General features: G+C 72.5%; 45 protein-coding genes (1 of these 45 cut by a window edge). 19 read left to right on the forward strand and 26 right to left on the reverse strand.

What is annotated here, in order from left to right; all coding sequences use genetic code 11:
• From ACFVUY_RS13295 to ACFVUY_RS13305, 3 genes are all read left to right on the forward strand, one after another.
• Positions 1-130 carry the 3' portion of an NADAR family protein gene (locus tag ACFVUY_RS13295; protein WP_387693774.1) on the forward strand. It extends 449 nt beyond the left edge of the window, so the window shows 130 of its 579 coding nt (coding positions 450-579); its start codon lies off the left edge, out of view; its stop codon occupies positions 128-130.
• The gene (locus tag ACFVUY_RS13300) at positions 127-1245 is read left to right on the forward strand and encodes a hypothetical protein (RefSeq protein ID WP_387729700.1); all 1119 of its coding nucleotides are present in this window, start codon (positions 127-129) and stop codon (positions 1243-1245) included. The genes ACFVUY_RS13295 and ACFVUY_RS13300 overlap by 4 nt, the downstream gene beginning before the upstream one ends.
• Before the next feature lie 68 nt (positions 1246-1313).
• Positions 1314-2477, forward strand: a complete 1164-nt coding sequence (locus ACFVUY_RS13305; protein WP_387729703.1) for a hypothetical protein — start codon at positions 1314-1316, stop codon at positions 2475-2477.
• Positions 2478-2621: 144 nt separating this feature from the next.
• Here the strand turns inward: ACFVUY_RS13305 and ACFVUY_RS13310 are convergent, their stop codons facing one another.
• Positions 2622-4004 (reverse strand): glycine--tRNA ligase, encoded by a 1383-nt coding sequence (locus ACFVUY_RS13310; RefSeq protein ID WP_387693771.1) that lies wholly within the window; start codon positions 4002-4004, stop codon positions 2622-2624.
• Positions 4005-4195: 191 nt separating this feature from the next.
• On the opposite strand from ACFVUY_RS13310, the gene ACFVUY_RS13315 reads away from it, so the two are divergent.
• The 4 genes from ACFVUY_RS13315 to ACFVUY_RS13330 are packed head-to-tail and all read left to right on the forward strand — an operon-like array spanning position 4196 to position 7423.
• Positions 4196-5272, forward strand: coding sequence for a metal ABC transporter substrate-binding protein (locus ACFVUY_RS13315; RefSeq protein WP_387729706.1), 1077 nt, complete (start codon positions 4196-4198; stop codon positions 5270-5272).
• Positions 5273-5286: 14 nt separating this feature from the next.
• Complete coding sequence (locus tag ACFVUY_RS13320) at positions 5287-6051, forward strand: metal ABC transporter ATP-binding protein (RefSeq protein ID WP_387729708.1); 765 nt, start codon at positions 5287-5289, stop codon at positions 6049-6051.
• Positions 6048-6977, forward strand: coding sequence for a metal ABC transporter permease (locus ACFVUY_RS13325; protein ID WP_387693768.1), 930 nt, complete (start codon positions 6048-6050; stop codon positions 6975-6977). The genes ACFVUY_RS13320 and ACFVUY_RS13325 overlap by 4 nt, the downstream gene beginning before the upstream one ends.
• A gap of 35 nt (positions 6978-7012) precedes the next feature.
• Positions 7013-7423: a Fur family transcriptional regulator gene (locus ACFVUY_RS13330; protein ID WP_189918013.1), complete on the forward strand. Its 411-nt coding sequence runs from the start codon at positions 7013-7015 to the stop codon at positions 7421-7423.
• Between the two features lie 151 nt (positions 7424-7574).
• Here ACFVUY_RS13330 and ACFVUY_RS13335 read toward each other — a convergent pair whose 3' ends face one another.
• The 4 genes from ACFVUY_RS13335 to leuA form a co-directional block, all read right to left on the reverse strand.
• The gene (locus tag ACFVUY_RS13335; RefSeq protein ID WP_387693767.1) at positions 7575-8408 is read right to left on the reverse strand and encodes an isoprenyl transferase; all 834 of its coding nucleotides are present in this window, start codon (positions 8406-8408) and stop codon (positions 7575-7577) included.
• Between the two features lie 4 nt (positions 8409-8412).
• Positions 8413-9159, reverse strand: a complete 747-nt coding sequence (recO, locus tag ACFVUY_RS13340) for a DNA repair protein RecO (RefSeq protein WP_359903000.1) — start codon at positions 9157-9159, stop codon at positions 8413-8415.
• Between the two features lie 265 nt (positions 9160-9424).
• Positions 9425-9937 carry a TerB family tellurite resistance protein gene (locus tag ACFVUY_RS13345; protein WP_387729710.1) on the reverse strand — a complete coding sequence of 171 codons (513 nt, stop codon included), beginning with the start codon at positions 9935-9937 and terminating at the stop codon, positions 9425-9427.
• A 392-nt stretch (positions 9938-10329) separates the two neighbouring features.
• Positions 10330-12126, reverse strand: coding sequence for a 2-isopropylmalate synthase (gene leuA, locus ACFVUY_RS13350; protein WP_387693766.1), 1797 nt, complete (start codon positions 12124-12126; stop codon positions 10330-10332).
• Positions 12127-12467: 341 nt separating this feature from the next.
• Between leuA and ACFVUY_RS13355 the strand changes: the two genes are divergently transcribed.
• Together ACFVUY_RS13355 and ACFVUY_RS13360 are read left to right on the forward strand one after the other, a co-directional pair.
• Entirely contained in the window at positions 12468-13490 is a 1023-nt protein-coding gene (locus tag ACFVUY_RS13355) for a M4 family metallopeptidase (RefSeq protein WP_387693765.1), read from the forward strand.
• A gap of 164 nt (positions 13491-13654) precedes the next feature.
• Positions 13655-13921: a protealysin inhibitor emfourin gene (locus ACFVUY_RS13360; RefSeq protein ID WP_359903011.1), complete on the forward strand. Its 267-nt coding sequence runs from the start codon at positions 13655-13657 to the stop codon at positions 13919-13921.
• A gap of 18 nt (positions 13922-13939) precedes the next feature.
• Here ACFVUY_RS13360 and ACFVUY_RS13365 read toward each other — a convergent pair whose 3' ends face one another.
• The 16 genes from ACFVUY_RS13365 to hrcA all read right to left on the reverse strand — a co-directional run bounded on the left by ACFVUY_RS13365 (position 13940) and on the right by hrcA (position 29118).
• Entirely contained in the window at positions 13940-14644 is a 705-nt protein-coding gene (locus tag ACFVUY_RS13365) for an alpha/beta fold hydrolase (RefSeq protein WP_387729712.1), read from the reverse strand.
• 123 nt (positions 14645-14767) lie between these two features.
• On the reverse strand, positions 14768-15697 hold the full coding sequence (gene era / locus ACFVUY_RS13370) for a GTPase Era (protein WP_387693763.1): 930 nt from the start codon (positions 15695-15697) through the stop codon (positions 14768-14770).
• A 70-nt stretch (positions 15698-15767) separates the two neighbouring features.
• Entirely contained in the window at positions 15768-15944 is a 177-nt protein-coding gene (locus ACFVUY_RS13375) for a hypothetical protein (RefSeq protein WP_387693762.1), read from the reverse strand.
• Between the two features lie 148 nt (positions 15945-16092).
• Positions 16093-16446 (reverse strand): cytidine deaminase, encoded by a 354-nt coding sequence (locus ACFVUY_RS13380; RefSeq protein WP_359903020.1) that lies wholly within the window; start codon positions 16444-16446, stop codon positions 16093-16095.
• Positions 16447-16474: 28 nt separating this feature from the next.
• Entirely contained in the window at positions 16475-17023 is a 549-nt protein-coding gene (locus ACFVUY_RS13385; RefSeq protein WP_359903023.1) for a DUF4383 domain-containing protein, read from the reverse strand.
• 26 nt (positions 17024-17049) lie between these two features.
• Positions 17050-17286, reverse strand: coding sequence for a hypothetical protein (locus ACFVUY_RS13390; protein ID WP_359903026.1), 237 nt, complete (start codon positions 17284-17286; stop codon positions 17050-17052).
• Between the two features lie 33 nt (positions 17287-17319).
• On the reverse strand, positions 17320-18645 hold the full coding sequence (locus tag ACFVUY_RS13395; RefSeq protein ID WP_387729715.1) for a hemolysin family protein: 1326 nt from the start codon (positions 18643-18645) through the stop codon (positions 17320-17322).
• Between the two features lie 19 nt (positions 18646-18664).
• Positions 18665-19159 (reverse strand): rRNA maturation RNase YbeY, encoded by a 495-nt coding sequence (gene ybeY, locus ACFVUY_RS13400; RefSeq protein ID WP_380542304.1) that lies wholly within the window; start codon positions 19157-19159, stop codon positions 18665-18667.
• A gap of 14 nt (positions 19160-19173) precedes the next feature.
• Positions 19174-20307: a PhoH family protein gene (locus ACFVUY_RS13405; RefSeq protein WP_380348012.1), complete on the reverse strand. Its 1134-nt coding sequence runs from the start codon at positions 20305-20307 to the stop codon at positions 19174-19176.
• Between the two features lie 194 nt (positions 20308-20501).
• The gene (locus tag ACFVUY_RS13410; RefSeq protein WP_359903035.1) at positions 20502-21425 is read right to left on the reverse strand and encodes a ribonuclease Z; all 924 of its coding nucleotides are present in this window, start codon (positions 21423-21425) and stop codon (positions 20502-20504) included.
• Between the two features lie 6 nt (positions 21426-21431).
• Complete coding sequence (locus ACFVUY_RS13415) at positions 21432-21785, reverse strand: histidine triad nucleotide-binding protein (RefSeq protein ID WP_359903038.1); 354 nt, start codon at positions 21783-21785, stop codon at positions 21432-21434.
• 52 nt (positions 21786-21837) lie between these two features.
• Complete coding sequence (locus ACFVUY_RS13420) at positions 21838-22509, reverse strand: RDD family protein (RefSeq protein WP_387729718.1); 672 nt, start codon at positions 22507-22509, stop codon at positions 21838-21840.
• A gap of 114 nt (positions 22510-22623) precedes the next feature.
• Positions 22624-25887, reverse strand: a complete 3264-nt coding sequence (locus ACFVUY_RS13425) for a PDZ domain-containing protein (protein ID WP_387729720.1) — start codon at positions 25885-25887, stop codon at positions 22624-22626.
• 155 nt (positions 25888-26042) lie between these two features.
• Positions 26043-26792 (reverse strand): 16S rRNA (uracil(1498)-N(3))-methyltransferase, encoded by a 750-nt coding sequence (locus tag ACFVUY_RS13430; RefSeq protein ID WP_359903047.1) that lies wholly within the window; start codon positions 26790-26792, stop codon positions 26043-26045.
• 75 nt (positions 26793-26867) lie between these two features.
• A complete protein-coding gene (dnaJ, locus tag ACFVUY_RS13435; protein WP_387693757.1) occupies positions 26868-28007 on the reverse strand; it encodes a molecular chaperone DnaJ in 1140 nt (379 codons plus the stop codon).
• A gap of 76 nt (positions 28008-28083) precedes the next feature.
• On the reverse strand, positions 28084-29118 hold the full coding sequence (hrcA, locus tag ACFVUY_RS13440; protein ID WP_359903053.1) for a heat-inducible transcriptional repressor HrcA: 1035 nt from the start codon (positions 29116-29118) through the stop codon (positions 28084-28086).
• A gap of 289 nt (positions 29119-29407) precedes the next feature.
• Between hrcA and htpX the strand changes: the two genes are divergently transcribed.
• The 3 genes from htpX to ACFVUY_RS13455 are packed head-to-tail and all read left to right on the forward strand — an operon-like array spanning position 29408 to position 31810.
• Positions 29408-30328 carry a zinc metalloprotease HtpX gene (gene htpX / locus ACFVUY_RS13445; protein WP_387693756.1) on the forward strand — a complete coding sequence of 307 codons (921 nt, stop codon included), beginning with the start codon at positions 29408-29410 and terminating at the stop codon, positions 30326-30328.
• 32 nt (positions 30329-30360) lie between these two features.
• On the forward strand, positions 30361-30945 hold the full coding sequence (locus ACFVUY_RS13450; protein ID WP_387693755.1) for a hypothetical protein: 585 nt from the start codon (positions 30361-30363) through the stop codon (positions 30943-30945).
• Between the two features lie 31 nt (positions 30946-30976).
• Complete coding sequence (locus ACFVUY_RS13455; RefSeq protein ID WP_387693754.1) at positions 30977-31810, forward strand: DUF3097 domain-containing protein; 834 nt, start codon at positions 30977-30979, stop codon at positions 31808-31810.
• Here ACFVUY_RS13455 and ACFVUY_RS13460 read toward each other — a convergent pair.
• The 3 genes from ACFVUY_RS13460 to ACFVUY_RS13470 are packed head-to-tail and all read right to left on the reverse strand — an operon-like array spanning position 31801 to position 35608.
• Positions 31801-32358 carry a Uma2 family endonuclease gene (locus ACFVUY_RS13460; protein WP_387693753.1) on the reverse strand — a complete coding sequence of 186 codons (558 nt, stop codon included), beginning with the start codon at positions 32356-32358 and terminating at the stop codon, positions 31801-31803. The genes ACFVUY_RS13455 and ACFVUY_RS13460 overlap by 10 nt on opposite strands.
• Before the next feature lie 40 nt (positions 32359-32398).
• Positions 32399-33628, reverse strand: coding sequence for a radical SAM family heme chaperone HemW (gene hemW, locus ACFVUY_RS13465; RefSeq protein WP_387729723.1), 1230 nt, complete (start codon positions 33626-33628; stop codon positions 32399-32401).
• Between the two features lie 57 nt (positions 33629-33685).
• Positions 33686-35608 (reverse strand): AMP-dependent synthetase/ligase, encoded by a 1923-nt coding sequence (locus ACFVUY_RS13470; RefSeq protein WP_387693751.1) that lies wholly within the window; start codon positions 35606-35608, stop codon positions 33686-33688.
• A gap of 306 nt (positions 35609-35914) precedes the next feature.
• Here ACFVUY_RS13470 and ACFVUY_RS13475 point away from each other — a divergent pair, with 306 nt between their 5' ends.
• The 4 genes from ACFVUY_RS13475 (at position 35915) to ACFVUY_RS13490 (ending at position 41960) form a co-directional block, all read left to right on the forward strand.
• Positions 35915-37648 carry an ABC transporter ATP-binding protein gene (locus ACFVUY_RS13475; RefSeq protein ID WP_387693750.1) on the forward strand — a complete coding sequence of 578 codons (1734 nt, stop codon included), beginning with the start codon at positions 35915-35917 and terminating at the stop codon, positions 37646-37648.
• Between the two features lie 155 nt (positions 37649-37803).
• Positions 37804-39702: an ABC transporter ATP-binding protein gene (locus ACFVUY_RS13480; protein ID WP_387729768.1), complete on the forward strand. Its 1899-nt coding sequence runs from the start codon at positions 37804-37806 to the stop codon at positions 39700-39702.
• Between the two features lie 82 nt (positions 39703-39784).
• Complete coding sequence (sigJ, locus tag ACFVUY_RS13485; RefSeq protein WP_387729726.1) at positions 39785-40792, forward strand: RNA polymerase sigma factor SigJ; 1008 nt, start codon at positions 39785-39787, stop codon at positions 40790-40792.
• Positions 40793-40880: 88 nt separating this feature from the next.
• The gene (locus ACFVUY_RS13490) at positions 40881-41960 is read left to right on the forward strand and encodes an NAD(P)/FAD-dependent oxidoreductase (RefSeq protein ID WP_387729729.1); all 1080 of its coding nucleotides are present in this window, start codon (positions 40881-40883) and stop codon (positions 41958-41960) included.
• Positions 41961-42078: 118 nt separating this feature from the next.
• On the opposite strand, the gene lepA is transcribed toward ACFVUY_RS13490, so the two are convergent.
• Positions 42079-43947 carry a translation elongation factor 4 gene (lepA, locus tag ACFVUY_RS13495; RefSeq protein WP_359903081.1) on the reverse strand — a complete coding sequence of 623 codons (1869 nt, stop codon included), beginning with the start codon at positions 43945-43947 and terminating at the stop codon, positions 42079-42081.
• 420 nt (positions 43948-44367) lie between these two features.
• Here lepA and rpsT point away from each other — a divergent pair, with 420 nt between their 5' ends.
• Positions 44368-44637, forward strand: a complete 270-nt coding sequence (rpsT, locus tag ACFVUY_RS13500; RefSeq protein WP_030309778.1) for a 30S ribosomal protein S20 — start codon at positions 44368-44370, stop codon at positions 44635-44637.
• A gap of 277 nt (positions 44638-44914) precedes the next feature.
• Positions 44915-45724: a hypothetical protein gene (locus ACFVUY_RS13505; protein WP_387693727.1), complete on the forward strand. Its 810-nt coding sequence runs from the start codon at positions 44915-44917 to the stop codon at positions 45722-45724.
• A 121-nt stretch (positions 45725-45845) separates the two neighbouring features.
• Here ACFVUY_RS13505 and holA read toward each other — a convergent pair whose 3' ends face one another.
• Positions 45846-46844, reverse strand: a complete 999-nt coding sequence (gene holA, locus ACFVUY_RS13510) for a DNA polymerase III subunit delta (RefSeq protein ID WP_387693726.1) — start codon at positions 46842-46844, stop codon at positions 45846-45848.
• Between the two features lie 74 nt (positions 46845-46918).
• On the opposite strand from holA, the gene ACFVUY_RS13515 reads away from it, so the two are divergent.
• A complete protein-coding gene (locus tag ACFVUY_RS13515) occupies positions 46919-47212 on the forward strand; it encodes a hypothetical protein (protein WP_359903089.1) in 294 nt (97 codons plus the stop codon).
• Positions 47213-47731: the final 519 nt, after the last annotated feature.

Here is a 47731-nt window from a genome sequence, read left to right on the forward strand (position 1 = left end):
CCCGCTGGACCGGATCTGGGGCATCGGGCTCGCCGCCGACGACATCCGGGCCCAACAGCCCGCCGAGTGGCGCGGGTTGAACCTGCTCGGCTTCGCCCTGATGGAGGCGCGGGCGCGATTGGCCGCATGAGCGCGATCGCTCCGCTGCTGGACGGGACGGTGGTGGCCTCGGCCGCCGCCGCCCTGCTCCTGGCGCCGGGGGTGCTGCGGCGGGAGGCCCGGCCCGCAGGACGAGAAGGAACGTGCGGGCCGGAGCCGCTGCTGGCGGCCGTCGTCGCGCTGATCTACCTCAACCAGGTGCTCGTCGCGGTCTACGTGAACCGGGTGCACCACGGGGACGTCTCCTTCATCGCCCGCCACCTGCCGCCCGGCTGGTTCGACGTGCCCCGCCTGGACTTCCTCGCCGCCCGCTTCCCGGCCCCGGAGCTCCTGGCGCCGTCGGTGCTCCGGGTGCAGGCGTTCCTCGAACTGCCGCTGGTGCTGCTGGCGTTCGCCTCCGTCGTCCGGCGGCTGGACCGCGCGCTGTACGTCCGGTTGGCCCGCTCGCCGTTGATCCCGCTCGCCGCCGTCTCGTACACGGTGGCGTTCTGCGCGGTGGAGTGGGACCTGCGGAACCCGTACACCGTGGACGACCTCGTCCTGCGGGTGCTCGCGGCCTGCGTCACGCCGCCGCTGATCGCCCGGCTGGCCCGACGCGAGCCCGAAGCGGACGCCGAGCCCGCCCGCGGCCCGTTCCGCTTCGCGCTCGACCTGTGGGCGTACGGCCAGCTGATGCTGGTGCTGTACGACACCGCACTGCTCTACAACCTCGCCCGGCTCGGGGACCATCTCCCCTCCGCCGCGGCCGCGTTGGCGGTGCTCGTCGCCACCCGCACCCTTCCGCGCCGGATTCCGCGCGGGCGGCCCGGCCCGTACACCGCCGCACTCTCCGGGACGGTCGGCCGGGCACTGGCGCTGTTCCTCGTCCCCGCCCTGTCGATCCGCTACGCGCAGTCCTTCGGCACGCCCGAACTCTCCGCCCTGGCCGGGCTCCTGGTGATCGGGGCGGCGCTCCGCCGGGACGCGCTGCGCCTCCTGCCGCCCGCTCTCGCGGGCGCGCTGGTCGGTTACGCCGTCGCGGCGCTCGCTCCCGGCCCGTACTACGAGGCGACTCTCCTCCGGAGCGCGACCGGCGCACTTCTCGCAACGACCGCCGTCTGCGCGCTCCTTGACACCACTCGGACACGACTGGTCGTGCACTCTTAACTCCCACGCCACATACTGACGCCAGGATGTCACACAGTCAGGGTGCAGATGGACAGGTTGGGGCGATCATGCGCATGCGGCCGACGGCACAATCCGCAGGCCAGCGACCGGAAGGCGAGCAGCAGGCCGAGGAACTCCGCGCGGAACTGGACGAGTTACTCCGTGCGAGCCGCTACGCGAGCCAACGTGAACGGCGCCTGAACGAGGCGATCCGGGCCACCCCGGGCCGCCAGCGGCCGGACGGGGAGCTGCTGCGCCAGCTCGACCAGGCCCGCACGCTCCGCGAGGGCCTGGGCGCCCGCTGCCTCCAACTCAGCGACCAGCTGGAGGAGTTGGAGAGCCGGATCAGACAGCGGCAGCAGCCACCACCGCCGCCACCGCAGCACCAGCAGGCCCCACGGCATCAGCAGGCCCCGGCCCATCAGCAGCCCGCACAGCAGCCACCGCGACAGCAGCAGCCACCTCAGCAGCAGCCGGCGCCCACCCGCCCCGACCTCGGCGCTCTCACCGAGCGGATCACCGCCCTCCACCGGGCCGGCTCCCTCACCGAGGCCACCGGGGTGATAGACGCGGCCGCCGCCCGCCTCACCCCCTCCGACGCCGCGCTGCTGGTCGGCATGCTGGCCCGGTACGGTCCGACCGGCGGCTCGCTCCTCCTCGCCCGCAGCATCGCCCGGTCCGCACCCGACCATTCCGTCACCGTGCTCGCCGAGCTGCGCGAACTGGGCCTGGCGGAGGAGGCGGCCGAGGTGTTCCACGCCTTCTGGGGCTACCCGGCCGCCTCCGTCCCCGGCCTGCTCTCCGCGCTGGACCGGGCCGGGCTGGCCGCCGACAGCGCGACGCTGCTCTGGGAGTGGGGGTCCGCGCCGATGCCCGAGCTGACCTCCCTGGCCGCCTGCCTCCAGCAGCACGGCCGGTCCGCCGACGTCAGGACCCTGCTGCGCCAGGCCGCGGGCCGCTCCACCGCCGACCTCGCCGCCCTCGCGGCCGGGCTGCCGCCGGCGCTCGCCGCCCTCCTGCTGGGCGAACTGGCCGTCCTGCGCCCGCCCGTCGAGGTGGTCCGGCTGGCCGCCGCCCTGGACGGCTCCGGCAGTTCCGGGCTCTACGCGCAGCTGCTGGCCGCGCTGCTCGCCGACGAGGCCCGCCACCGCACCACGCTCGCGGCTCTGCGCACCGCCGGCCTCCCGACCCGCCCGCCCGCGGCCCCGCGCTCGCGCTGGGGACGGCGGTAGCGGCATCCGCACGGAGAACGGCCGCGGGACGGACCGGGGACGGCCGGGGCCGGCACTCTGCCCCCGACCCCGGCCCCGGACGGCAAGGAGCCCTCGTCCGCCCCACCAGGGCGGACGAGGGCTCCCGGGCCGTGCCGGAGGCTGCTAGCAGCCGATCAGCCGCGCGCCCAGGTACGCCTTGACCTGGTCCAGCGAGACGCGCTCCTGCGACATGGTGTCGCGGTCGCGGACGGTCACCGCGTTGTCCTCAAGGGTGTCGAAGTCGACGGTGACGCAGAACGGCGTGCCGATCTCGTCCTGGCGGCGGTAGCGCTTGCCGATGGCGCCGGCGTCGTCGAACTCGACGTTCCACGCGGTACGCAGGTCGGCGGCCAGGCCGCGGGCCTTCGGGGACAGCTCGGCGTTGCGCGACAGCGGCAGGACGGCGACCTTGACCGGGGCCAGGCGCGGGTCGAGCCGCATGCCGACGCGCTTCTCCATGACGCCCTTGGCGTTCGGCGCCTCGTCCTCGAAGTAGGCGTCGATCAGGAAGGCCAGCATGGCGCGGTTGAGGCCGGCCGCCGGCTCGATGACGTACGGGAAGTAGCGCTCGCCGGACTCCTGGTCGAAGTACCGGAGGTCCTTGCCGGAGGCCTCGCTGTGCACCCGCAGGTCGTAGTCGGTGCGGTTGGCGACGCCCTCCAGCTCGGAGAACTCGGAGCCGCCGAAGTTGAAGCGGTACTCGATGTCCACCGTGCGCTTGGCGTAGTGGGAGAGCTTCTCCTTCGGGTGCTCGAAGAAGCGCATGTTCTCGGTGCGCAGGCCGAGGCCGACGTACCAGTCCCAGCGCTGCTGGAGCCAGTACTCGTGCCACTGCTCGTCATCGCCCGGCTTGACGAAGAACTCCATCTCCATCTGCTCGAACTCGCGGGTGCGGAAGATGAAGTTGCCGGGGGTGATCTCGTTGCGGAAGCTCTTGCCGGTCTGGGCGATGCCGAACGGCGGCTTCTTGCGCGAAGTGGTCTGGACGGCACTGAAGTTGGTGAAGATGCCCTGGGCGGTCTCCGGGCGCAGGAACGCCAGGCCGCTCGCCTCCTCGGTGACACCGAGGTGGGTCTTCAGCATGCCCGAGAAGTCCTTGGGCTCGGTGAACTGGCCCTTGGTGCCGCAGTCGGGGCAGTTCACGTCCTGGAGGCCGTTCGGCGGCGGGAAGCCGTGCTTGGCCTCGTACTTCTCCTCCAGGTGGTCGGCCCGGTGGCGCTTGTGGCAGGAGAGGCACTCGGTCAGCGGGTCGTTGAAGGTGGCGACGTGACCGGAGGCCTCCCACACCTCGCGGGCGAGGATCACCGACGAGTCGAGTCCGACGACGTCCTCACGGGCCTGGACCATCGCGCGCCACCACTGGCGCTTGATGTTCTCCTTGAGCTCGACACCCAGCGGCCCGTAGTCCCAGGCGGCACGCGTGCCGCCGTAGATCTCGCTGCAGGGGTAGACGAAGCCACGGCGCTTGCTCAGGCTGACGATCGTGTCGATCTTGTCGGCGGCCACAGTGCTCTCTTCAGTACGTACGGCACGGTCAGGGCACGGCTGGTTGCGCGTACCCGAATACCTCAGGTTACCGGCCATACGGGTACGTGATTCAAATCGGTATCGTCCGGCCGCCCCCACCCTCCGTCACCTTCCGTTCACCCGCCCGAGTGATTTGACAATCATTTCCATCTGAGATGAGAATGATTGTCATGATGATCGGACTGCCTCGACTCGGACTGTCTCGCCGGACCCGCCGCGCCATGGCCCTCGGCACCGCCGCCCTCGCCGCCTCCCTCGTCCTCACCGCCTGCGGGGGCAGCAGCAGCGCCGACAGCGGCACGGGCAAGCTGAAGGTCGTCGCCTCCTTCTACCCGATGGAGTACCTGGCCCAGCAGATCGGCAAGGAGCACGTCGCGGTCACCGACCTGACCGCCGCCGGCGTCGAACCGCACGAGCTGGAGCTCACCGCCAAGCAGGTCGGCACGGTCCAGAAGGCCGACGCGATCATCTACCTCAAGGGCCTCCAGCCCACCGTCGACCAGGCCGTCGCGCAGTCGTCCAGCAAGCACAAGATCGACGCCACCGCCGCCAGCCCGCTGGTCGACCACCACCTCGACGAGGGCACCGGGGACGCCGACCACGGCGGCGACGGCCACAAGCACGAGGACCCGGCCGGCGACCCGCACATCTGGCTCGACCCGACCCGCTACGCGGCGATCGCCAAGAGCGTCGGCGACGAGTTCGCCAAGGCCGACCCGGCCCACGCCGAGGACTACCGGAAGAACACCGACGAGCTGGTCACCAGGCTCACCGCGCTCGACCAGGAGTTCCGGGACGGGCTGAAGGACGCCAAGACCCGGACCTTCGTCACCAGCCACGCCGCGTTCGGCTACCTCGCCGACCACTACGGCCTCACCCAGGTCGCCATCAACGGCGTCGACCCGGAGTCCGAGCCCACCCCGGCCCGCCTCGCCGCGGTGCAGAAGGCCGCCAAGGACAACGGCGTCTCCACCGTCTTCTTCGAGACCCTGGTCAGCCCCAAGCTCGCCGAGACCGTCGCCAAGGACCTCGGCCTCAGGACCGCCGTCCTGGATCCGCTGGAAGGCGTCAAGGACCCGTCCAAGGACGACTACCTGACCGTGATGAAGCAGAACCTGGCCAACCTCCGGGACGCCCTCGGCACCCCGGCCGGCACCGCCCCGGCCGGCACCGCCGGCACCGCCGGCACCGCCGGCACCGCCGGGACCGACGGGACCGACGCCGCCACCCCCGCCCCCGCGAACTGACGGGACCGAGCACCATGACCGACCCGATACCCCCGGCCGTCCGCCTCCGTGACGCCGTCGCCTCGCGCGGCGGCCGGCCGGTGCTGCGCGGCGTCGACCTCACCGTCCGGCCCGGAGAGGTCGTCGCCCTGCTGGGCGCCAACGGCTCCGGCAAGTCGACCACCGTCAAGGCCGTGATCGGCTCCGTCCCGCTGGAGCACGGCGCCCTGGAGCTGTTCGGCGCCCCGTTCCGCTCCTTCCGCGCCTGGCACCGGATCGGGTACGTCCCGCAGCGCACCACCGCCGCCTCCGGCGTCCCCGCCACCGTGCGCGAGGTGGTCTCCACCGGACGGCTGCCGCAGCACCGGCTGCTGCCCTTCCGCCGCAAGGACCGCGAGGCGGTGGACCGCGCGCTGGCCGCCGTCGGCATGCTGGAGCGGGCCTCGGACGGCGTGGCCGACCTGTCCGGCGGCCAGCAGCAGCGGGTGCTGATCGCCCGCGCCCTGGTCGGCTCCCCCGACCTGCTGATCATGGACGAGCCGATGGCCGGCGTCGACGCCGCCAGCCAGCAGGTGCTCGCCGACACCCTGCGCACCGAGGTCGGCCGCGGCGCCTCCGTCCTCCTCGTGCTGCACGAACTCGGACCGCTGGAACCGCTGATCGACCGCGCCGTGGTGCTGCGGGACGGCTGCGTCGCCCACGACGGCCCGCCCGTGCCCAACACCGGCCTGCACGCGCTGCCCGGCCACGACCACGTCCACCCGCACGCCGACCTGACCCCGCCGAGGCTGCTCGCATGACCGAGATGCTGTCCTACGACTTCATGCAGCGGGCCCTGCTCGCCGCCGTCCTGGTCGGGATCACCGCCCCGGCCGTCGGCATCTACCTGGTGCAGCGCCGCCAGGCCCTGATGGGCGACGGCATGGGCCACGTCGCGATGACCGGCGTCGGCCTCGGCTTCATCTTCCAGACCAGCCCGGTCTGGATGGCCGTGCTGGTCTGCGTGCTCGGCGCCGTCACCATGGAGCTGGTCCGCTCGCGCGGCAACCAGCGCGGCGACATCGCCCTCGCGATGCTCTTCTACGGCGGCATGGCCTGCGGCAAGCTGCTGGTCTCGATGTCCGCCCAGGCCGGGGCCGGCTCGCTGGAGAGCTACCTGTGGGGCTCGATCCTCACCGTCGCCCCCGCGGACCTGGCCACCATCGCGGTGCTCGGCGCGGTGGTCATCGCGGTCACCGTCGGCCTGCGCCGCCAGCTCTTCGCGATCTGCCAGGACGAGGACTTCGCCCGGGTCACCGGCGTGCCGGTGCGCACCCTCAACCTGCTGCTCGCGGTGATGGCCGCGGTCACCGTCACGGTCGCCATGCGGGTGGTCGGGCTGCTGCTGGTCAGCGCGCTGATGGTGGTCCCGGTGGTCGCCGCCCAGCAGCTCACCCGCTCCTTCGCCGCCACCCAGGCCGCCTCGATCGCGCTCGGCGTGGTCGTCTCGCTGGCCGGCGTCACCGGCTCCTACCACCTCGACGTGCCCTCCGGCCCGGCCATCGTGCTGCTCGCCATCGCGGTCTTCGCGGTGTTCAGCCTGCTCGCCGCGCCACTGGCCCGGCGGCGCCACCGCGGCACGGGCGAGAACGGACCGAAGGTGTGCGACGTCGAACTGCCCGGGCAGGCCGTCTCCGGGCCGTCCGGCACGACCACCCCTGAGCGGCGGGCCGGGCTGGCACAATGATGTGCGAGACGCCCACGACCCCAGGAGGACCCACGGTGACCACCGCAGGCCCGTCGCCGCGCGCCCGCTCGACCCGGCAGCGTGCCGCCGTCTCGGCAGCCCTGGACGAGATCGCGGACTTCCGCAGCGCGCAGGAGCTCCACGACCTGCTCAAGCACCGCGGGGACTCCGTCGGTCTGACCACGGTCTACCGCACGCTCCAGTCGCTCGCGGACGCCGGTGAGGTGGACGTGCTGCGCACCGCCGACGGCGAGGCGGTCTACCGCCGGTGCAGCAGCGGGCACCACCACCACCTGGTCTGCCGGCACTGCGGCGCGACCGTCGAGGTGGAGGGCCCCGCGGTGGAGCGCTGGGCCAACTCGGTCGCCGCCGAGCACGGCTTCAGCGACATCGCGCACACCCTGGAGATCTTCGGGACCTGTGCGGAGTGCGCCAAGAAGGCCTGAGCCGCCGATACGAAGGAGAGGACCCGCCGGGCAGATCCCGGCGGGTCCTCTCCTTTTGGTCCGATACGGCCGTCGCGTCCGGTGCGTCCGGTGCGTCCGTCGCGTCCGGCACGGCCCTCGCGTCCGGTACGGCCCTCGGGGCCGTCGCCCGTCAGCGCTGGGACGGCACCGGCGCGCCGACCTCGTTGGGGATCGCCCCGCCGAAGCGCCGGTCGCGCATCGCGTACTGCTCGCAGGCGCGCCACAGGTCACGGCGGTCGAAGTCCGGCCAGAGCACGTCCTGGAACACGAACTCGGCGTAAGCCGACTGCCAGAGAAGGAAGTTGGAGGTGCGCTGCTCGCCGCTGGGGCGCAGGAAGAGGTCCACGTCCGGCATGTCCGGGTGGTACATGTACTTGGCCAGGGTCTTCTCGTTGACCTTCTTCGGGTCGAGCTTCCCGGCCGCGACGTCCTGGGCGATCGCCTGCGCCGCGTCGGCGAGCTCGGCCCGGCCGCCGTAGTTGACGCACATGTAGAGCGTGACGGCGTCGTTGTCCTTGGTCTGCTCCTCGGCGACCTGGAGCTCCTGGACGACGCTCTTCCACAGCTTGGGCATCCGGCCCGCCCAGCGGATCCGCACGCCCATCGCGTCCATCTCGTCGCGGCGGCGGGCGATGACGTCCCGGTTGAAGTTCATCAGGAACTTCACCTCGTCGGGCGAGCGCTTCCAGTTCTCGGTGGAGAACGCGTACAGCGAGATGTTCTTGACGCCGAGCTCGATGGCGCCCTTGAGGACGTCCAGCACCACGGTCTCGCCGACCTTGTGGCCCTCGGTGCGGGGCAGCCCGCGCTCCTTGGCCCAGCGGCCGTTGCCGTCCATCACGATCGCGACGTGCTCGGGGACCAGCTCGCCGGGGATCTTCGGGGGCTGTGCGCCGCTGGGGTGCGGGGTCGGGGGGACGTACGTCCGCTGCTTGCCGCCGCCGAAGAGCCGTCGCGCTGCCATGTGCTCACTTCTCCACGTATCTCATCGAGCGGATGCCCCGCTCCAGGTGCCACTGCAGATAGGCCGCGACCAGGCCGCTGCCCTCCCGCCAGTACCGCGGCTCGCAGGCGTCGGCCGTCTGCCAGTCCCCTGACAGCAGCGCCCCGAGCAGTACCAGTGTCTCAGGGGAGGGTACGGCACATCCGGGCACTCGGCAGTCCCCGCAGAGCACCCCGCCCGCGGGGAGGGAGAAGAAACGGTTCGGCCCTTCCAGGCCGCATTTGGCGCAGTCGGTGAAGCTCGCGCCGTACCCGTTCACCGCGAGCGAGCGCAGCAGGAAGGCGTCCAGTACCAGGTGCGACTCGTGCAGCCCGGCCGCCAGCGTGCGCAGCCCGCCGACCAGCAGCAGGTACTGCTGGACGGCCGGCTCGCCCTCGTTCTCGGCGAACCGCTCGGCGGTCTCCAGCATCGCGGTGCCGGCCGTGTAGCGGCCGTAGTCGGCGACGATCGGGCCGCCGTACGGCGCGATGGTCTCCACCTGGGTGCAGAGCGGCAATCCGCGGCCGATCAGCTCACTCCCCCGGCTGAAGAACTGCACGTCCACGTGCGAGAACGGCTCCAGGCGGGCACCGAACTTGGACTTGGTCTTCCGCACCCCGCGCGCCACCGCCCGCACCTTGCCGTACTTGCGGGTCAGCAGGGTGATGATCCGATCGGCCTCGCCGAGCTTCTGCGCCCGCAGCACGACGCCGTCGTCCCGGAAAAGACTCATGGGGACCATTCTCCCCCACCGCCCCCCGGCGCCGGACAGCCGTGTTGCCCGCACCGGCGGCCGTGGGGGAGGCCATGCGGTGCGGGTCACGGCGGGCCCGGGGTGGGGAGTCCAAGGCCCGTTGTGGGGGATTCGGAGATGGTCTGCGGGTTCCGGAGGTCCGGACGGCGCTCGGCGGGCGGTGGTGGCCGGTGATCGCGAGCAGTGATCGTGAGCGGTGAGAGGTGGTCGGCGAGCAGCGCTGCGGGCGGGCCGGCCGGCGGTGCTACTTGTACGGGGTCCTGGTCGCCGCCTCCAGCAGCGCCCCGACCCGGGACTTCGGCAGGTCCAGGCAGCCCCCGACCGCGGCGAGCGCGTCGCGCTCCTGCGGCAGGTAGCGCCCGTCCGCCAGGGCGATCGCCGCGCCCTGCAGCAGCAGCCGCTCGCGGCCGTGGTGGGCCAGGTGCGGGGTGAGCGGTTCGAGCACCGCGTGCAGTTCGACGGCCAGTCCGCCGGACATCCCCCGGGCGTCGTGGAGTTCGCCGCCGAGCCCGGAGAGCGCGGCGAGCGCGGCCAGCACCTGGGCCTCGCCGCAGTCCTCGAACCCGGCCTCGCGGACCGCCGCGCAGGCCGCGTCGCGGGCCGCCCGGTGGGCGGTGCCGCCGGCCGCGAGCAGGGCCAGCGCGATGGTGTACTGGGCGTCCCGCAGCATCGCGCCGAGGCGCACGCTGGTGGGCTGCTCCAGGCTCTCGACGCCGTACCGGCCGTGGCAGCTGGTGCACTGCACACTGCCGATCACCGGACCGAGGGGGACCACCGGGGTCCCCAGCAACCGCAGCCACCGCCGGCCGTGCTGCCGGCGGTAGTTGCGGTCCCCGCCACAGCCAGGGCAGAAGAAGTCACCGAGAACGTCAGTCCGCCACCGCGGGCGAACACCCCACAACCTGGTCACGGCGCCACTCCCCAGACATGGCAGGCGGCCTGCTCGACAATGGGCAGGTCACGCGACCGGACACCGAGGCCGTCCCACCGACCCGGCTTTCCGGTGGATCGATGTTGCCACGGTTACCGGCACGTGTCAGTACCTCGAACGGCTTCCGATTCGAAAAAATGTGGCGCAGGACACAACCCCAGGCCGGCACGGCGAAGGGCCGCCCCGCGGGACGGCCCTTCGCACACCACTCGTTCGAATTAGCCGCGCTGCGAGCGGTTGACGGCGCTGATCATGGCCTTCAGCGAGGCCAGCACGGTGTTGCCGTCGATGCCCACGCCCCACAGCACCTTGCCGTCCACCGCGCACTCCACGTACGCGGCGGCCTGGGCGTCGCCGCCCTCGCTCAGCGCGTGCTCGGCGTAGTCCAGGACGCGCACGTCCACGCCGATCCGGGCCAGCGCGTCGGCGAAGGCCGAGACCGGGCCGTTGCCGGCACCGGTCAGGGTGGTCGGGACGCCGTCCACCAGGGCCTCGGCGGTCAGCGCGTCCCGGCCGTCCTCGGTGGTCAGGGTGCGCGAACCGCTCAGCGAGATCCGGCCCCACGGGTTGTCGGTGGTCGGCAGGTACTCGTCCTCGAAGACCCGCCAGATCTCGGCCGGGCTGACCTCGCCGCCCTCGGCGTCGGTCTTGGCCTGGATGATCCGGGAGAACTCGATCTGCATCCGGCGCGGCAGGTCCAGCTTGTGGTCGTTCTTCAGCACGTACGCCACGCCGCCCTTGCCGGACTGGCTGTTGACCCGGATGACCGCCTCGTAGGTGCGGCCGACGTCCTTCGGGTCGATCGGCAGGTACGGCACGCCCCAGGTGTGCTCGTGCACCGGTACGCCCGCGGCCCTGGCGTCCGCCTCCAGGACGTCGAAGCCCTTCTTGATGGCGTCCTGGTGCGAGCCGGAGAAGGAGGTGTACACCAGGTCGCCGGCGTACGGGTGGCGCGGGTGCACCTCCATCTGGTTGCAGTACTCGGCGGTGCGGCGCACCTCGTCGATGTCGGAGAAGTCGATCTGCGGGTCGATGCCCTGCGAGAACAGGTTCATCCCCAGCGTCACCAGGTCGACGTTGCCGGTCCGCTCGCCCTGGCCGAACAGGCAGCCCTCGATGCGGTCGGCACCCGCCATGTAGGACAGCTCGGCGGAGGCGACGGCGGTGCCGCGGTCGTTGTGCGGGTGCACCGACAGGCAGACGAACTCGCGGCGGGACAGGTGGCGCGACATCCACTCGAACTGGTCGGCCTGGACGTTCGGGGTGGCCCGCTCGACGGTGGCGGGCAGGTTCAGGATGATCTCGCGGCCCTCGCCCGGCTGCCAGACGTCCATGACCGCCTCGCAGACCTCCAGCGCGAAGTCCAGCTCGGTGTCGACGAAGATCTCCGGCGAGTACTGGTAGCCGAAGACGGTGTCGTCGCCCAGCAGCTTCTCCGCGTACTCCATCACCAGCCGGGTGCCCTCGGTGGCGATCGCCCTGGTGGCCGCCCTGTCGTTGCGGAACACCACCCGGCGGAACAGCGGCGCGGTCGCGTTGTACAGGTGGACGGTCGCCCGCGGGGCTCCGACCAGCGACTCCACGGTCTTCTCGATCAGCTCCTCGCGGGCCTGGGTCAGCACCGAGATGGTGACGTCCTCGGGGATCGCCCCCTCCTCGATCAGCGAGCGCACGAAGGCGTGGTCGGTGGCCCCGGAGGAGGGGAAGCCGACCTCGATCTCCTTGTAGCCCATCTTCACCAGCAGGTCGAACATCATGCGCTTGCGGGCCGGCGACATCGGGTCGATCAGCGCCTGGTTGCCGTCGCGCAGATCGGTGGAGAGCCAGCGCGGCGCCTTGGTGATCACCTTCTCCGGCCAGCTGCGGTCCGCCAGGTCGACGGTGCCGAACGGCAGGTAGCGCCCGTGACGCATGCCCGAGGGCCGCTGGCGCACCGAGGCGGCGGTGATCGGGGTGGGGCGGTCGACGAAGGGACGGCCGGCGGGAACGGACGCGGCGGAGTTCTGCTCGGTCATGGAGGTGACTCGGCTTCCTGTGATGCGTGGTGCGGGCGGGTCGGGAGGGGTCAACACCTGGTCGACACCGACTGGCCGGCCTCGGCTGCCGCTCGCGATACACCATTGGATCGCCGATCGCGCGCACAGCTCGTTCCCCGCGGCGAGGGTGCCGGCCCGGTGGACTACAGGCCCTCGACGCGGCAGCTAAGAAGAAGCAGCCCGTTGCGCATGATGGCCCCAGCGTAACCCAGCGCCGCACGCCCCCGAAGTGATCCGGGCTTCCGTTCCACTCCTTGAGACGTCGACCGGTCATGCCAAAGGTGGTGACAACCGGTCATCGAAGCCTCACCCTGGGCCACATGACTGCAGCAGTACCGATCTGCACGATCGTCCCGCCGTACGTCCTGGACCGCCTCGCCGAGGCCGGTCACGAGCCCGCCGTCCACTCCCTGGCCCTCGACGCGGCGCACCGCGCGGCCCGACTCTCCCCGCCCCCGCCCGTCGCCGCCGCCCCGGGCCTCAACCGGGTGATCTACGACGCCGGACACGGCCAGCGGCTGCCCGGGCGCAGCGTGCGCACCGAGGGCCGCGGCGCGTCCTCCGACAGCTCCGTCAACCACGCCTACGACGGCCTCGGCGCCACCTTCGCGCTCTACGCCGACGTCTTCGGCCGGCACTCGATCGACGACCGGAACCTGCGGCTGGACGCCAGCGTCCACTACGGCCGCAACTACGACAACGCCTTCTGGAACGGCCACCAGATGGTGTTCGGCGACGGCGACAACGTGGTGTTCGGCGACTTCACCGCCTGCATCGACGTCATCGGCCACGAACTCACCCACGGCGTCACCCAGTTCACCGCCGGGCTGGACTACCAGGACCAGCCCGGCGCGCTCAACGAGTCGGTCTCCGACGTCTTCGGCTCGCTGGTCAAGCAGTACTCGCTGCACCAGAGCGCCGCCGACGCCGACTGGCTGATCGGCGCCGGGCTGCTCGCCCCGGGCGTGCAGGGCGTGGCGCTGCGCTCGATGAAGGCGCCCGGCACCGCCTACGACGACCCGCAGCTGGGCAAGGACCCGCAGCCCGCGCACATGCGGGACTACGTGAACACCTCCCAGGACAACGGCGGGGTGCACATCAACTCCGGCATCCCCAACCACGCGTTCTACCTGCTGGCCACCGCGCTCGGCGGCTCGGCCTGGGAGCGCGCGGGGCGGATCTGGTACGACGCGCTGACCGGGCGCACGCTGCCCGCCGACGCCGACTTCACCGCCTTCGCCCGGGCCACCGTGGCCGCCGCCAAGGCCCGCTACCCCGACGACCGGTCGGTCGTGGACACCGTCACGGCCTCCTGGGCGCAGGTCGGGGTCAGCCCGGGGTGACCCTCCGGGGGCGCGGCCCATGGGGCTCGCCCGGAGCCCCAGGAGCCCGTCCGGAGCCACCGGAGCGCGCCTGAAGGGTGGTTGAGACCGGGTTGAGGCGGGCTTAAGGTCACGGTCCGGGAAAAGCCCGGCAAAACCCCTCCCTGCGTAGCACCATGGACACCATGCGTATCCAGGTGACCCGGACCGGCGGTTTCGCGGGGCTCGTCCGCCAGGCGGAGATCGACACCGCCGACCGCACGGACGCCCCGCACGTGCACGCGCTCGCCCGCGAGGCCGTCGCGGGCGGGCTGCGCGCGCCCTCGTACGGGGTGCCGGACGGCTTCCACTACGAGATCACCGTCGACGGCCGGTCGGTGTACTGCGCCGACCCGAAGCTCACCGACTCGCAGCGCGAGCTGATCTCCCTGGTGCTGCGCGAGGGCGCGTAGCACCAGGGCCCCGGAGGGTCAGAGCCAGCCGTCGAGCGCGGCCAGGAAGCCGGCCGGGTCGTCCCGGTGGACGGTGTGGCCCGCGCCGGGCACGGTGCGCACCTCGAAGCCCCGGGCGCGCAGCGCCCGGGCGCTGGACGCGTCCACCAGCAGGCTGCGGTCGGCCAGCACCGCCAGCGAGGGCACCGCCGGCCCGGCCGGCAGGTCCGAACGCTGGTCGGCCAGGGCCCACGCCGAGTCCTCGTCCCAGGCGGCCGCGGCGGCGAGTTCGGCGTCCACGTCGTCCGGCTCCCAGCTCGGGCTGAGCGCGACGATCTGCTCCCGGGTGAGGTGCCTCAGCTCAGCCATCACCCGCGGGTCCATCCCGGTCTGGGCGAACCGCCAGGCCGGATCGACGTACACCGCGCGGGCCGGCTCCAGCCGTTCGACCGCGCCCGCCAGCGCGATGCCGCCCAGCGAGTGGCCGATCGCGAGCTCGACGCCGGTCGGCAGGTTCTCCACCAGGTCGTCGGAGTACGCCTCCAGGGGGTAGCGCTCCAGCGGGCTCCCGCCGGTGCCGCGCGGGCTGCGCCCGTGCCCGCGCAGGTCCACCGCGAGCACCCGGTAGCCCCGCTCGGCCAGCGCCGGACCGATCAGCCGCCAGGTGCGGTGGTCGGACATGATGCCGTGCACCAGCACGGCCAGCCGGTCCCCGCGGCCCCACTCCCGGGTGTGCAACTTCATCGCGCTGTGCCCCTTCTGACGTCGCGTACGGCCGGACCACGGCGAGGGCCCGCCCGGACGCACAACGTCCGAACGGGCCCAGGGCCTCCCGGTGGCTCGAACCCGCCGGTCCGGAGCCCGGACTCAGAAGCCGAGCTTGCGCAGCTGCTTGGGGTCGCGCTGCCAGTCCTTGGCGACCTTGACGTGCAGGTCCAGGTAGACCGGCGTGCCGAGCAGCGCCTCGATGTGCTTGCGGGCGGTGGTGCCGACGTGCTTGAGCCGCGAGCCCTTGGCGCCGATCACGATCGCCTTCTGGCTCTGCCGCTCGATGTAGACGTTGGCGTGGATGTCCAGCAGCGGGCGGTCCGCCGGGCGGCCCTCGCGCGGCAGCATCTCCTCGACCACCACGGCCAGCGAGTGCGGCAGTTCGTCGCGCACGCCCTCCAGCGCGGCCTCGCGGATCAGCTCGGCGACCATGATCTGCTCGGGCTCGTCGGTGAGGTCGCCTTCCGGGTAGAGCTGGTCGCCCTCCGGCAGCAGCTTGGTGAGAAGGTCGGCGACCAGTTCCACCTGCTTGTCGCCCACGGCGGAGACCGGGATGATCTCGGCCCACTCGAAGCCCAGCTCGATGCCGAGCTGGTGGATGGCGATCAGCTGCTCGGCCAGGCGCTTGGAGTCGACCAGGTCGGTCTTGGTGACGATGGCGACCTTCGGGGTCTTCTTGATCCCGGCGATCTCCTTGGCGATGAACTTGTCGCCGGGGCCGATCTTCTGGTCGGCGGGCAGGCAGAAGCCGATCACGTCGACCTCGGCCCAGGTGCTGCGGACCAGGTCGTTGAGGCGTTCGCCGAGCAGGGTGCGCGGCTTGTGCAGGCCGGGGGTGTCGACCAGGACGAGCTGGGCGTCCGGGCGGTGCACGATGCCGCGCACGGTGTGCCGGGTGGTCTGCGGGCGGTCGGAGGTGATCGCGACCTTCGTCCCCACCAGGGCGTTGGTCAGGGTCGACTTGCCCGCGTTGGGCCGGCCGACGAAGCACGCGAACCCGGAGCGGTACGAGGAGGAAGGGGCATTCATGGGCTCCATTCTCCCTGATCACCGGAGCCCCGCCGTCCGGGCCCACCCCCGGGGGTGTTCGGGGGCGCGTTCAGCCCTTCTTCCCGCCCTTCCCGCCCTTGCCGTCGGTGGGGATCAGCGAGACCACCACCAGCACCAGCAGGAAGCCGAGCGAGCCGAAGAGCCAGAGCTCCGACCTGGTCTCCTGCCACTTGCCCAGCCCCATCACGAACAGCAGCAGCCCGGCGAAGAACGCCACCGCCCCCATGCCCCAGCCCCCTCAGCGCATCCACTCCCCCGGTGAGATTATCTGCCGGGCGTGGGCCGGGACCATGCCCCTCGACACGGCCGCCGAAGGCCCGGGGCACGGGCCCCCGGCGACCCCGCCCAGGCCTTCCACCGGGCCCCGCCGGGCCTCAGCGCGCCTCGGCGGACACCCGCAGCGCCCCGTCCGGCCCGGCCAGCAGCACCGGCGTCCCGGCCCCGCCCAGGTCCCGCACGGCCGCCAGGTCCGCCTCGGCCGGCTGCTCCGCCTCGCTCACCACGGCCGCCGCCTCCAGCGACCTGGCGCCGCTGGCCACCGCCATCGCCACCGCCGCCTGGAGGGCGCTCAGCCGCAGCGACTCCAGCGCGACCGTCCCGGCCACGTAGGTGCGTCCGGTCTCGTCACGCACCGCGGCCCCCTCGGCGACGCCGTTGCGGGCGCGGGCCGAGCGGGCCAGGGTGATGATCTTCTTGTCTTCGGGGTCGAGCTCGACGATGTCACTCATGCCGCCGAGCATAGGCACCCGGCGCCGCTCAGTGGCCGACCGGGTGGGTCGGCCCCGGGTTCGGGTGCAGGACCTTGACGAAGGTCTTCGGCCCGGACGGCATCGGCTCCTCGCGCCCGATGCGCTCGCGCCAGAACGGGTTGTCGTGCGGCAGGTGGCTGCTCACCCGGCCGTACATCCCGAAGGTCGTCAGGACGATCCCGAAGATGAACGCGAACAGCACGTTCGACATCCGGAAGTTGAGGATGTTCGCCTCCGGCCGCTCCAGCACCGTCAGGCCGTAGAAACCGGACAGGACGAACAGCACGCCCACCGCCATGTTGAGGTTGGACGCGAAGTTCCCGCCGATCACCGCCCCCACCAGCAGGACCGCGCCCGCCACGATGGACAGGATGCTCAGCGCCCCGTTGGTCGACAGCCCGGCGACCTGGTCACCGTGGGTGGACAGGAAACCGGGGTGGTCGGCCAGCCCCAGACTCCCGAACACGATCAGGAAGATCCCCCCGGCCCCCGCCCCGATCCGCCACACCATGGCGAGACGGCGGTCGACGGGCTTCAGCGTGTCTTGCAGCTTCATGGCGACCTCCAGAGCTCGGCCATGGTCTAGCTGTAGGGATGGAGCTTCTCCATGTGCGGGGTCTCGTGCATGTAGAGCGAACCGCACTGCTGGCAGCAGCGAAGCCCGGTGCCCCACTCCTCCTCGGGCCGCGTCTCGGCGTCGTCGGGCATGTCCCGGCCGCAGAGCGCCACCGACAGGTCCTCGTCCCGCACCACGTGCCAGGACTTGACTCCGCCGGCCGCCCCCTGCGGGCCGTACTCCGCGCGAAGTTTGTGCGTCATGCCCTCCATGGTCGCTCGGCGACCGCCCGCCCGCTACTCGCCCGCCGGGGCCCCGGCGTCCTCGGTGCGACGGACGGGGGCGGCGACCATGGAGCCGATCCGGTTGCGGCGGCCGGCCGAGGACTCGGCGGTCAGCAGGATGCCGGTCAGGCCGCCCCCGACCGGCTCGGGCAGCGGGATCTCGCAGGACGAGCCGGGGATCGGCACCCGGCCCAGGTGCTTGGCCAGCAGGCCGCCGACGGTCTCGACGTCCTCGTCCTCCAGCTCGATGCCGAACAGCTCGCCCAGATCCTCCACCAGCAGCCGGGCGGTGATCCGGTACGAGCCGTCGCCGAGGTCCTCCACCGGGGCGATCTCCCGGTCGTACTCGTCGGTGATCTCGCCGACGATCTCCTCCAGGATGTCCTCGATGGTGACCAGCCCGGCCGTGCCGCCGTACTCGTCGATCACGATCGCCACGTGCGAGCGGCGCTGCTGCATCTCGCGCAGCAGGTCGCCGGCCGGCTTGGAGTCGGGGACGAAGACGGCCGGGCGCATCACCGCGCCGACCTCCTCGGACTCCGCGTCCCGGTTGATGTGGGTGCGCCGCACCAGGTCCTTGAGGTAGACGATGCCGACCACGTCGTCCTCGTTGTCGCCGACCACCGGAATGCGCGAGAAACCGGAGCGCAGCGCCAGGGTGAGCGCCTGCCGGACGGTCTTGTGCCGCTCGATCATCACCAAATCGGTGCGCGGCACCATCACCTCGCGCACGATGGTGTCGCCCAGCTCGAAGACCGAGTGCACCATCCGGCGCTCCTCGTCCTCGATCAGGTCGTCCTTCCCGGCGAGGTCCACCAGGGCCCGCAGCTCCGCCTCCGAGGCGAACGGACCCTCCCGGTAGCCCTTGCCCGGGGTCAGCGCGTTGCCGAGCAGGATCAGCAGCCGCGGGATCGGGCCCAGCACCGCGGCCAGCGGCAGCAGCACGAAGGAGGCCGCGGTCGCGGTGGTGATCGGGTGCTGGCGCCCGATCGTGCGCGGCGAGACCCCCACCGCGACGAAGGACACCAGCACCATCACGCCGAACGCCAGCAGCACGGCCTGCCAGGTGGGCGCCACGTTGCGCACGCACACCACAGTGACCAGGACGGCCGCCGCCATCTCGCTGGCCACCCGGATCAGGGTGGCCAGGTTGAGGTAGCGGATCGGGTCGGAGGCGACGGTCAGCAGCCGCGTGGAGCCGCGCCGGCCGCTGCGCACCGCCTCCTCCGCCCGGAACCGGGAGACCCGGGAGATGCCCGCCTCGGCGCACGCGGCCAGCCAGCCGAGCACGACGAGCAGCACGGCACCGAGGATGAAGCTCGTACTCTCACCACTCACAGGGGTTCGGGCTCCGCGCTCAGTGGGTGGTGGGGGCCGGGGAGATGCCGCCGAGGCCGCGGCCCGCCCGCCAGTCGTCCAGGATGCGCTTCTGGAGGGCGAACATCTCCTCCTCTTCCTCCGGCTCCTCGTGGTCGTAGCCGAGGACGTGCAGCACCCCGTGCACGGTGAGCAGTTGCAGCTCCTCGTCCATCGAGTGCTTGGAGGGGGCGGCCTGGCCCTGCTGCTCGGCGACCTCGGGGCAGAGCACGATGTCGCCGAGCAGGCCCTGCGGCAGCTCGTCGCCCTCCTTGCCGGGACGCAGCTCGTCCATCGGGAAGGACATCACGTCGGTGGGCCCGGGCAGGTCCATCCACTGGATGTGCAGCTCCTCCATCGCCGCACTGTCCACCAGGATCACGGACAGTTCTGACTGCGGGTGGATCCGCATCTTGTCCAGGGCGAAGCGGGCGACGTCGAGGATGGACTCCTCGTCGGCTTCCCAACCGGACTCGTTGGCGATGTCGATCGACATGACGGGCTGTGTGCTCAGCTTTCGGTGCGATGGGACTGTCGGGGAGCGCGGGGCGCGGTGGCCTTGCCGGGGCGCCGCTGGGCGGGCTTGCGGGGAGCCGGGGAGCCGTCCTCGGCCTCCTGCCGGGCGTCCCAGCGCTCGTAGGCGTCCACGATCCGGCCGACCAGCTTGTGGCGGACCACGTCGGTGCTGGTGAGGACGGAGAAGTGGATGTCGGGCACGTCGGCCAGGATCTCCTGGACGACCTTGAGTCCGCTGCGGGTGCCGCCCGGGAGGTCGATCTGGCTGGTGTCGCCGGTGACCACCACCCGGGAGTTGAACCCGAGGCGGGTGAGGAACATCTTCATCTGCTCGGGCGAGGTGTTCTGGGCCTCGTCGAGGATGATGAAGGCGTCGTTGAGGGTGCGGCCGCGCATGTACGCGAGCGGGGCGACCTCGATGGTGCCGGCCGCCATCAGGCGTGGGATGGAGTCCGGGTCCATCATGTCGTGCAGCGCGTCGTACAGCGGGCGCAGGTACGGGTCGATCTTCTCGTAGAGGGTGCCGGGCAGGAAGCCCAGCCGCTCCCCCGCCTCGACCGCCGGGCGGGTCAGGATGATCCGGTTGACCTCCTTGGCCTGGAGGGCCTGGACGGCCTTGGCCATCGCCAGGTAGGTCTTGCCGGTGCCGGCCGGGCCGAGGCCGAAGACGATCGTGTGCTTGTCGATCGCGTCGACGTAGCGCTGCTGGTTGAGGGTCTTCGGGCGGATCGTGCGGCCCCGGTTGGACAGGATGTTCGCGGTGAACACCTGGGAGGGCGCCGGGCTGTCCGGGTCCTGTTCCTGGCTGCGGAGCATGGCGATGGAGCGCTCCACGGAGTCCTCCGTCAGGGGCTGGCCGGTGCGCAGCACCAGCATCATCTCGTTGAAGAGCCGCTGCACGAGGGCGACCTCGGCCCGGGCTCCGGTGGCGGTCACCTCGTTGCCGCGGACGTGGATGTCGGCGGCGGGGAAGCCCTGCTCGATCACGCGCAGCAGCGAGTCCGCGGTGCCGAGCAGGGTGACCATCGGGTGCTTCTCGGGGATGACGATCCGGGCGCTGACGCGGCCGTCGTCGGCCGGTTCGGTGCGCGACTGTCCGTTGGTACGGGTCTGCGATGTGTCACTCATAGGTCGGCGCTGGGGCCTGCCTCATCCCATCCGTGGTCTCGGGTGCCGCTCGGTGTCTCCGGGGCACCAGGGTACGCCGCGAGCGTGATCGCCGTGGCGGGCGGCGGGGCCGCACCCGACGATGCTGCGGCAGATCGGAGGCCGATGCGAGCGTATTTTTCCCGCCGGCCGCGGCTCGGCGGTTCCCGGGCCGGTCACGACGGGCGGCGGGCCGGGACGGGCACCCGGTCGAGATCGGCGGCCAGCACCAGTTCCCCGTCGAAGTGCTTGCGGGCGTCGGCCAGGTGCTGGCCGAGGTCCGGGTAGCGCTGCGAGAAGTGGGTCAGCACCAGGGTGCGCACCCCGGCCTCGGCGGCGACCTTGGCGGCCTGCCCGGCGGTGAGGTGGCCGTGCTCCTCCGCGAGGCGGGCGTCGGCGTCGGTGAACGTCGCCTCGACGACCAGCAGGTCGGCGCCCTCGGCGAGGGTGTGCACGCCCTCGCACAGGCGGGTGTCCATCACGAAGGCGAACTTCTGGCCCGGCCGCGGCTCGCTGACCTCGCCCAGCGTGACGGTGCGGCCGTCCACCTCGATCGCGCCCTCGTGCTGGAGCCGGCCGACCGCCGGGCCGCGCACGCCGAGCGCGGCGAGCCGCTGCGGCACCAGCCGGCGGCCGTCCGGCTCGGACAGCCGGTAGCCGAAGGACTCCACCGGGTGGTCCAGCCGGACGGCGTCCAGCGCGAAGCGGGCGCCGGGCGCGGGCAGCGGCCCGGGCTCGTCGATCGGGCGGGGCCGCAGCACGGCCGTCTCGTGGTAGGCGGTGGAGTGCCGCAGCCGCTCGAAGTAGACCTCGCCGGAGGCCGGGAAGTAGACGTCGACGGGGTGCGGGACCCGGTCGAGGTTGATCCGCTGGATCACCCCGGCGAGACCCAGGCAGTGGTCCCCGTGGAAGTGGGTGACCGCGATCCGGGTGATCTGGGTGGCCGTGACCCCGGCGTGCAGCATCTGGCGCTGGGTGCCCTCGCCGGGGTCGAACAGCAGGCCCTCGCCGTCCCAGCGCAGCAGGTAGCCGTTGTGGTTGCGGTGCCGGGTGGGCACCTGGCTGGCGGTGCCGAGGACGACGAGTTCGCGCTGGGACACCTGCGGTCAGACCATGCTCTCGGTCATCTTCGCCCCGCCGAGCACGTGGACGTGCGCGTGGAAGACGGTCTGTCCGGCGCCCGCACCGGTGTTGAAGATCAGCCGGTAGTCCTCGATGCCCTCGTCCCTGGCCACCGCGCCCGCCTCGGCGAGCAGTTCGCCGGCGATCTCCGGCTCGGCGGCGGCCAGCGCGGCCGCGTTCGGGTAGTGCGCGTGCGGGACCACCAGCACGTGCACGGGCGCCTTGGGGGCGATGTCGCGGAAGGCGAGGGTGCGCTCGGTCTTGCGCACCACGGTCGCCGGGATCTCGCCCGCCACGATCTTGCAGAACAGGCAGTCGGGCTGCGGCTCGCCGGCCATGGTTCCCTCCTCGGGATCGGTACGTCGGGTGGTGGGGCCGTACGGGCGCAGCCTAGCCGAGCGGGGCGACGGCCTGCTGGTACTCCTGGAGGTGCTTCCAGCGCACCGAGCGCATGCCGACGATGTCGCCCTCGTCCGTGTCGAAGTCCTCGGTGAGGAAGGAGACCGCGAGGATGACGAAACCGATCAGCCAGCGCCTGGTGAGCCGCCAGGTGTTGGGCCGCATCACGCCCTTGCGGCGCACCACCCGCATCGCCATGACCCCCTTGCCGACGCTGAAGCCGGTCAGCCGGGCGAGCACCACCTGGTTGAGGAAGGACGCGGCCAGGCCGACGGCCAGCAGCGCCACGAAGTAGGGCACCACCGGTCCGCTCTGCACGGCGTGGCCGGCCGCGTGCCCGGTCCTCGGGCGGCTCGCGGCGTTGGCGGCGACGAAGCCGAGGCCGATCGCGAACAGCCAGTCCAGCACGATCGCCAGGAACCGCCGGCCGCCGCCCGCCTCCTTGGGGCAGGGCGGCAGCGCCCGCCGCGGCTGCTCGCTCCGCGGGTAGGGGTCCGGGTACGGCTGCGGGTACGCCTGCGGGGCGTGTCCCTGCGGCGGGTACGGCTGCGGCGGGTACGGCTGGGCCGGCGGCTGCTGGTAGGGCTGCGCCGGCGGCTGGGGCTGCGGCTGCTGTGCGTAAGGATTCTGGCCGTACTGCGGCGGCGGGTAGCCCTGCGCCATGTGGTTCCCCCGTGAGCTGTGGATCAAGAAACAGCCCCGCATCCTACCCACGCCCCCGCACCCCGCAGCGGGAAGCCGGCCGGTACGGCCTCCCGCTGCGAGGACGGCGCCCCGCTACCGCCAGGGCAGCGGCGGCGCCGTACGGGCCGGCGTCTCGGCGAGCCGCTCCAGGGCGAGCCGGACGCCCTCGGCCAGCTGGGGGTCCTCGCCGGCCGCCCAGTGGTGCGGGGCGAACGGCACCTCGACGTCCGGGTCGACGCCGTGGTTCTCCAGGCCCCAGCCGTAGTTCTCCAGCCAGAGCGCGTACTTGGGCTGGGTGACCAGGGTGCCGTCGACCAGCCGGTAGCGGCTGTCGATGCCGATCACCCCGCCCCAGGTGCGGGTGCCGACCACCGGGCCGATCCCGAGCGCCTGGACGGCGGCGTTGACCACGTCGCCGTCCGAGCCGGTGAACTCGTCGGCGAGCGCGACCACCGGACCGCGCGGGGCGTCCGCCGGGTAGGGCACCGGGTGGTCGGTGTCCCGGATGACGTCCCAGCCGATGATCCGGCGGGCCAGCTTCTCGATCACCAGCTGCGAGGTGTGGCCGCCCCGGTTCCCCCGGACGTCGACGACCAGGCCCTCCCTGGCCATCTCGCTGCTCAGGTCGCGGTGCAGCTGGGCCCAGCCGGCCGTCTGCATGTCGGGCAGGTGCAGGTAGCCCAGCCGCCCGCCGGACAGCTCGCGCACCGCGGCCCGCCGACCGGCCACCCAGTCGTGGTAGCGCAGCGCCTCCTCGTCGGCGAGCGGGACGACCACCGGGTGGCGCCGGTCGGTGCCGTCCTTCCCGGCCACGGTCAGCTCGACCGGCTGGCCCGCCGTGCCGGCCAGCAGCGGGGCCGGGCCGGTGACCGGGTCCACCGGGCGGCCGTTGACGGCCAGCACCGCGTCGCCCGGGCGGACGGCCGCGCCGGGCGCGGCCAGCGGCGAGCGGGCCCTGGGGTCGGAGGACTCCCCGGGCAGGATCCGGGCGATCCGCCACCGCTCGCCGTCCCGGACCAGGTCGGCGCCGAGCAGGCCCTGGCGCCGGGCGGGCTCGGTGTACCGGCCGTAGGGCATCACGTAGGCGTGCGAGGTGCCGAGTTCGCCGTGCACCTCCCAGAGCAGGTCGACCAGTTCGTCGTGCGAGCCGACCCGTTCGACCAGCGGCCGGTAGCGCTCCAGCACCCCGTCCCAGTCGACGCCGGAGAGGTCGGGGCGCCAGAAGTTGTCCCGCATCAGCCGGCCGTTCTCGGCGTACATCTGCCGCCACTCGGCGGCCGGGTCGACGGTCACCCGCAGCCGGGCGAGGTCGACGGTGGTCTCCTCGTCGTCGCCGCCCTTGTGGTCGGCCGGGACGACCCGCAGCTCGCCCTCGTCCAGCACGGCCGCCCGGGTGCCGTCCGCACTGACCGAGAAGCCGTCCAGGCCGTGCACCAGCTGCTCGACCCGGCGCTTCCTCAGGTCGAAGCGCTCCAGCACCGGACGGGGCCGGTCGTCGTCCAACGAGGCGGCCTCGTCGCCGAGTTCGCCCATCAGCGGGGCCCTGGTCCAGAGCACGCCGTCCTTAGCGGCGGCCAGGTCCTCGAAGCGGCCGCCCTCGACCGGGAAGGGGACGATCCGGTCGGCGATGCCGTCCAGGTCCACCCTGGTCACCGGCGCGGCGTCGGCCGCCGCCTCCTCGCCGTCCGCCTTCCGGGCCTTCGGCTCGTCCTCCTCCCCGCCGAGCGGGCGCCCGGCCCGCTGCGGCCCGAACGGGGAGGGCGTGTCGGCGGCCAGCGTGACCAGATAGGGGCGGCAGCCGTTCGGGAAGGACAGGTCGAAGACGTGCGCGTCGTAGACCGGGTCGAAGTTGCGCACCGACAGGAAGGCCAGGTAGCGCCCGTCCGCGGTGAAGGAGGGCGAGGTGTCCACGAAGCGCGGCTGGGTGACCTCGCCGACCGTCCGGGTGGCCAGGTTGGCCAGCACGATCTGGCGCAGCGAGTGGGGGCCCATCCCGCGCACCGGGCGCGACCAGGCCAGCCAGGCCGAGTCCGGGCTGAAGGCCGGCCCGCCGGCCTCGCCGTCGGCGCTGCGGTCCAGCTCGTGCACGGCGCCGTCGGCCAGCGAGACCAGCAGCACCCGGCCGTCGTGCACGCCGAGCGCGGCCTGCTTGCCGTCCGGGGAGACCACCAGCGAGTTGACCCGGCCGAGCTGCCCGGCGGCCAGCCGGCGGCGCTCGGCGCCGTGCAGGTCGGGGGCGAACTCCAGGGCGTCCTCGCCCTCGGCGTCGGACACCCACAGCACGCCCTGGGCGCCGTCCTCGCCCGGCACCACCCGGACCAGCCGCCCGCGCACGCCCGGGGTCTCGTCCAGCACCCGGGCCGGGCCCTCGCGGTGGGTCAGCCAGTGCACGCTGCCGCGCACCACCACGGCGCTGCCCCGGCCGGTGCGGTCGGGGGCGACGGAGTCCAGCCAGTGCGCGGCGGGCACCGGGCGGGGGCGGCGCCCGGCCCGCGGACCGGCGAGGCGGACGTCCAGCCGGCGCGGCTCGGCGCCGTCCAGGTCGTCCAGCAGCCAGAGGTCGCCGGCCCGGTGGAGGACCACCCGGGTGCCGTCGGTGGTGGCGCCGCGGGCGTAGAAGCCGTCCGGGTCGGCGGTGTGGCGGCGCAGGTCGGTGCCGTCCGGGCCGCTGGACCACAGCTCGCCGACGCCCTCGTGGTCGGACAGGAAGGCGATCCGGCCGCCCCGCCCGCCCGGCCCGGCCACCCACAGCGGGGAGTCCAGCTGCCCGTCCAGCTCCGCGTGGACGCGGACGAACTCGTCCCGGCCCAGCCACAGCTTGCCGGCCCGCCCGCCCCGGTACCGCTTCCACCAGGCCGGGTCGCGACCGTTGACGCTGCTCAGCAGCACCCGGTCCCCGCCCGGCTCGAAGGCGAGCCCGCCGACCGGCCCGTACGGCAGCCGCTGCGGCTCGCCGCCGTCCAGCGGCACGGCGTGCGCCCAGGTGCGGCGGAAACTGGCCTCGCCCGCGGCGGTGGCGGCGATCGGGCGGCCGTCGGCGGTCCAGCCGAGCACCCGGGTCTGGTGGCTGCCCCAGTGGGTGAGCCGGCGCGACGGGCCGCCGTCCACCGGCACCACGTGCACCTCGGGCGCGCCGTCCCGGGTGGAGGTGAAGGCGAGGTGCCGCCCGTCCGGGGAGAACCTCGGGTGGTGGACCGGCAGGTGGTCCGCCGTCAGCCGCCAGGCCCGGCCGCCGGCCAGCGGGGCGAGCCAGAGGTCGTCCTCGGCGACGAAGGCGACCAGGTCGCCGTGCAGGTGGGGATGGCGCAGGTAGGCGCCCGCCGAGCTGTTCGAGGAGGTGCTCAGGGAGTCCGTCACCCGGCCAGCCTAAGCAGGTGCGCGTACGATCCGCGCCGTTTTTCCCAGACTTCCGGCGCCGCCCGCGGAGGGCTGTTACGCCCTCCCGGGAACCGCCCCGCAGGCCGCCCCGACCGCCTGCACGGCTGCCGTCGCAGCGCCCGTCACAGCGGCCGTCACGACCAGCGGCCGGTGCGCCCGAGCAGCAGCGCGCCGGCGGCCACCCCGGCGGTCGAGGTGCGCAGCACCGAGGAGCCCAGCCGGTACGGCTTGGCGCCCGCCTCGGCGAAGGCGGCCAGCTCCTCCGGGGAGACCCCGCCCTCGGGGCCGACCACCAGCACGATGTCCCCGCCCTCCGGCAGCCCGGCGTGCGCCAGCGGCTCGGCGCCCTCCTCGTGCAGCACGGCGGCGAACGCGGCCCGCGCCAGCACCGGCGCCAGCTGCCGGGTGGTCATCGGCTCGCGGACCTCGGGGAAGCGCAGCCGGCGGGACTGCTTGCCCGCCTCCCGGGCGGTGGCCCGCCACTTGGCGAGCGCCTTGGCGCCGCGCTCGCCCTTCCACTGGGTGATGCAGCGCGAGGCGGACCACGGGATCACCACGTCCACGCCGACCTCGGTCATCGTCTCCACGGCCAGCTCGCCGCGGTCGCCCTTGGGTAGCGCCTGGACGACCACGATCCGCGGCGCGGGCTCCGGCTCCCGGCGCACGGCGGCGACCGTCACGTCGATCGCGTCCTTGCCGAGCACCTCGGCGACCGTGCCGTCCACCCCGAGTCCCAGCCCGTCGGCCAGGGTGACCGCCTCGCCCGGCTCCAGCCGCTTCACCGCGGCCGCGTGCCGCCCCTCCGGGCCGTCCAGGCGCACCACGGCCCCGGGCACGGCGGCGGCGATCCGCTCGGTCTCGACGACGAAGACGGGCGCGGTCATGACGGGGGTACCTCCAGGAGTGGGACGGGAACACGAAAGGGGTGCCGGGATCCCCCGGCACCCCTCCGCGGACGACTACCGGCCGTTGAAGGCGTCCTTCAGGCGGGAGAACAGGCCCTGCTGGCCCGGCGCGAACTGGCCGGACGGCTGCTCCTCGCCGCGCAGCACCGCGAGGCGGCGCAGCAGCTCCTCCTGCTCGGCGTCGAGCTTGGTGGGCGTCTTCACCTCGACGTGCACTATCAGGTCGCCCCGGCCGCCGCCGCGCAGGTGGGTGATGCCCCGGCCGTGCAGCGGGATCGACTGGCCGGACTGGGTGCCGGGCCGGATGTCGACGTCCTCCAGGCCGTCCAGGGTCTGCAGCGGCACCCGGGTGCCGAGCGAGGCCGCCGTCATCGGGATGGTGACGGTGCAGTGCAGGTCGTCCCCGCGCCGCTGGAAGATGGCGTGGGTGGTCTCGGCGATCTCGACGTACAGGTCGCCGGCCGGGCCGCCGCCGGGGCCGACCTCGCCCTCGCCGGCCAGCTGGATCCGGGTGCCGTTGTCGACGCCGGCCGGGATCTTGACGGTCAGGGTGCGGCGGGCGCGCACGCGGCCGTCGCCGGCGCACTCCGGGCACGGGGTCGGCACGACGGTGCCGAAGCCCTGGCACTGCGGGCAGGGGCGGGAGGTCATGACCTGGCCCAGGAAGGACCGGGTGACCTGGGAGACCTCGCCCTTGCCGCGGCACATGTCACAGGTCTGCGCCGAGGTGCCGGGGGCCGCGCCCTCGCCACTGCAGGTGGTGCAGGTGACGGCGGTGTCGACCTGGAGTTCCTTGGTGGTGCCGAACGCGGCCTCCTCCAGGGTGATCTCCAGCCGGATCATGGCGTCCTGGCCGCGGCGGGTGCGCGAGCGCGGGCCGCGCTGGCCGGCCGCGGCGCCGAAGAAGGCGTCCATGATGTCGGAGAAGCCGAAGCCCGCCGCGCCGGCGCCGAAGCCGCCGGCACCGCCGCCGCCCGGGGACAGCGGGTCCCCGCCGAGGTCGTAGACCTGACGCTTCTGCGGGTCGGAGAGCACCTCGTAGGCGGCGTTGATCTCCTTGAACCGCTCCTGCGTCTTCGGGTCCGGGTTGACGTCCGGGTGCAGTTCGCGTGCCAGGCGCCGGAACGCCTTCTTGATCTCGTCCTGCCCCGCATCCCGTCGGACGCCGAGTACCGCGTAGTAGTCCGTGGCCACCAAATGCTCCGCTTGTTCCGCCTGTAGTAGTGCTGCGACTGGACGCCACCGTCAAAAATTTTAACGGTGGCCCTTGCTAGGACTCGGCCAGGATCTGGCCCACGTACCGTGCCACCGCTCGCACCGCCCCCATTGTGCCGGGGTAGTCCATCCGGGTCGGACCGATCACACCCAGTTTCGCCACGCTCTCGTCGCCCGAACCGTAGCCGACCGAAACGATCGACGTGGAATTCAGCCCTTCATAGGCGTTCTCCCGCCCGATCCGGACCGTCATCGCGGCGTCCGCGGTCTCACCCAGGAGGCGGAGCAGGATGACCTGCTCCTCCAGGGCCTCCAGCACCGGCTGGATGGTGAGCGGGAAGTCGTGCCCGAAGCGGGTCAGGTTGGCCGTGCCGGCCAGCATGATCCGCTCCTCGTTCTGCTCGGCGAGCGTCTCGAACAGGGTCGCCAGGACCGTGCTGACCGTCGGCCGGTCGGCCTGCTCGAACAGCGCCGGCAGCTCCTCCAGCAGCCCCGGGACCTCCGGGAGGCGCCGGCCGGCGGCTCTCGCGTTGATCCGGGCCCGAAGGTCCGCCAGCACCGTCTCGCCGACCGAGCCCGGGCAGTCGACCATCCGCTGCTCGACCCGGCCGGTGTTGGTGATCAGTACCAGCATCACCTTGGCCGGGGCCAGCGCCACCAGCTCGATGTGCCGGACGGTGGAGCGCGTCAGCGAGGGGTACTGCACCACCGCGACCTGCCTGGTCAGCTGGGCGAGCAGCCGCACGGTGCGGGCGACCACGTCGTCCAGGTCGACCGCGCCGTCCAGGAAGTGCCGGATGGCCCGGCGCTCGGGGGCGCTCATCGGCTTGATCTCGGCGAGCTTGTCGACGAAGAGACGGTACCCCTTGTCGGTCGGGATCCGGCCGGCACTGGTGTGCGGCTGGTGAATGTAGCCCTCCTCCTCCAGCGCCGCCATGTCGTTGCGGACGGTCGCCGGCGAGACCCCGAGGTTGTGCCGTTCCACCAGGGCCTTGGAGCCGACCGGCTCCTCGGTGCCCACGTAGTCCTGCACGATCGCGCGGAGTACGGCGAGCTTGCGTTCGTCCAGCTGGCGGACCTCACCGGCCATGGGGCACGCACCTCCGTCTTCGCACGTTGTCCGACTGTGTCCCTCGCTGCTGCGGGCCGCTCCGGGAGGCCCCCGGTCTTGGCACTCTGAACGTACGAGTGCCAGAACCGTACCTGCCAGTGTAAGGCCCGGGTCCTACGGCAGGAACGGCCCGAGGGACGTGATCCTCCCCGCAGTTCCGGACACGGCCCGCGGGGCCCCGGCGGTTCGATCCTCCCGGCACCGGGGTGGTGCCGGGAGGCCGTCCGGGTGGCAGCATCGAAAGCGACGGCGAACGGAGGAGCAAGCGATGTCGAGCTCGGGCCAGCACACCCGTTTCGCGCCCGACCGCGGCCTGACCGGCCGCATGGTCGCGACGATGTTCGTGATCGGGTTGCTGTACGTCGGTTTCACCGGCCTGCTGATCGCGCTGCTGCGCGGCGCCTGGCCACTGATCGTCCTGATCTCCGGCGGGCTGTTCGTGGCCCAGTTCTGGTTCAGCGACAAGATCACCGAACGGGCGATGGGCGCCCGCCAGGTGTCCCCGGAACAGTTCCCCCAACTCCACGGCACCGTCGACCGGCTCTGCGCCCTGGCCGACATGCCCAAACCGCGGGTGGCGGTCGCCGACAACGACATGCCGAACGCCTTCGCCACCGGCCGCAACCCGCAGAACGCGGTGATCTGCGTGACCACCGGGCTGCTGCGCCGGCTGGAACCGGAGGAGCTGGAGGGAGTCCTCGCGCACGAGCTGTCGCACGTCGCCCACCGGGACGTCGCGGTGATGACGATCGCCGGGTTCCTCGGCGTCCTCGCCGGGGCGATGACCCGGATCGCCGTGTACGGCGGGTTCATGGGCGGCGGGCGCAACAACAACGACCAGAACGCCGCCATCCTGGCGCTGATCATCCCGCTGGTGTCGATCGTCGTCTACGCGATCAGCTTCCTGCTCACCCGGCTGCTCTCCCGCTACCGCGAACTGGCCGCCGACCGGGCCGCCGCCCAGCTCACCGGCCGGCCCAGCGCCCTGGCCTCGGCGCTCACCAAGGTGACCGGGCAGATCGCGGCCATCCCCAGCAAGGACCTGCGCCAGGCGCAGCCGTACAACGCCTTCTACTTCGCCCCCGCGCTGAGCGCCCGGGAGGCCGCCACGCAGCTGTTCTCCACCCACCCCAGCCTGGAGAAGCGGCTGGAGCAGCTGGCGAGGATCTCCGAGCAGCTCGGCCACTGAACCCGCCGAGCCCCTGACGCGAAAGGACCGCCGTGGGAATCCTGGACACCCTGTTCGGCCGCACCAAGCCCGTCAAGCCCGACCTCGACCAGCTGTTCGGCGTGCCGTCCGCCGCGCTCACCCTGGAGGCCGGGGCCGGGTTCACCCCCACCGGGCTCGGCTCGGTCTGCTTCGCGGCCGTCGAGGGCGCGGCCTTCGTCCAGGTCGAGCAGCAGGTCCGGGCCCTGCTGGACGCCGACACCGAGCGCGGCGGCGTCCCGGTGGAGGCCTCCAAGGACGACTACGGCTACTCCTGGCTGCTCGCCCGGCACCGGCCCGAGGAGCTGCCGGAGCTGGTCAACGACCTGCACGCGGTCAACAGCGAGCTGGAGGCGAACGGCTTCGGGCCGCAGCTGCTCTGCTCGCTGGTCGCCTTCCGCGATCCGCAGGGGCGGTCGCTGGCCCTGGTCTACCTCTACAAGCGCGGGACGTTCTACCCCTTCGCCCCGATGCCCGGCGGCGGGGAGAAGCGCAACAGCCCGCTGGAACTGCAGGTCAACGCGATGCTGGGGAACGACCTGCGGCTGGAGAAGGACCTGAGCCGCTGGTTCCCAGTCTGGGGCGCGCCGGGCCTCTGACACACCGTCCGCCGTCCCTATGATCACCCGTATGCGCAGCCGCCAGTACGGACCCGACCTGACCCCGCCGTGGAAGAAGCCGCAGCCCGCCCCGGAGGTGCCCGCCGAGCGGGACCTGGTGGTCGAGGAGGCGGCGACCGGCTTCTGCGGGGCGGTGGTGCGCTGCGAGAAGACCGCCGAGGGGTTCACCGTCACCCTGGAGGACCGGTTCGGCAAGCACCGGGTGTTCCCGCTGGTGCCGCGCGGCTTCCTGCTGGAGGGCCGGGCCGTCACCCTGGTCCGCCCGGCCGGCCCGGCCCCCGCCCGGACGCCGGGCCGCACCGCCTCCGGCTCCGTCGCCGTCCCGAACGCCCGCGCCCGGGTCGCCCGCGAGTCCCGGATCTACGTCGAGGGCCGGCACGACGCCGAGCTGGTCGAGCGGGTCTGGGGCGACGACCTGCGGATCGAGGGCGTCGTCGTCGAGTACCTGCGCGGCATCGACGACCTGCCCGCGATCGTCGCCGACTTCGCCCCCGGCCCCGGCCGCCGCCTCGGCGTCCTGGTCGACCACCTGCTGCCGGGGACGAAGGAGCACCGCATCGCCGCCCGGGTCACCGGCGACTCGGTGCTGGTCGTCGGCCACCCCTACATCGACATCTGGCAGGCCGTGAAGCCCTCCAGCGTGGGCATCCCCGGCTGGCCCGCCGTCCCGCGGGGCGAGGACTGGAAGGAGGGCACCTGCCGCCGCCTCGGCTGGCCGGTGGACACTCCGGCGGCCTGGAAGCACATCCTGTCGAAGGTGAACAGCTACAAGGACCTGGAGCCCGAACTGCTGGGCCGGGTGGAGGAGTTGATCGACTTCACGGCCCTGCCGGGTCAGGAGTAGGTGCGGAACTCCGCGGTGTCCAGCGTGATGTCGAGCAGATCCAGCGGAATCGACTCGCCGAACTTCGCGGTCCGCTCGACCGCGTAGTCCGGCAGCCCGGAGGCCGCCGCTCGACTCGGCTCGGTGAGCAGGACACAGACACCCTTGATCGGGTCGACGATCAGATATGCGGGAATCTGGCCCTCTGCATAGAGCTCCCGCTTGGTCCGGTAGTCGCGAAGCACGCTGGTCTTCGAAACCACCTCGACCGCCAGGGTGACCGCAAGCGCGGGCAACAGCCGACCGCTCTCCTCCGCAGCCCCCCGCTCAAACACGACCAGGTCCGGCTGCGGCTCACTGGCCTCGCGGGGAAAGGCCACATCCTGCGTGGTCAGTGCGTTCCACCGGGTGTACGGCGTCTGGTGCTGGATGGCCCGGATGATGAGGTTGTGGACCATGTCCGGCCCGGCCATCATCACGATTTCCCCCCTGATGAGCTCGGCTTTGAAGCCTTCGGGGACCTCCAGATTCTCGAAGATCCCCGTCACCCGGTCATCGATGGCGGTCATTGCGCGCTCCCTACGACGGCTGACACCACGTTAACGACACTCAGTCCACCAAGTCACGCACAACCGCGTCCGCCAGGAGGCGGCCCTGGAGGGTGAGGGCGGCGCGGCCCTGCTCGTAGGGACCGGCGGCGAGGAGGCCGTCGGCGAGGTGCCGGTCCGCCGCCCTGCGGCCGGTGCCGGTGAGCAGGTCGAGGGGGATGCCGTCGACCAGGCGCAGCTCCAGGAGGATCCGCTCGACGCGTCGGTCCTCCTCGGCCAGCACCTCGCGGGCCAGCGCCGGGGTGCGCTGCTCGGCGAGGGCCTGCGCGTAGGCGGCGGGGTGCTTGGCGTTCCACCAGCGGACGCCGCCGACGTGGCTGTGGGCGCCGGGGCCCGCGCCCCACCAGTCGGCGCCGGTCCAGTACAGCTCGTTGTGGCGGCAGCGGCCCTCGGGGGCGGTGGCCCAGTTGGAGACCTCGTACCAGGAGTAGCCGGCGGCGGCGAGCGCCTCCTCGGCGATCAGGTAGCGGTCGGCGTGCACGTCGTCGTCGATCATCGGCAGTTCGCCGCGCTTGACCCGGGCGGCGAGCCGGGTGCCCTCCTCGACGATCAGCGAGTACGCGGAGACGTGGTCGGGCCCGGCGCCGATGGCGGCGTCCAGGGAGGCCCGCCAGTCGTCGTCGGACTCGCCGGGGGTGCCGTAGATGAGGTCGAGGTTGACGTGCTCGAAGCCGGCCGCGCGGGCCTCGGCCACGCAGGCCTCGGGGCGGCCCGGGGTGTGGTGGCGGTCGAGCAGCTTCAGGACGTGCGGGCGGGCGCTCTGCATGCCGAAGGAGAGCCGGTTGTAGCCGCCCTCGCGCAGTTCGGCCAGGTACGCCGGGTCGACCGACTCCGGGTTGGCCTCGGTGGTGACCTCGGCGTCCTCGGCGAGCCCGAACTCCTCGCGGATCGCGGCGAGCATCTTCACCAGGTCGCGGGCGGGCAGCAGGGTCGGGGTGCCGCCGCCGAGGAAGACGGTCCGCACCGGGAGGTCCGTGTCCCCCAGCACCTTCCGGGCGAGGCGGATCTCGGCGACCACGTTGTCCGCGTACGTGTCCTGCGAGGCGACCGCCCCGGAGGAGCGCAGCTCGGTGGCGGTGTAGGTGTTGAAGTCGCAGTAGCCGCAGCGGCTGGCGCAGTACGGCACGTGCAGGTAGAAGCCGAACGGCCGGTCGCCCAGCCCGTCGAGGGCGTGCGCGGGCAGGGAACCGTCGGACGGCACCGGATCGCCGTCGGGGAGTGCGGAGGGCATGAGCCCATTGTCCCGTACGGCGCACCCGTTCGGGTGAGCCGTACGGGGCGGGGCGGCTCAGGCCTCGTTGGCGCCCGCGTACATGGCCGCCACGGCGTCCGCGTAGGTCCGCTCGACCACCGGGCGCTTGATCTTCAGGCTCGGGGTGAGCTCGCCGTGCTCGATGTCCAGGTCGCGCGGCAGCAGGTGGAACTTCTTGATCGTCTGCCAGCGCTGGAGGTCGGCGTTGACCCGCTTGACGAAGCCCTCGATCAGCTGGTGCACGGCCGGCTCGGCGGCCAGTTCGGCGTAGCTCCTGCCGGCCAGGCCGCGCTCGGCGGCCCACGGCAGGAGCACCGCCTCGTCCAGGCCGATCAGCGCGGTGCAGAAGTTGCGGCCGTTGCCGATCACCAGGATGTTGCTGACGAACGGGCAGACCGCCTTGAACTTGCCCTCGACCTCGCTGGGCGCCACGTACTTGCCGCCGGAGGTCTTGAACAGGTCCTTCTTGCGGTCGGTGATCCGCAGGAAGCCGTCCGGAGTGAGCTCGCCGATGTCCTCGGTGTGGAACCAGCCGTCCGACTCCAGCACCTCGGCGGTCTTCTCCGGCAGGTTGTGGTAGCCGCGCATGACGCCCGGGCCGCGCAGCAGGATCTCGCCGTCCTCGGCGATCCGCACCTCGGTGCCGGGCAGCGGGCGGCCCACCGTGCCGATCCGCACGTCCTCCGCGCGGTTGACGCAGGAGCCGGCGCTGGTCTCGCTCAGCCCGTAGCCCTCCAGGATCGGCACCCCGGCGCCGATGAAGAAGTAGCCGATCTCCGGGGCGAGCGCGGCACTGCCGGAGACCGCACCGCGCAGCCGGCCGCCGAAGGCCGCCCGGATCTTCGCGTACACCAGCTTGTCGGCGAGCGCGTGCTGCGCCCGCAGGCCCAGCGGGGCCGTCTCGGTGCCGGTGGCCACCCGGCTCTCCTGGACCGCCCGGGCGTGCTCGCGGGCGACCTTCGCCGCCCACAGGAAGATCTTGTACTTGGCGCCGCCCTCGGCCCGGGCCTTGCCCGCGATGCCGTTGTAGACCTTCTCGAAGATGCGCGGGGCCGAGGCCATGATGGTCGGCCGGATCACCGGCAGGTTGTGGATGATCCGGTCCACCCGGCCGTCCACCGCCATCACGTGCCCGGTGGCGATCTGCCCGGAGATCAGCGTCTTGCCGAACACGTGCGACAGCGGCAGCCACATGAACTGCACGTCGTCGGGGCCCAGCAGTCCGCTGGCCTCCTGCGCCCGGCCCTCGTACGCCCAGCAGTCGTGCACCAGGCGCACGCCCTTGGGGCGGCCGGTGGTGCCGGAGGTGTAGATGAGGGTGGCCAGCTGCTCCTTGTCGAGCCCGTCGACGGCCTTCTCCACCGCGTCCGGGTGCTCCGCCAGGTACCGGGCGCCGCGCTCCTCCAGCTCCGCGAGGGTGAGCAGCTCCAGGCCGGCGCTCTCGGGGGCCTCGGCCGGCGCGTCGAAGAGGATCACGGTGCGCAGCTCGGGCAGCTGGTCGAGCTGCTCGACGGCCTTGGCCAGCTGGGCCGCGTTCTCGGCGAACAGCGCCCGGGAGCCGGAGTCGGAGAGGATGAACGCCGTCTCGTCCGCGTTGGTGCTCGGGTAGACGGTGGTGATCGCGGCGCCCGCGCACATGGCGCCGAGGTCGGCGACGATCCATTCGAGCCGGGTCGAGGAGGCCAGGGCCACCCGGTCCTCGGGGTGGATGCCGAGTGCCATCAGGCCGGCGGCCACGGCCTTGACCCGGGTCGCGGTCTGCGCCCAGGTGAGCGAGCGCCACTGCTCTGCGCCGGGCGCGCCGTCGGCGGCCTGCTCGTCCACGGGCGAGGGGTAGCGGTAGGCCTCGGCGTTCGGGGTCAGGGCGACCCGCTCCAGGAACAGGTGGGCGACGGAGGCCGGACGCCCGGCGACGAGGTCGGACCTGCCGGAGCCGATCAGGGACTGCGCGGAACTCAACGAGGACCTCCGGGGGCGGGTGGCCGTCTGGATTGTCGCGGCGTCCGTGGGGGCGGTCGCCGGGCCCCGGTTCACCTGAACGGTACCGGTCAGTAACAAAGGGGCAATCAGCAGCCTAGGGGGAAACCGGTCATTCCGTAAGAGGGCAGCGCCCGACGGCACGCCCCCGCGCCACCGGTGCCGGACCCGTCCGTTCGGCAAAGGCCCGGCAAACCTCCGGCTCCCGCACGCCGAATGACCTGTACGACGCTACAGAACACGGAGAATTGGGGTGCGAACCCGACCGGCGACGACAAGAGTGTGCTAGTGCTGATCAGACTGCTGAGGGCGTACCTGCGCCCGTACTCCCGACCGATCACCCTGCTGGTACTGCTCCAGCTGGTGTCCACCCTCGCGGCGCTCTACCTGCCGACGCTCAACGCCGACATCATCGACGACGGCGTGGTCAAGGGCGACACCGGCTACATCCTGCGCGTCGGCGGGGTGATGATCGCCGTCACCGTCCTCCAGGCCCTGTGCTCGGTCGGCGCCGTCTTCATCGGCGCGCGCACCGCCATGGCCTTCGGCCGGGACGTCCGCGCCGCCGTCTTCGACCGGGTGCAGAGCTTCTCCGCCCGCGAGGTCGGCCAGTTCGGCGCCCCCTCCCTGATCACCCGGACCACCAACGACGTCCAGCAGGTCCAGATGCTCGCCCTGATGAGCTTCACGCTCATGGTCGCCGCGCCGATCATGTGCGTCGGCGGCATCATCATGGCGCTCAACCAGGACGTCCCGCTGTCCGGCCTGCTGCTCGCCGTCATCCCCGCGCTCGGCGTCGTCGTGGTCCTGCTGGTCCGCGCGCTGCGCCCCCGGTTCCGCAGCATGCAGGAGCGGATCGACACCGTGAACCGGGTCCTGCGCGAGCAGATCACCGGCATCCGGGTCATCCGCGCCTTCGTCAAGGACGACCAGGAGCAGGCCCGCTTCGCCGACGCCAACGAGGACCTCACCCAGGTCGCCCGCCAGGTCGGCCGGCTGATGTCCATCATGTTCCCCGCCGTCATGCTGGTGGTGAACGTCTCCAGCGTCGCCGTGCTCTGGTTCGGCGCCCACCGCATCGACAGCGGCGCCATGGAGATCGGCGCGCTCACCGCGTTCCTCTCCTACCTGATGCAGATCCTGATGAGCGTCATGATGGCCACCTTCATGTTCATGATGGTGCCGCGCGCCGAGGTCTGCGCCGAGCGCATCGAGGAGGTCCTCGGCACCCGCAGCAGCGTCGTCCCGCCCACCGACCCCGTCCGGAAGGTACTGCGCCGCGGCAACCTGGAACTGCGCGACGTCGACTTCCGCTACCCCGGCGCCGAGGCCTCGGTGCTGCGCGCCATCGACCTCACCGCCCGCCCCGGCGAGACCACCGCGATCATCGGCTCCACCGGCAGCGGCAAGTCCACCCTGCTCGGCCTCGTCCCCCGGCTCTTCGACGCCACCTCCGGCCAGGTCCTGCTCGACGGCGTCGACGTCCGCGAACTCGCCCCCGCCGCACTCGCCGAGAACGTCGGCATCGTCCCGCAGAAGCCCTACCTCTTCTCCGGCACCGTCGCCAGCAACCTCCGCTACGGCCGGCCCGACGCCACCGACGAGGAGCTCTGGCACGCCCTGGAGATCGCCCAGGCCAAGGAGTTCGTCGAGAAGCTCCCCGAAGGCCTCGACGCCCCCATCGCCCAGGGCGGCGGCAACGTCTCCGGCGGCCAGCGCCAACGCCTGGCCATCGCCCGGACCCTGGTCCGCCGGCCATCCGTCTACCTCTTCGACGACTCCTTCTCCGCGCTCGACTACGCCACCGACGCCAAGCTCCGCAAGGCCCTCGCCCGCGAAACCTCCGACGCCACCGTCCTGATCGTCGCCCAGCGCGTGTCCACCATCCGCGACGCCGACCGGATCGTCGTCCTCGACGAGGGCGCCGTCGTCGGCACCGGAACCCACCACGAGCTGATGGCCGACAACCCGACGTACCGGGAGATCGTGCTCTCCCAGCTCACCGAGCAGGAGGCGGCGTGACCACGCCCGGAAAGCCCGACCTGGACAAGGGGCAGGCCCCCGGCGGCGCCCCCACGGACACCCTGAAGAAGGACGCCCCGCCGAAGGACACCGGACTGCCCAGCGACTCCCAGGCCGCCGCCGCCCGCCGCGGCCCCGCCGGCCCCGGCCGCTTCATGGGCGGCCAGGGCACCGAGAAGTCCATGGACTTCAAGGGCTCCGGCAAACGCGTCCTCGGCCTGCTGCGCCCCGAACGCAACACCCTGATCGGCGTCCTGATCCTCGGCGTCATCGGCATCGGCTGCGCCGTCATCGGCCCCAAGATCCTCGGCGACGCCACCGACCTGATCTTCGCCGGCGTCGTCGGCGCCCGCTTCCAGGCCGGCACCTCCAAGGAACAGGTCGTCGACGGGCTGCGCGCCCACGGCGAGGGCGGCGTCGCCGACCTGCTCTCCTCCGTCGACTTCACCCCCGGCCAGGGCATGGACTTCGGCGCCATCGGCACCGTCCTGCTCTGGGTGCTCGGCATCTACGTCGCCTCCGCCGTCTTCGGGATCTTCCAGGGCCGACTGGCCACCCGGGCCATCCAGGCCGCCGGCTACCGGCTGCGCCAGGACGTCGAGGCCAAGCTCTCCCGGCTGCCGCTCAGCTACTTCGACAAGCAGCCGCGCGGCGAGGTGCTCAGCCGGGTCACCAACGACATCGACAACATCGGCCAGTCCATGCAGCAGACCCTCGGACAGGTCGTCAACTCGCTGCTCACCGTGGTCGGCGTGCTCGCGATGATGTTCTGGATCTCCCCGCTGCTCGCCGTGATCGCACTGGTCTCGGTGCCCGCCTCGGTGATCGTCGCCACCAAGGTCGGCAAGCGGGCCCAGCCGCAGTTCGTCCAGCAGTGGAAGTCCACCGGCCAGCTCAACGCCCACATCGAGGAGATGTACACCGGCCACACCCTGGTCAAGGTGTTCGGGCGCCAGCAGGAGTCCGCGGAGACCTTCCGCGAGCACAACGACGCGCTCTACCAGGCCAGCTACAAGGCCCAGTTCATCTCCGGCACCATCCAGCCCGCGATGATGCTGATCGGCAACCTCCAGTACGTGCTGGTCGCCGTCGTCGGCGGCCTGCGGGTGGCCAGCGGCTCGCTGTCCATCGGCGACGTCCAGGCGTTCATCCAGTACTCGCGGCAGTTCAGCCAGCCGCTCACCCAGGTCGCCAGCATGGCCAACCTGGTGCAGTCCGGCGTCGCCTCCGCCGAGCGCGTCTTCGAGCTGCTGGACGCCCCCGAGCAGAGCCCCGAACCGGCCATGCCCGAACGGCCCGACGTACAGCACGGCCGGGTCGCCTTCCAGGACGTGGCCTTCCGCTACGACCCCGAGAAGCCGCTCATCGAGGACCTCTCGCTCAAGGTCGAACCCGGGCAGACCGTCGCCATCGTCGGCCCCACCGGCGCCGGCAAGACCACCCTGGTCAACCTGCTGATGCGGTTCTACGAGGTCAGCTCCGGACGGATCACCCTCGACGGCGTGGACATCGCCGCGATGTCCCGCGAGGAACTGCGCTCCGGCATCGGCATGGTGCTCCAGGACACCTGGCTGTTCGGCGGCACCATCGCCGACAACATCGCCTACGGCGCCGAGTCGGCCACCCGCGATCAGGTCGTCGAGGCCGCCAGGGCCGCCCACGTCGACCGCTTCGTGCGCACCCTGCCGGACGGCTACGACACCGTCATCGACGACGAGGGCACCAACGTCAGCACCGGCGAGAAGCAGCTGATCACCATCGCCCGGGCGTTCCTCGCCCAGCCGTCCATCCTGGTCCTGGACGAGGCGACCAGCTCCGTCGACACCCGCACCGAGGTGCTGATCCAGCGGGCCATGGCCCGGCTGCGCACCGGCCGCACCAGCTTCGTGATCGCCCACCGGCTCTCCACCATCCGGGACGCCGACGTGATCCTGGTGATGGAGAACGGCTCGATCGTCGAGCAGGGCTCGCACGACGAGTTGATCGCCGCCGACGGCGCCTACGCCCGGCTCTACCAGGCACAGTTCGCCGAGGCCGCGGTCGAGATGGACTGACGCCCGGCCGACCGGAGGGCCGGGGCGGGGACTTCCCGCCCCGGCCCTTCGCTTCGCGGACACCGCGCGCTACGTTGGGCCCGTGATCGACGACCAGGCCCCGGACCGCCCGGACACCCCTGCCGCCCCCGGCACCCCCGCCGCCCCTGGTACCCCCGCTGCCTCCGGTACTCCGCGGACGCCGGACGCCTTCGAGGCGAACCGCCGCTACCTGGGCTCGGTCGCCTACCGGCTGCTCGGCTCGTTCACCGACGCCGAGGACGTCCTCCAGGACGCCTGGCTGCGCTGGCGGGCCGCCGACCGCTCCGCCGTCGCCGACCCGCGCGCCTTCCTCACCACCGTCGTCACCCGGCTCTGCTACGACCAGCTGGGCTCCGCCCGGGCCCGCCGCGAGGCCTACTACGGCGAGTGGCTGCCCGAGCCCGCCGTCACCTACGCCACCGGCCCCGACTCCCCCGCCGAACTGGCCGAACGCGGCGAGTCCGTCTCGCTCGCCCTGCTGGCCGTACTGGAACAGCTCACCCCCGCCGAACGGGCCGCCTTCGTACTGCACGACGTCTTCGCCGTCGGCTTCGAGGAGATCGCCGCCTCCCTGGAACGCACCCCCGACGCCGCCCGCCAGCTCGCCTCCCGGGCCCGCCGCCGGGTCCGCGACGGCGGCCGCGCGCAGGACGCCGCCCGGCGCACCGGCGGAACCGACCGGGCCGAACACCGCCAGGCCGTCGAGGCCTTCGCCGCCGCCAGCACCCGCGGCGACATCCTCGCCCTGATGGAGGTCCTCGACCCCGACGTGGTCTGGCACTCCGACGGCGGCGGCATCGTCCGCGCCGGAGTCCGCCCGATCCACGGCGCCGACCGGGTGGCCCGGATGGTGGCCGGCCTGGTCGCCAAGTGGTTCACCCCCGACACCGCCACCACCACCGCGCTGGTCAACGGCGAACCCGGACTGGTCTGGTACGACCGGGCCACCGGCACGGTCGGCGGCGTCCTCGCCTTCACCGTGACCGACGGGCGGATCGCCGAGGCCCACGTCGTGGTCAACCCCGAGAAGCTCGCCCGGGTCGCCCGGGTCCCCGCCGTGGAGCTGTGACACGGGTCACCGTCACACCCCGGCCGGCTGCGTCGTCCCCCTCCCGAACAGCGCTCCACCGGAGCGCCCTCGCGAGGAGGCGGACGAGATGAGCAGCACCACCACCGGACAACGGATCGTCGTACTGGGCGCCGGGTACGCCGGGCTCACCGCGGCCAAGGGCGCCGGCCGGCACCACGACGTCACCCTGGTCGCCCCCGAGGAGCGGATCCTGCACCGCATCCGCCAGCACGAGACCGCGGCCGGCCGCGGCCGCGACTGGCCCACCGTCGACGAGCTCACCCGCGGCGGCCGGATCACCCACCGCCGGGCCCGGGCCGTCGGACTCGACCCGGCCGCGCGCGAGGTCCGGCTCGACGACGGCACCACCCTCGGGTACGACACCCTGGTCCACGCCCTCGGCAGCCGCACCGCCTGGCACGCCGTCCCCGGCGCCGAACAGCTCGCCTACCCGGCGGAGCGCGCCGCCGAGCTGCGCCGCCGGATCGACACGGCCGACCGGCCCGGCACCCTGGCCGTGGTCGGCGGCGGCGCCACCGGCATCGAGCTGGCCACCGAACTCGCCGAGGCCCACCCCTCCTGGCAGGTGCGGATCGTCGCGTCCGGCCTGGTCGGCGGCGTCTACTCGGCCAAGGGCCGGGCCCACGTCCGGCGCGTCCTCGCCCGGCTCGGCGCGACCGTCCACGAGCACACCACCGTCACCGAGGTCACCCCGGACGGGCTGCGCACCACCGCCGGCCCGATCGGGGCCGACCTCGTCGTCTGGGCCGCCTCGCTGGAGCCGCACCCGCTGGCCGCCGAGGCCGGACTGGCCGTGGACGAGCGCGGCCGGGCCGTGGTGGACGACCACCTGCGGTCGGTCTCCCACCCGGACGTCCATGTGATCGGCGACGCCGCCGCGGTCACCGTCCCCGGCATCGGCACCCTGCGGATGGGCTGCGCCACCGCCCTGCCGCAGGGCCAGTACCTCGGCAGGCTGCTGGACGGGCGCACCGAGGAGCCGTTCTCGTTCCGGTACCAGGTGCAGTGCGTGAGCCTCGGCCGGCGGGACGGGCTGCTCCAGGTGGTCCGCCCGGACGACTCGATGCGGCCCACCGTGTTCACCGGCACCGCGGGTCGGCTGGCGAAGGCGGCGATCGTCGCCGTGGTCCTCAACAGCCTGAAGTAGGCCCGCCGGAACGCCGGCCGGGGGCGGAGCGCTCCAGGCGGCTCCAGGCGGCTCCGGAAACGCCGGAAGGGCCCGGGCGGGTGCCCGGGCCCTTCCGGCGTGCGTCGCCGCCGTGCCGCTACTTCTTGTCCTTCGGCGTCTCGGCGTCGGTGGACAGCGCGGCGATGAAGGCCTCCTGCGGGACCTCCACGCTGCCGACCATCTTCATCCGCTTCTTGCCTTCCTTCTGCTTCTCCAGCAGCTTCCGCTTACGGGAGATGTCACCGCCGTAGCACTTGGCGAGGACGTCCTTGCGGATCGCGCGGACCGTCTCACGGGCGATCACCCGGGAGCCGATGGCCGCCTGGATCGGCACCTCGAACTGCTGGCGGGGGATGAGCTTCTGCAGCTTGCCGGCCATCATCACGCCGTAGCTGTAGGCCTTGTCCTTGTGCACGATCGCGGAGAACGCGTCCACCGGGTCGCCGTGCAGCAGGATGTCGACCTTCACCAGCTGGGCGGCCTGCTCGCCGATGGGCTCGTAGTCCAGCGAGGCGTAGCCGCGGGTCTTGGACTTCAGCTGGTCGAAGAAGTCGAAGACGATCTCCGCGAGCGGCAGGGTGTAGCGCAGCTCGACCCGGTCCTCGGAGAGGTAGTCCATGCCCTGGAGGTTGCCGCGGCGGGACTGGCAGAGCTCCATGATCGCGCCGACGAACTCGTTGGGCGCCAGGATGGTGCCGCGCACGACCGGCTCGAACACCTCGGAGATCTTGCCGGTCGGGAACTCGCTGGGGTTGGTGACGGTGTGCTCGGTGCCGTCCTCCATCACCACCCGGTAGACCACGTTCGGGGCGGTGGAGATCAGGTCGAGGTTGAACTCGCGCTCCAGGCGCTCCCGGATGATCTCCAGGTGCAGCAGGCCGAGGAAGCCGCAGCGGTAGCCGAAGCCGAGCGCGACCGAGGTCTCCGGCTCGTACACCAGCGCGGCGTCGTTGAGGCGCAGCTTGTCCAGGGCGTCGCGCAGCAGCGGGTAGTCCGATCCGTCCAGCGGGTACAGGCCGGAGAACACCATCGGGCGCGGGTCCTTGTAGCCGCCGAGCGGCTCGGTGGCGCCCTTGTGCATCGAGGTGATCGTGTCACCGACCTTGGACTGCCGGACGTCCTTCACACCGGTGATGATGTAGCCCACCTCGCCGACGCCGAGGCCGTCCGCGACCTTCGGCTCGGGCGAGATGACGCCGATCTCCAGCAGCTCGTGGGTGGCGCCGGTGGACATCATCGCGATGCGCTCGCGCTTGGTGAGCTGGCCGTCCACGACACGGACGTAGGTGACCACGCCGCGGTAGGAGTCGTACACCGAGTCGAAGATCATCGCGCGGGCCGGGGCGTCCTTGACGCCGACCGGGGCCGGGACAGTGTTGACGATGTGGTCCAGCAGGTCCTCGACGCCCAGGCCGGTCTTGGCGCTGACCTGGAGCACGTCGGACGGGTCGCAGCCGATGATGTGGGCGATCTCGGCGGCGTACTTCTCCGGCTGGGCGGCCGGGAGGTCGATCTTGTTGAGGACCGGGACGATCGTGAGGTCGTTCTCCAGCGCCAGGTACAGGTTGGCGAGGGTCTGCGCCTCGATGCCCTGGGCCGCGTCGACCACCAGGATGGTGCCCTCGCACGCGGCGAGGGAACGGGACACCTCGTACGTGAAGTCCACGTGGCCGGGGGTGTCGATCATGTTGAGGATGTGCGTCGCCCCGGCGTTCGGGCCGGTCTTCGGCGCCCACGGGAGGCGGACCGCCTGCGACTTGATGGTGATGCCGCGCTCACGCTCGATGTCCATGCGGTCGAGGTACTGGGCACGCATCTGCCGGGGGTCGACGACGCCGGTGATCTGCAGCATCCGGTCTGCGAGCGTCGACTTGCCGTGGTCGATGTGGGCGATGATGCAGAAGTTGCGGATCAGCGCCGGGTCGGTACGGCTGGGCTCTGGCACATTGCTGGGGGTCGCGGGCACCTTGGTCCGATTCTCCGTTGGTCCGGGGCCGGGGGTGTCCGGATCATCGCTGACCGGTTTCCCGGGGACCGGACAGTCTCGTCCGATCGAAATAGTTCCTCCCATCTTCCCACGACTGCGGCCCGGGGCACCGTCCGGGAGTCTCCCGGGCACCCGGGGCGGTCCCCGTGGGTGCCGGGGAAGCTCCTCGCGGGCGTCCGGGGCGGCGCTCGCGGGCGCCCGGGGGCGGTCCTCGCGCGGGCCCGGGAGTGGTCCTCGCGGGCGTCCGGGTGCGGCCCTCGCGGGCGCCCGGTTTGGGGCGGGCAGCGGGCCCCTGGTAGCGTGGGCTGCTGCACCTGGCCTCGGCATGCCCTCTCAGCTTGACCGAAGGCCGCCGGTTGCAAACCCGTTCACAATCTTTAGACAGACTGAGGCTCCTTCGTGGCGAACATCAAGTCCCAGATCAAGCGCAACAAGACCAACGAGAAGGCGCGCCTGCGCAACAAGGCCGTCAAGTCCTCGCTGAAGACCGCTCTGCGCAAGGCCCGTGAGGCCGCTGCCGCCGGCGAGACCGAGAAGGCCACCGAGCTGGCCCGCGCCGCCTCCAAGGCGCTGGACAAGGCCGTGAGCAAGGGCGTCATCCACGCCAACCAGGCCGCCAACAAGAAGTCGGCCATCACCAAGCGCGTCAACACGGCCGTCCAGGCCTGACGCCCCCGGGGGCGGTGACCCCCATCGCTTCGGGACGACCCGGCCCTCTACCCGGACCCCCGAGGCGCGCGAGACTCGCACCGTACGCGGCCTGCGTTCGCCACGCGGGTGCGGTGCAAACAAGTAGTGCGACAGGCGTCGCAGTCGGCCTCCTTCCCGGAGACCACTGCGGCGCCTGTCGCGTTCCGCGGTCCGGCCGCTATGGTCGGTCGGGTCCGTTCGAGGTGCGGTTCGGGGTGCGGGGAGCACCCCGACGCCAGGTCCAGGGGGAACTTCCATGACGACGCCACCGCCGCCACCAGCACCGAACGGACCGGGGTACGGCTTCCCGCAGCAACCGGGCGGGGGCGCGCAGCCGGTACCGGGCGCCCCGGGGCCCGCGGGCGGCTTCGGACCGCCGCCGGGGCTGCCCACCGCGCCCGGCCTGCCCGCCGCCCCGGGCCCCGGACGGAGCGGGAACCTGCGGCGCAACGCCGTCTGGGCGTTCGTCGGCGCGGTGATCGTCTCGGTCGGCTGGGCCGCCGCCGTGATGACCGTCCCCGGCCTGGTCACCAGCCAGTCCTCCCCGCGCGACCTGCGCGGATACCGGCTCTCCGACGACTTCTGCACCACCGGGAAGCCCACGAAGATCCTCCAGACGTACTCCGTCTCGGACACCTCCAAGCCGACCCACCACACCGACCGGCACCCGGCGCTGGACAGCATGAACTGCTCGATGTCGCTCAAGCGCACCGGCGGCACCAGCGACAGCGAGTACGCCAACCTCTACATGCGCGTCGACCTGCACAAGGCGGTCAACCCGGCGCCCGAGCTGGAGGCCAACAAGGAGCTCTACCGGGCGCGCGGCTACCAGGTCACCGACATCGCGGGGCTCGGCGAGGAGGCGTACTTCCTCTACAAGGACGACGGCTCGGACCAGTACCACAGCGTCTACGCCGAGCTGGACATCCGCGACGGCGGGATGACGTACTACGTCACCTACTCGGCCAGCTACACCGAGGGCAAGGGCAAGCCGCCGTCCAAGGACGAGCTGCGCGGCGCCCTCCAGTCCGACGGGCAGGACGCCCTCCGGGCCATGAAGAAGTAGGCCGGACCGCCCGCACCGCCGCCCCGCGCCGCCAGTGGCCGGACCATCGGTGGGCGGGCCCTCGGCGGACGGGCCATCGGCGGACGGGCCATCGGCGGACGAGCCGTCAGTGGGCGGGCTGTCAGTAGGCGGGCCGGGAGCCGGCCCGGGATGCCCGGGCGACGGCGACCACCGCGCGCTCCAGGGCGTAGGCCGGGTCGTCCGATCCGCCCTTGACGGCGGCGTCGGCCTGGGCGATCGCGGTCAGCGCGGTGGCCACCCCGTCGCCCGTCCAGCCACGCATCTGCTGGCGGACCCGGTCGACCTTCCACGGCGGCATGCCCAGCTCGCGGGCCAGGTCGCCCGGGCGCATGTTCCGCCCGGCGCTCGCCAGCCGGCCGATGCTGCGCACCCCGGAGGCCAGCGCGTAGGTGATGCCGGTCGGCGGCTGGCCGACGGCCAGCGCCCAGCGCAGCCGCTCCAGCGCCTCCGCGGCCCGGCCGGTGACCGCCAGGTCCGCCACCTCGAAGCCGGTCGCCTCGGCCCGTCCGCTGTAGTAGCGGGCCACCACCGTCTCGTCGATCGCGCCCTCGACGTCCGAGGTCAGCTGGTGGCAGGCGGCGGCCAGCTCGCGCAGGTCGCTGCCGAGCGCGTCCAGCAGCGCCTGGCAGGCCTCCGGGGTCGCGGAGCGGCCCAGGGTGCGGAACTCGCCCTTGACGAAGGCCAGCCGCTCGCTCGCCTTGGCCAGCTTGGCGCAGGCCACCTCACGGCCGCCGGCCTTGCGCCCGGCGTCCAGCAGGCCCTTGCCCTTGGCGCCGCCGGCGTGCACCAGCACCATGATCACTTCCTCGGCCGGCGCCTCGATGTACGCCTTGACCTCCTTCACCGAATCGGCGGAGAGGTCCTGTGCGGCCCGGACCACGATCACCTTGCGCTCGGCGAACAGCGACGGCGTGGTCAGCTCGGCCAGGCTGCCCGGCTGCAGGCCGCCGGGCGGCAGGTCCCGCACGTCGGTGTCCGGGTCCGCCGCCTTCGCCGCCGCCACCACCTGGGCGACCGCGCGGTCCAGCAGCAGCTCCTCCTGGCCGACCGCGAGGGTCAGCGGGGCGAGCAGGTCGTCGGGTGCACTCTTCCTGGCCATCGCCTACCAGCATCCCACGGGCCGCGGACACTCCCGCCCGACGGAGCGGGCGGCCCGACCTGGACAATGGCCGGGTGAGCGAGAACCAGACCACCGACCTCCCGGACGTCGACGACCCGTACGCCCGGCAGCTGCTCGTCCTGCCCGACCGCGACACCGCCCAGGAGGCGGCCGAGGAACTCGGCGCCACCCAGCCCGACCTCGGCGAGCTCGAAGTCGTCCGCGACGCGCTCGCGGGCGAGGACGACGCCGAGGACGCCCAGTGGCTGGTCGTCGCCGAGGCCCCGGAGAGCGGCTGGACCCCCGCCCTGCTGCACGCCCTCGACACCCTCGCGACCGGCTACGAGGGCTGGCGCGAGGAGGCCTGAGGCCCGCGGCCCGCCCCCGGCACCCGGCACCCGGCACCCGGCACCCGGCACCCGGACATCTTCCGGGCCGGCTCGACCACTGCGGCGAGCCGGCCCCTGTCGTCGGCGCCCCCATCCGCCCGGCCCGACCCGGCGGCAGCACCGTCGCGGTGATCGGATCAGGGTCGGGGAACAGCTCGGCGAGGACGTCCTCGGGCAGCGAGACCACGGCCAGCGAGGCGTTCAGCGCGACGGACGCGCACCGGGCGCCGAAGGCGTCGCCCTCGGCCGGCAGCGGCGCGCTCCGGCTTGCCCGGAGCGCGCTGCAACCCGCATTTCCGGGCCTTTGCGCGTTCCCGTGGCACCTTGCCGCGGGCTGCCCTCACCTCCCCCCTGGGCTTGTGGCATTTCTCCGGCGCGCTCCGGGCCCGGGCCCCCCGCCCGCCCCACCGGTAATGGTTTAAAAAAGCCCCCCACCAAACACCCACCCCCCCCAACAAGGGTAATATAAAAAAAAAAACCCCCACACAAAAAGGGAGG

The sequence above is a fragment of the Kitasatospora sp. NPDC058063 genome (assembly GCF_042885395.1).
Classification (GTDB): domain Bacteria; phylum Actinomycetota; class Actinomycetes; order Streptomycetales; family Streptomycetaceae; genus Kitasatospora; species Kitasatospora lactacystinica.

Bases quoted from the DNA above. Each gene is read 5' to 3' on its own strand.
- ACFVUY_RS13300 (WP_387729700.1), top strand. From the start codon at position 127: ATGAGCGCGATCGCTCCGCTGCTGGACGGGACGGTGGTGGCCTCGGCC.
- ACFVUY_RS13305 (WP_387729703.1), top strand. From the start codon at position 1,314: ATGCGCATGCGGCCGACGGCACAATCCGCAGGCCAGCGACCGGAAGGC.
- ACFVUY_RS13315 (WP_387729706.1), top strand. From the start codon at position 4,196: ATGATGATCGGACTGCCTCGACTCGGACTGTCTCGCCGGACCCGCCGC.
- ACFVUY_RS13320 (WP_387729708.1), top strand. From the start codon at position 5,287: ATGACCGACCCGATACCCCCGGCCGTCCGCCTCCGTGACGCCGTCGCC.
- ACFVUY_RS13325 (WP_387693768.1), top strand. From the start codon at position 6,048: ATGACCGAGATGCTGTCCTACGACTTCATGCAGCGGGCCCTGCTCGCC.
- ACFVUY_RS13335 (WP_387693767.1), bottom strand. From the start codon at position 8,408: ATGGCAGCGCGACGGCTCTTCGGCGGCGGCAAGCAGCGGACGTACGTC.
- recO (WP_359903000.1), bottom strand. From the start codon at position 9,159: ATGAGTCTTTTCCGGGACGACGGCGTCGTGCTGCGGGCGCAGAAGCTC.
- leuA (WP_387693766.1), bottom strand. From the start codon at position 12,126: ATGACCGAGCAGAACTCCGCCGCGTCCGTTCCCGCCGGCCGTCCCTTC.
- ACFVUY_RS13355 (WP_387693765.1), top strand. From the start codon at position 12,468: ATGACTGCAGCAGTACCGATCTGCACGATCGTCCCGCCGTACGTCCTG.
- ACFVUY_RS13360 (WP_359903011.1), top strand. From the start codon at position 13,655: ATGCGTATCCAGGTGACCCGGACCGGCGGTTTCGCGGGGCTCGTCCGC.
- ACFVUY_RS13365 (WP_387729712.1), bottom strand. From the start codon at position 14,644: ATGAAGTTGCACACCCGGGAGTGGGGCCGCGGGGACCGGCTGGCCGTG.
- era (WP_387693763.1), bottom strand. From the start codon at position 15,697: ATGAATGCCCCTTCCTCCTCGTACCGCTCCGGGTTCGCGTGCTTCGTC.
- ACFVUY_RS13375 (WP_387693762.1), bottom strand. From the start codon at position 15,944: ATGGGGGCGGTGGCGTTCTTCGCCGGGCTGCTGCTGTTCGTGATGGGG.
- ACFVUY_RS13380 (WP_359903020.1), bottom strand. From the start codon at position 16,446: ATGAGTGACATCGTCGAGCTCGACCCCGAAGACAAGAAGATCATCACC.
- ACFVUY_RS13385 (WP_359903023.1), bottom strand. From the start codon at position 17,023: ATGAAGCTGCAAGACACGCTGAAGCCCGTCGACCGCCGTCTCGCCATG.
- ACFVUY_RS13390 (WP_359903026.1), bottom strand. From the start codon at position 17,286: ATGACGCACAAACTTCGCGCGGAGTACGGCCCGCAGGGGGCGGCCGGC.
- ybeY (WP_380542304.1), bottom strand. From the start codon at position 19,159: ATGTCGATCGACATCGCCAACGAGTCCGGTTGGGAAGCCGACGAGGAG.
- ACFVUY_RS13405 (WP_380348012.1), bottom strand. From the start codon at position 20,307: ATGAGTGACACATCGCAGACCCGTACCAACGGACAGTCGCGCACCGAA.
- ACFVUY_RS13415 (WP_359903038.1), bottom strand. From the start codon at position 21,785: ATGGCCGGCGAGCCGCAGCCCGACTGCCTGTTCTGCAAGATCGTGGCG.
- ACFVUY_RS13420 (WP_387729718.1), bottom strand. From the start codon at position 22,509: ATGGCGCAGGGCTACCCGCCGCCGCAGTACGGCCAGAATCCTTACGCA.
- ACFVUY_RS13430 (WP_359903047.1), bottom strand. From the start codon at position 26,792: ATGACCGCGCCCGTCTTCGTCGTCGAGACCGAGCGGATCGCCGCCGCC.
- hrcA (WP_359903053.1), bottom strand. From the start codon at position 29,118: ATGGCCGGTGAGGTCCGCCAGCTGGACGAACGCAAGCTCGCCGTACTC.
- htpX (WP_387693756.1), top strand. From the start codon at position 29,408: ATGTCGAGCTCGGGCCAGCACACCCGTTTCGCGCCCGACCGCGGCCTG.
- ACFVUY_RS13455 (WP_387693754.1), top strand. From the start codon at position 30,977: ATGCGCAGCCGCCAGTACGGACCCGACCTGACCCCGCCGTGGAAGAAG.
- ACFVUY_RS13460 (WP_387693753.1), bottom strand. From the start codon at position 32,358: ATGACCGCCATCGATGACCGGGTGACGGGGATCTTCGAGAATCTGGAG.
- hemW (WP_387729723.1), bottom strand. From the start codon at position 33,628: ATGCCCTCCGCACTCCCCGACGGCGATCCGGTGCCGTCCGACGGTTCC.
- ACFVUY_RS13480 (WP_387729768.1), top strand. From the start codon at position 37,804: ATGGGCGGCCAGGGCACCGAGAAGTCCATGGACTTCAAGGGCTCCGGC.
- ACFVUY_RS13490 (WP_387729729.1), top strand. From the start codon at position 40,881: ATGAGCAGCACCACCACCGGACAACGGATCGTCGTACTGGGCGCCGGG.
- ACFVUY_RS13505 (WP_387693727.1), top strand. From the start codon at position 44,915: ATGACGACGCCACCGCCGCCACCAGCACCGAACGGACCGGGGTACGGC.
- holA (WP_387693726.1), bottom strand. From the start codon at position 46,844: ATGGCCAGGAAGAGTGCACCCGACGACCTGCTCGCCCCGCTGACCCTC.